General features: G+C 68.9%; 67 protein-coding genes and 2 pseudogenes (1 of these 69 only partly in view). 41 read left to right on the plus strand and 28 right to left on the minus strand.

The annotated features are described in order from the left end of the window. Positions 1-423: 423 nt before the first annotated feature. The 6 genes and pseudogenes from AB0C35_RS25620 to AB0C35_RS25645 form a co-directional block, all read right to left on the minus strand. Positions 424-714 (minus strand): hypothetical protein, encoded by a 291-nt coding sequence (locus AB0C35_RS25620; RefSeq protein ID WP_358460461.1) that lies wholly within the window; start codon positions 712-714, stop codon positions 424-426. Between the two features lie 130 nt (positions 715-844). After that, positions 845-1,077, minus strand: a pseudogene (locus AB0C35_RS25625) (transposase); the annotation flags it as partial. Between the two features lie 210 nt (positions 1,078-1,287). Then, positions 1,288-1,563 (minus strand): hypothetical protein, encoded by a 276-nt coding sequence (locus AB0C35_RS25630; protein WP_358460464.1) that lies wholly within the window; start codon positions 1,561-1,563, stop codon positions 1,288-1,290. Positions 1,564-1,572: 9 nt separating this feature from the next. Beyond that, positions 1,573-2,769 carry a VWA-like domain-containing protein gene (locus AB0C35_RS25635; protein ID WP_358460902.1) on the minus strand — a complete coding sequence of 399 codons (1,197 nt, stop codon included), beginning with the start codon at positions 2,767-2,769 and terminating at the stop codon, positions 1,573-1,575. Between the two features lie 128 nt (positions 2,770-2,897). Next, positions 2,898-4,193, minus strand: coding sequence for a MoxR family ATPase (locus AB0C35_RS25640; RefSeq protein WP_358460467.1), 1,296 nt, complete (start codon positions 4,191-4,193; stop codon positions 2,898-2,900). A 91-nt stretch (positions 4,194-4,284) separates the two neighbouring features. Further along, positions 4,285-5,694 (minus strand): hypothetical protein, encoded by a 1,410-nt coding sequence (locus AB0C35_RS25645; RefSeq protein WP_358460469.1) that lies wholly within the window; start codon positions 5,692-5,694, stop codon positions 4,285-4,287. Between the two features lie 230 nt (positions 5,695-5,924). On the opposite strand from AB0C35_RS25645, the gene AB0C35_RS25650 reads away from it, so the two are divergent. From AB0C35_RS25650 to AB0C35_RS25690, 9 genes and pseudogenes are all read left to right on the plus strand, one after another. After that, complete coding sequence (locus tag AB0C35_RS25650) at positions 5,925-6,347, plus strand: DEAD/DEAH box helicase family protein (RefSeq protein WP_358460471.1); 423 nt, start codon at positions 5,925-5,927, stop codon at positions 6,345-6,347. Positions 6,348-6,477: 130 nt separating this feature from the next. After that, complete coding sequence (locus AB0C35_RS25655) at positions 6,478-8,247, plus strand: NAD(P)/FAD-dependent oxidoreductase (RefSeq protein WP_358460474.1); 1,770 nt, start codon at positions 6,478-6,480, stop codon at positions 8,245-8,247. Positions 8,248-8,307: 60 nt separating this feature from the next. After that, positions 8,308-9,447 carry a substrate-binding domain-containing protein gene (locus tag AB0C35_RS25660; RefSeq protein WP_358460477.1) on the plus strand — a complete coding sequence of 380 codons (1,140 nt, stop codon included), beginning with the start codon at positions 8,308-8,310 and terminating at the stop codon, positions 9,445-9,447. A 56-nt stretch (positions 9,448-9,503) separates the two neighbouring features. Further along, the gene (locus AB0C35_RS25665; RefSeq protein ID WP_358460480.1) at positions 9,504-10,313 is read left to right on the plus strand and encodes an ATP-binding cassette domain-containing protein; all 810 of its coding nucleotides are present in this window, start codon (positions 9,504-9,506) and stop codon (positions 10,311-10,313) included. A 13-nt stretch (positions 10,314-10,326) separates the two neighbouring features. Next, positions 10,327-11,526: an ABC transporter permease gene (locus AB0C35_RS25670; protein WP_358460483.1), complete on the plus strand. Its 1,200-nt coding sequence runs from the start codon at positions 10,327-10,329 to the stop codon at positions 11,524-11,526. Between the two features lie 49 nt (positions 11,527-11,575). Next, positions 11,576-13,591, plus strand: a complete 2,016-nt coding sequence (locus AB0C35_RS25675) for an acetoacetate--CoA ligase (protein ID WP_358460486.1) — start codon at positions 11,576-11,578, stop codon at positions 13,589-13,591. 16 nt (positions 13,592-13,607) lie between these two features. Then, complete coding sequence (locus AB0C35_RS25680; RefSeq protein WP_358460489.1) at positions 13,608-14,237, plus strand: TetR/AcrR family transcriptional regulator; 630 nt, start codon at positions 13,608-13,610, stop codon at positions 14,235-14,237. Between the two features lie 31 nt (positions 14,238-14,268). Further along, positions 14,269-15,294 carry a phosphotransferase family protein gene (locus AB0C35_RS25685; RefSeq protein WP_358460492.1) on the plus strand — a complete coding sequence of 342 codons (1,026 nt, stop codon included), beginning with the start codon at positions 14,269-14,271 and terminating at the stop codon, positions 15,292-15,294. Next, positions 15,291-15,485, plus strand: a pseudogene (locus tag AB0C35_RS25690) (helix-turn-helix domain-containing protein); the annotation flags it as partial. The gene AB0C35_RS25685 and the pseudogene AB0C35_RS25690, both read left to right, overlap by 4 nt. A 78-nt stretch (positions 15,486-15,563) precedes the next feature. Here AB0C35_RS25690 and AB0C35_RS25695 read toward each other — a convergent pair. Further along, positions 15,564-15,782 (minus strand): hypothetical protein, encoded by a 219-nt coding sequence (locus AB0C35_RS25695; protein WP_358460943.1) that lies wholly within the window; start codon positions 15,780-15,782, stop codon positions 15,564-15,566. Between the two features lie 661 nt (positions 15,783-16,443). Between AB0C35_RS25695 and AB0C35_RS25700 the strand changes: the two genes are divergently transcribed. From AB0C35_RS25700 to AB0C35_RS25710, 3 genes are all read left to right on the plus strand, one after another. Next, positions 16,444-16,692 (plus strand): hypothetical protein, encoded by a 249-nt coding sequence (locus AB0C35_RS25700; RefSeq protein ID WP_358460495.1) that lies wholly within the window; start codon positions 16,444-16,446, stop codon positions 16,690-16,692. A 47-nt stretch (positions 16,693-16,739) separates the two neighbouring features. After that, positions 16,740-17,318: a DUF5994 family protein gene (locus AB0C35_RS25705; RefSeq protein WP_358460498.1), complete on the plus strand. Its 579-nt coding sequence runs from the start codon at positions 16,740-16,742 to the stop codon at positions 17,316-17,318. 77 nt (positions 17,319-17,395) lie between these two features. Next, positions 17,396-17,788: an STAS domain-containing protein gene (locus AB0C35_RS25710; RefSeq protein WP_358460501.1), complete on the plus strand. Its 393-nt coding sequence runs from the start codon at positions 17,396-17,398 to the stop codon at positions 17,786-17,788. 160 nt (positions 17,789-17,948) lie between these two features. Here the strand turns inward: AB0C35_RS25710 and AB0C35_RS25715 are convergent, their stop codons facing one another. Continuing rightward, entirely contained in the window at positions 17,949-19,157 is a 1,209-nt protein-coding gene (locus tag AB0C35_RS25715) for a PP2C family protein-serine/threonine phosphatase (RefSeq protein WP_358460504.1), read from the minus strand. Between the two features lie 600 nt (positions 19,158-19,757). On the opposite strand from AB0C35_RS25715, the gene AB0C35_RS25720 reads away from it, so the two are divergent. Together AB0C35_RS25720 and AB0C35_RS25725 are read left to right on the plus strand one after the other, a co-directional pair. Continuing rightward, positions 19,758-20,054: a hypothetical protein gene (locus AB0C35_RS25720; protein ID WP_358460507.1), complete on the plus strand. Its 297-nt coding sequence runs from the start codon at positions 19,758-19,760 to the stop codon at positions 20,052-20,054. A 142-nt stretch (positions 20,055-20,196) separates the two neighbouring features. Beyond that, the gene (locus AB0C35_RS25725; RefSeq protein WP_358460510.1) at positions 20,197-20,667 is read left to right on the plus strand and encodes a LysR family transcriptional regulator; all 471 of its coding nucleotides are present in this window, start codon (positions 20,197-20,199) and stop codon (positions 20,665-20,667) included. Here the strand turns inward: AB0C35_RS25725 and AB0C35_RS25730 are convergent. Together AB0C35_RS25730 and AB0C35_RS25735 are read right to left on the minus strand one after the other, a co-directional pair. Then, positions 20,604-21,059 carry a DUF3592 domain-containing protein gene (locus AB0C35_RS25730; protein WP_358460513.1) on the minus strand — a complete coding sequence of 152 codons (456 nt, stop codon included), beginning with the start codon at positions 21,057-21,059 and terminating at the stop codon, positions 20,604-20,606. The genes AB0C35_RS25725 and AB0C35_RS25730 overlap by 64 nt on opposite strands. Positions 21,060-21,224: 165 nt before the next feature. After that, positions 21,225-21,521 carry an integrase core domain-containing protein gene (locus AB0C35_RS25735; RefSeq protein ID WP_358460516.1) on the minus strand — a complete coding sequence of 99 codons (297 nt, stop codon included), beginning with the start codon at positions 21,519-21,521 and terminating at the stop codon, positions 21,225-21,227. A 150-nt stretch (positions 21,522-21,671) separates the two neighbouring features. On the opposite strand from AB0C35_RS25735, the gene AB0C35_RS25740 reads away from it, so the two are divergent. After that, entirely contained in the window at positions 21,672-22,256 is a 585-nt protein-coding gene (locus AB0C35_RS25740; RefSeq protein WP_358460518.1) for a dihydrofolate reductase family protein, read from the plus strand. Positions 22,257-22,581: 325 nt separating this feature from the next. Here the strand turns inward: AB0C35_RS25740 and AB0C35_RS25745 are convergent, their stop codons facing one another. Then, positions 22,582-23,589, minus strand: coding sequence for an RNA polymerase subunit sigma-70 (locus AB0C35_RS25745; RefSeq protein ID WP_358460521.1), 1,008 nt, complete (start codon positions 23,587-23,589; stop codon positions 22,582-22,584). 276 nt (positions 23,590-23,865) lie between these two features. Here AB0C35_RS25745 and AB0C35_RS25750 point away from each other — a divergent pair, with 276 nt between their 5' ends. The 6 genes from AB0C35_RS25750 to AB0C35_RS25775 all read left to right on the plus strand — a co-directional run bounded on the left by AB0C35_RS25750 (position 23,866) and on the right by AB0C35_RS25775 (position 26,832). Then, positions 23,866-24,114 carry a hypothetical protein gene (locus AB0C35_RS25750; protein WP_358460524.1) on the plus strand — a complete coding sequence of 83 codons (249 nt, stop codon included), beginning with the start codon at positions 23,866-23,868 and terminating at the stop codon, positions 24,112-24,114. After that, entirely contained in the window at positions 24,111-24,389 is a 279-nt protein-coding gene (locus AB0C35_RS25755) for an integrase core domain-containing protein (RefSeq protein ID WP_358460527.1), read from the plus strand. The genes AB0C35_RS25750 and AB0C35_RS25755 overlap by 4 nt, the downstream gene beginning before the upstream one ends. 111 nt (positions 24,390-24,500) lie before the next feature. Next, positions 24,501-24,962 carry a hypothetical protein gene (locus AB0C35_RS25760; protein ID WP_358460530.1) on the plus strand — a complete coding sequence of 154 codons (462 nt, stop codon included), beginning with the start codon at positions 24,501-24,503 and terminating at the stop codon, positions 24,960-24,962. An 85-nt stretch (positions 24,963-25,047) separates the two neighbouring features. Then, positions 25,048-25,554, plus strand: coding sequence for a SigE family RNA polymerase sigma factor (locus AB0C35_RS25765; protein ID WP_358460533.1), 507 nt, complete (start codon positions 25,048-25,050; stop codon positions 25,552-25,554). Further along, positions 25,551-26,405: a hypothetical protein gene (locus AB0C35_RS25770; protein ID WP_358460536.1), complete on the plus strand. Its 855-nt coding sequence runs from the start codon at positions 25,551-25,553 to the stop codon at positions 26,403-26,405. Before AB0C35_RS25765 ends, AB0C35_RS25770 begins: the two co-directional genes overlap by 4 nt. Before the next feature lie 16 nt (positions 26,406-26,421). Beyond that, positions 26,422-26,832 carry a hypothetical protein gene (locus tag AB0C35_RS25775; RefSeq protein ID WP_358460539.1) on the plus strand — a complete coding sequence of 137 codons (411 nt, stop codon included), beginning with the start codon at positions 26,422-26,424 and terminating at the stop codon, positions 26,830-26,832. A 295-nt stretch (positions 26,833-27,127) separates the two neighbouring features. Here the strand turns inward: AB0C35_RS25775 and AB0C35_RS25780 are convergent, their stop codons facing one another. Then, entirely contained in the window at positions 27,128-27,697 is a 570-nt protein-coding gene (locus tag AB0C35_RS25780) for a TetR/AcrR family transcriptional regulator (protein WP_358460542.1), read from the minus strand. A gap of 98 nt (positions 27,698-27,795) precedes the next feature. Between AB0C35_RS25780 and AB0C35_RS25785 the strand changes: the two genes are divergently transcribed. Beyond that, the gene (locus AB0C35_RS25785; RefSeq protein ID WP_358460544.1) at positions 27,796-29,277 is read left to right on the plus strand and encodes an MDR family MFS transporter; all 1,482 of its coding nucleotides are present in this window, start codon (positions 27,796-27,798) and stop codon (positions 29,275-29,277) included. 764 nt (positions 29,278-30,041) lie between these two features. Next, positions 30,042-31,346 (plus strand): MFS transporter, encoded by a 1,305-nt coding sequence (locus tag AB0C35_RS25790; protein ID WP_358460547.1) that lies wholly within the window; start codon positions 30,042-30,044, stop codon positions 31,344-31,346. Positions 31,347-31,388: 42 nt separating this feature from the next. Here AB0C35_RS25790 and AB0C35_RS25795 read toward each other — a convergent pair whose 3' ends face one another. Continuing rightward, positions 31,389-31,766 (minus strand): RNHCP domain-containing protein, encoded by a 378-nt coding sequence (locus AB0C35_RS25795; protein WP_358460905.1) that lies wholly within the window; start codon positions 31,764-31,766, stop codon positions 31,389-31,391. Next, on the minus strand, positions 31,753-32,370 hold the full coding sequence (locus tag AB0C35_RS25800; RefSeq protein ID WP_358460550.1) for a helix-turn-helix transcriptional regulator: 618 nt from the start codon (positions 32,368-32,370) through the stop codon (positions 31,753-31,755). The genes AB0C35_RS25795 and AB0C35_RS25800 overlap by 14 nt, the downstream gene beginning before the upstream one ends. 192 nt (positions 32,371-32,562) lie before the next feature. Here AB0C35_RS25800 and AB0C35_RS25805 point away from each other — a divergent pair, with 192 nt between their 5' ends. Genes AB0C35_RS25805 through AB0C35_RS25825 form a run of 5 tightly spaced genes read left to right on the plus strand, consistent with a single transcriptional unit; the run spans position 32,563 to position 36,358 of the window. Continuing rightward, positions 32,563-33,279 carry a cupin domain-containing protein gene (locus tag AB0C35_RS25805; protein WP_358460553.1) on the plus strand — a complete coding sequence of 239 codons (717 nt, stop codon included), beginning with the start codon at positions 32,563-32,565 and terminating at the stop codon, positions 33,277-33,279. A 4-nt stretch (positions 33,280-33,283) separates the two neighbouring features. Further along, complete coding sequence (locus AB0C35_RS25810; RefSeq protein ID WP_358460556.1) at positions 33,284-34,015, plus strand: dienelactone hydrolase family protein; 732 nt, start codon at positions 33,284-33,286, stop codon at positions 34,013-34,015. Further along, on the plus strand, positions 34,012-34,362 hold the full coding sequence (locus AB0C35_RS25815) for a Rieske 2Fe-2S domain-containing protein (protein WP_358460559.1): 351 nt from the start codon (positions 34,012-34,014) through the stop codon (positions 34,360-34,362). The genes AB0C35_RS25810 and AB0C35_RS25815 overlap by 4 nt, the downstream gene beginning before the upstream one ends. Then, positions 34,359-35,435 (plus strand): mandelate racemase/muconate lactonizing enzyme family protein, encoded by a 1,077-nt coding sequence (locus AB0C35_RS25820; RefSeq protein ID WP_358460561.1) that lies wholly within the window; start codon positions 34,359-34,361, stop codon positions 35,433-35,435. The genes AB0C35_RS25815 and AB0C35_RS25820 overlap by 4 nt, the downstream gene beginning before the upstream one ends. A 32-nt stretch (positions 35,436-35,467) precedes the next feature. Continuing rightward, on the plus strand, positions 35,468-36,358 hold the full coding sequence (locus AB0C35_RS25825) for a fumarylacetoacetate hydrolase family protein (RefSeq protein WP_358460564.1): 891 nt from the start codon (positions 35,468-35,470) through the stop codon (positions 36,356-36,358). A 243-nt stretch (positions 36,359-36,601) separates the two neighbouring features. On the opposite strand, the gene AB0C35_RS25830 is transcribed toward AB0C35_RS25825, so the two are convergent. The 4 genes from AB0C35_RS25830 to AB0C35_RS25845 all read right to left on the minus strand — a co-directional run bounded on the left by AB0C35_RS25830 (position 36,602) and on the right by AB0C35_RS25845 (position 38,866). Beyond that, the gene (locus AB0C35_RS25830) at positions 36,602-37,315 is read right to left on the minus strand and encodes a hypothetical protein (protein WP_358460567.1); all 714 of its coding nucleotides are present in this window, start codon (positions 37,313-37,315) and stop codon (positions 36,602-36,604) included. After that, positions 37,258-37,593: a WGR domain-containing protein gene (locus AB0C35_RS25835; protein WP_358460570.1), complete on the minus strand. Its 336-nt coding sequence runs from the start codon at positions 37,591-37,593 to the stop codon at positions 37,258-37,260. The genes AB0C35_RS25830 and AB0C35_RS25835 overlap by 58 nt, the downstream gene beginning before the upstream one ends. Positions 37,594-38,017: 424 nt before the next feature. Next, positions 38,018-38,137 carry a TetR family transcriptional regulator gene (locus tag AB0C35_RS25840; protein ID WP_358460908.1) on the minus strand — a complete coding sequence of 40 codons (120 nt, stop codon included), beginning with the start codon at positions 38,135-38,137 and terminating at the stop codon, positions 38,018-38,020. A gap of 129 nt (positions 38,138-38,266) precedes the next feature. After that, positions 38,267-38,866: a hypothetical protein gene (locus AB0C35_RS25845; protein WP_358460573.1), complete on the minus strand. Its 600-nt coding sequence runs from the start codon at positions 38,864-38,866 to the stop codon at positions 38,267-38,269. A gap of 239 nt (positions 38,867-39,105) precedes the next feature. Here AB0C35_RS25845 and AB0C35_RS25850 point away from each other — a divergent pair, with 239 nt between their 5' ends. From AB0C35_RS25850 to AB0C35_RS25860, 3 genes are read left to right on the plus strand one after another with little or no spacing between them, the layout of a single operon-like run. Further along, positions 39,106-39,519, plus strand: a complete 414-nt coding sequence (locus AB0C35_RS25850) for a hypothetical protein (RefSeq protein ID WP_358460576.1) — start codon at positions 39,106-39,108, stop codon at positions 39,517-39,519. Further along, entirely contained in the window at positions 39,516-39,773 is a 258-nt protein-coding gene (locus AB0C35_RS25855) for a carboxymuconolactone decarboxylase family protein (protein ID WP_358460579.1), read from the plus strand. The genes AB0C35_RS25850 and AB0C35_RS25855 overlap by 4 nt, the downstream gene beginning before the upstream one ends. 7 nt (positions 39,774-39,780) lie before the next feature. Next, positions 39,781-40,101, plus strand: coding sequence for a hypothetical protein (locus AB0C35_RS25860; protein WP_358460582.1), 321 nt, complete (start codon positions 39,781-39,783; stop codon positions 40,099-40,101). A 497-nt stretch (positions 40,102-40,598) separates the two neighbouring features. Here AB0C35_RS25860 and AB0C35_RS25865 read toward each other — a convergent pair whose 3' ends face one another. Further along, the gene (locus AB0C35_RS25865) at positions 40,599-40,856 is read right to left on the minus strand and encodes a hypothetical protein (RefSeq protein ID WP_358460945.1); all 258 of its coding nucleotides are present in this window, start codon (positions 40,854-40,856) and stop codon (positions 40,599-40,601) included. Here AB0C35_RS25865 and AB0C35_RS25870 point away from each other — a divergent pair. Then, positions 40,809-40,976: a hypothetical protein gene (locus tag AB0C35_RS25870; RefSeq protein WP_358460585.1), complete on the plus strand. Its 168-nt coding sequence runs from the start codon at positions 40,809-40,811 to the stop codon at positions 40,974-40,976. The genes AB0C35_RS25865 and AB0C35_RS25870 overlap by 48 nt on opposite strands. A gap of 114 nt (positions 40,977-41,090) precedes the next feature. Here the strand turns inward: AB0C35_RS25870 and AB0C35_RS25875 are convergent, their stop codons facing one another. Together AB0C35_RS25875 and AB0C35_RS25880 are read right to left on the minus strand one after the other, a co-directional pair. After that, on the minus strand, positions 41,091-41,501 hold the full coding sequence (locus tag AB0C35_RS25875; protein WP_358460588.1) for a hypothetical protein: 411 nt from the start codon (positions 41,499-41,501) through the stop codon (positions 41,091-41,093). 115 nt (positions 41,502-41,616) lie between these two features. After that, a complete protein-coding gene (locus AB0C35_RS25880) occupies positions 41,617-41,814 on the minus strand; it encodes a hypothetical protein (RefSeq protein ID WP_358460591.1) in 198 nt (65 codons plus the stop codon). Positions 41,815-42,084: 270 nt separating this feature from the next. Here AB0C35_RS25880 and AB0C35_RS25885 point away from each other — a divergent pair, with 270 nt between their 5' ends. Next, positions 42,085-42,207: a hypothetical protein gene (locus AB0C35_RS25885; RefSeq protein ID WP_358460594.1), complete on the plus strand. Its 123-nt coding sequence runs from the start codon at positions 42,085-42,087 to the stop codon at positions 42,205-42,207. A 13-nt stretch (positions 42,208-42,220) separates the two neighbouring features. Here AB0C35_RS25885 and AB0C35_RS25890 read toward each other — a convergent pair whose 3' ends face one another. Next, on the minus strand, positions 42,221-42,847 hold the full coding sequence (locus AB0C35_RS25890) for a TetR family transcriptional regulator (RefSeq protein WP_358460597.1): 627 nt from the start codon (positions 42,845-42,847) through the stop codon (positions 42,221-42,223). A gap of 281 nt (positions 42,848-43,128) precedes the next feature. Here AB0C35_RS25890 and AB0C35_RS25895 point away from each other — a divergent pair, with 281 nt between their 5' ends. Next, a complete protein-coding gene (locus AB0C35_RS25895; RefSeq protein ID WP_358460911.1) occupies positions 43,129-43,785 on the plus strand; it encodes a formylglycine-generating enzyme family protein in 657 nt (218 codons plus the stop codon). Between the two features lie 221 nt (positions 43,786-44,006). Here AB0C35_RS25895 and AB0C35_RS25900 read toward each other — a convergent pair whose 3' ends face one another. From AB0C35_RS25900 to AB0C35_RS25910, 3 genes are all read right to left on the minus strand, one after another. Then, positions 44,007-44,252, minus strand: coding sequence for an integrase core domain-containing protein (locus tag AB0C35_RS25900; protein ID WP_358460914.1), 246 nt, complete (start codon positions 44,250-44,252; stop codon positions 44,007-44,009). Continuing rightward, positions 44,153-44,563 carry a hypothetical protein gene (locus AB0C35_RS25905; protein ID WP_358460948.1) on the minus strand — a complete coding sequence of 137 codons (411 nt, stop codon included), beginning with the start codon at positions 44,561-44,563 and terminating at the stop codon, positions 44,153-44,155. Before AB0C35_RS25905 ends, AB0C35_RS25900 begins: the two co-directional genes overlap by 100 nt. Before the next feature lie 504 nt (positions 44,564-45,067). Next, entirely contained in the window at positions 45,068-45,316 is a 249-nt protein-coding gene (locus AB0C35_RS25910; RefSeq protein WP_358460950.1) for a hypothetical protein, read from the minus strand. Between the two features lie 55 nt (positions 45,317-45,371). Between AB0C35_RS25910 and AB0C35_RS25915 the strand changes: the two genes are divergently transcribed. The 5 genes from AB0C35_RS25915 to AB0C35_RS25935 all read left to right on the plus strand — a co-directional run bounded on the left by AB0C35_RS25915 (position 45,372) and on the right by AB0C35_RS25935 (position 49,484). Beyond that, positions 45,372-45,614 carry a helix-turn-helix domain-containing protein gene (locus AB0C35_RS25915; RefSeq protein WP_358460600.1) on the plus strand — a complete coding sequence of 81 codons (243 nt, stop codon included), beginning with the start codon at positions 45,372-45,374 and terminating at the stop codon, positions 45,612-45,614. Then, a complete protein-coding gene (locus AB0C35_RS25920; protein ID WP_358460603.1) occupies positions 45,611-46,147 on the plus strand; it encodes a hypothetical protein in 537 nt (178 codons plus the stop codon). Before AB0C35_RS25915 ends, AB0C35_RS25920 begins: the two co-directional genes overlap by 4 nt. A gap of 123 nt (positions 46,148-46,270) precedes the next feature. Further along, positions 46,271-46,819: a site-specific integrase gene (locus AB0C35_RS25925; protein WP_358460917.1), complete on the plus strand. Its 549-nt coding sequence runs from the start codon at positions 46,271-46,273 to the stop codon at positions 46,817-46,819. Between the two features lie 281 nt (positions 46,820-47,100). Then, positions 47,101-48,447, plus strand: coding sequence for a tyrosine-type recombinase/integrase (locus AB0C35_RS25930; protein WP_358460606.1), 1,347 nt, complete (start codon positions 47,101-47,103; stop codon positions 48,445-48,447). A gap of 770 nt (positions 48,448-49,217) precedes the next feature. After that, a complete protein-coding gene (locus AB0C35_RS25935; protein ID WP_358460608.1) occupies positions 49,218-49,484 on the plus strand; it encodes a hypothetical protein in 267 nt (88 codons plus the stop codon). Between the two features lie 466 nt (positions 49,485-49,950). Here the strand turns inward: AB0C35_RS25935 and AB0C35_RS25940 are convergent, their stop codons facing one another. The 3 genes from AB0C35_RS25940 to AB0C35_RS25950 all read right to left on the minus strand — a co-directional run bounded on the left by AB0C35_RS25940 (position 49,951) and on the right by AB0C35_RS25950 (position 52,483). Further along, positions 49,951-51,036 carry an IS630 family transposase gene (locus AB0C35_RS25940; protein ID WP_358460610.1) on the minus strand — a complete coding sequence of 362 codons (1,086 nt, stop codon included), beginning with the start codon at positions 51,034-51,036 and terminating at the stop codon, positions 49,951-49,953. A 282-nt stretch (positions 51,037-51,318) separates the two neighbouring features. After that, the gene (locus AB0C35_RS25945; RefSeq protein WP_358460613.1) at positions 51,319-51,744 is read right to left on the minus strand and encodes a pyridoxamine 5'-phosphate oxidase family protein; all 426 of its coding nucleotides are present in this window, start codon (positions 51,742-51,744) and stop codon (positions 51,319-51,321) included. Positions 51,745-52,213: 469 nt separating this feature from the next. Next, positions 52,214-52,483, minus strand: coding sequence for a metal-sensitive transcriptional regulator (locus tag AB0C35_RS25950; RefSeq protein WP_358460616.1), 270 nt, complete (start codon positions 52,481-52,483; stop codon positions 52,214-52,216). 345 nt (positions 52,484-52,828) lie between these two features. Here AB0C35_RS25950 and AB0C35_RS25955 point away from each other — a divergent pair, with 345 nt between their 5' ends. Both AB0C35_RS25955 and AB0C35_RS25960 read left to right on the plus strand, forming a co-directional pair. Further along, positions 52,829-53,155, plus strand: coding sequence for a rhodanese-like domain-containing protein (locus AB0C35_RS25955; protein ID WP_358460619.1), 327 nt, complete (start codon positions 52,829-52,831; stop codon positions 53,153-53,155). A gap of 23 nt (positions 53,156-53,178) precedes the next feature. After that, positions 53,179-53,814, plus strand: partial view of an MBL fold metallo-hydrolase gene (locus AB0C35_RS25960; RefSeq protein WP_358460622.1) — the beginning only. The gene runs 729 nt beyond the window's last position; 636 of the gene's 1,365 nt are visible here — the first part of the coding sequence; the start codon lies at positions 53,179-53,181; the stop codon falls past the right edge of the window.

Below are 53,814 nucleotides of genomic sequence, written 5' to 3' on the forward strand. Positions count from 1 at the left end.
GTACTGTCCTTCTTCGCCGACCCGCACCTGGCCTACATCACCACATGACGGGCAAACGACCCTCAAGTCTGGAAACCCAAGATCTCCTTAGATCATCCGATGTGAGGAATTCGGGTCGATGACCGTAGCCCCTGGTCAGTAGCAAGTGACCGCCGACATCAACGTCTTGGCCCGCAACATCTAGCCCCGCATCGTCGGCACGAAACCGCAAGGGTGTAGCTCGCTTTTTAAGTGACCGGAGCGATCAGGTGATGAGGGCCGATAAGTCATGATTTTGACCTGGGTCAGGCGGGTCAATCGCCCGTGACACCGAAGAAGGCGATCTCCTCAGGCGCGTCACCGGAGCTCAAAATCACATAGTGGCCGTAGCCGCGCTCGATCTCGTCCCAGAGTTTGTCGTGGGCGCGGTCGTAGTCCGCGCGGCTAGGCCGTCCCGAAGATTTTCAGCATCGTCCCCGGGCTCAACGGCGCTGCTTGCAGGATCTGTGGTTCCTCATTCGGTGCGGAGACGCCGAACATGTCCAGCACCGAGTGAGTCAGGAGCTCCTGGACGGTGGGGTCTTCCCAGAGTTCACGGATGGATGTCGGCCGGGGACGTTCGGGACCTACTGAAAAGAAGTTCTGACCGTCGAAGGGCCAGAAGTAGTCCCCCTCGTTGAAGGCGCGCTCATGCGCCGTGGCGAGCGCCGCAGCGGTGTCCGGCTGGTAAGGCACGACGTAGTCCCAGCAAGATCCACCCATGACGCCCCTCCTGGTCCCTGATAGACCGCCCGACATTATCGGGGTCTGCCGACAATCAGGCATAGGAGGGTTCGCTATCGACGCAGAACACCAGGGGCCTGTTCGAGATCGTTTGCTTGGAGACCTGGGCGCCGTAGACATCGGCCAGGTGCGCACTGATCTCCCCGTGTGTGAGGCCCTTCGCCGACAGTGACAGCACCGTCTCGTCCACGCCGGTCAACCGGCGCTGCCGCTTGCGCACGATCTGCGACTCAAAGGTGCCGCCGGTGTCCCTGGGCGCACCTTGACCTCGACCGGGCCGACGTCGGTGAGCACCGTCTTGGCCCGCGTGCCGTTAACGTGGACTGCCCCGGCCCTTGCAGTGGAGGCAGGGTAAATGACCCCGAACCTCAAGATTCCCGACAGAGTCAGAGGTGACGTGTCCGTTGTACTCGCCAGGGTTCATCAGCACCTCACTGGCCGAAACGCGAGCGATCAGCGGATGCACTGGGATCGATGCGTCGGCTGCACGAAGCGCCTCCCATGCGAAGGTGACCCCGCGCCGCATCAACGGCCGGACCCGATCCACACCGCGCGCAGTGAGGCCCTCATCGGGAATGCCTCGCCCGTTGACGGCAACTCCCAGTCCAGCACCACCGGGTGCCGCGACCGGGAGCCGACATAGGAGTTCCGGAAGGCGGCCGGCAGCACCGCCCCTTCCTTCAGAACCCACCCGTCCTCGATCAACGACCTTAACGGCTCGTACAGGTCTGAGGCGGACGCGTCCGCGATGAACCCGCCTCCGAGCACCCGGCTTGCATTGGGGCTGAACATCGGCATCATCGCGCTTTCTCAGCTGATCGTGACAACGCGGGCCCATTGCGGCGGGTTGTCCGGGGCATAGTCGGGGTCTTCCTCGTCCACTGCGCTCGCTGGACGAGGAAAGAGACCCACCACGGTGCGACAGGGGGGCTGCTCGGCAGGCCAAGGGGTCTGGCCGTCCGTCAGGACGACGATCACGTCCGGGCGGGGCCGAGAGCGGAGCGCCCGGGTGAAACCCGAGCGCAGATCCGTTCCTCCGCCACCGATCAGCTCGAGGTTCTCAGCTCGGCAGAGTGGAACGGCGACCCCGGCCGCCGCGTCGCAGGAGATCACCGACACCAGGTCGCGCCGCCCGCCCACCGCCCGCGAGATCGCCACCACCTCCAGCAGCGCGCTGCCCAGTTCGGCATCGCTGACTGATCCGGATGTGTCGATCACCACGCAGACCTGGGGCGGCTTACGGCGCAGGCTCGGCAGGAGCACGCCGGGGACAGCGGCCGCGCGCCGGGACGGACGCCGATAGCTGTGATCTTCTCCTGCCCCAGGGGCTCCCGCTGCCGAGCGGACCGCCGCCCCCAGCAACTGCCGCCACGGCTGGGGTGGATGGAACGCCTCGTCCGCCCAGCGGCGCCAGCCTTCCGGGGCGTCGCCCGGCCGGCCCTTGATTCCCTCAGCGACCCGGAAGCGCACCGCGTCCCGCTGCTGTCTGCTCAGACCGTGTGCCCCGTCGGGCCCCAACTCCCACGGACGGTCCTGTCCGTCGGCCCCGCTGCCGCAGTCCAGCCAGGCCAGGTCCGGCGTGAGCCCGGCTAGAGAAGTCGTCCGCAGGTACTCCTCCATGAGCATCCCGTCGGGCAGCCTCAGCATCAACGGCAGGACCGCCCCGGCGGGCAGGGGGAGACCGTCACCGTAGATGTCGTCGTTGATCTCGAAGTCGGCGGCGATGTTCCGCCGCAGCCGCTCGCCCGGCCCGTTCTCCCCGTGCTCTTTCGCGTACCGATCCCCCCGCCCGTGATGGTCTCGCAGCAGATGGGAGACTTCGTGCACCCAGACGCCTGCCAGCTCCTCCACCGGGGTGCGCGCGACGAAGCCGGGGGAGACATAGCAGCGCCAGTGCGCATCCACCGCCATCGTCGGCACTGAACGGTCCTCCACGACGTGCAGCGCGAAGAGCGCACTCGCCAGATAGGGACGGACCTTCACCGCGTGCAGTCGAGCAGACAGCAACTTTTCCAGGTCCAGTGGGAGGCCAGGCGGTCCATACGGCTCGCCGGAGCCGGTCGGGCGTCTCGGAACGGCGGCCCGCACTCGGCGCGGCGGCGAGGGCCGGGCCATCGGAGACTTCGAGGTCCTCGTCATCGGCCCACCCCCGCCGTACGCGTGGCATCGGCCGACCCCGTGGCCCGCAGTACCGACTGATCAGCCCGCCGGGCGAGATCGATCACTCCGGCCAGCCGTTCCACCGACTCCGGCACTTCCCAATCGTCACGCCGCAGCGAGGCCAAGACCATCGCCGGGGAGACCAGCAGGTCCGCGGCACCGGTCTCCAGCGCCCGGACCAGTACCGCCCAACCCGCCTCCCAGCGCTCGCGCTGTGGCCGTGCACCCACGGCGGCCACTACCGCGTCCAAGGTCGCCTGACGTAGATCTCCCCGCATCGGCAGCTCGGCGGATGCGGGATCGGCCAGCAGCGACTCGGGGTCCGGCAGGTCCATCCGGTCCAGATGGGCGAGAAGTTCGAGCCCTGGCCCGTCCCCCACCGCGCCCCGTACCAGCAACCCCAGCACCTCCCGAGAGACGGACGCCGCCGTACCGAAGGCCAGCAGTGTCAGCGCGGCTTCCCAGCTCCGGGGTGACGGCCAGGCACCGCCGCGTCGTGTCTCAGTGCTCGGCAGCCGGTGGATCAGTGTCGGCCGTGCCTGCAGGAATCCGCAGACCGCCCGCCGGGCGTATGCCACCGCTTCTGGTAGCTCCTCCGGCACGAGCCGCGGCAGTTGTGCCCGGGGCCAGACCCCGCCCAGCCCGCGCACCACAGTGTCCTGGTCGTGGAACCAGTTCAGGTGCACGAATCGATTGGCCAGCGGCGGGCTCAGCTCCCATCCGTCCGCTGCTGATGCGCGCGGATTGGCGGCGGCCACGATCCGTATCGCCGGCGGCAGTTGCAACGCACCGACTCTGCGCTCCAGTACGACCCTGAGCAGCGCGGCCTGGACTGCCGGAGTGGCGGTGGAGAGTTCGTCCAGGAAGAGCAATCCCCGTCCGGCACGTACGAGGTCCACTGCCCACTGCGGCGGTGCCATGGGCACTCCTTGCGTTGCCGCATCATCGCCGACGATGGGCAACCCGGAGAAATCCGTCGGCTCGTGGACGCTGGCGATCACGGTCGTCAGCGGCAGGTCGAGCGAGGCGGCGAGCTGCGTCAGAGCGGCGGTCTTGCCGATGCCCGGTTCGCCCCACAGCAACACGGGCAGGTCGGCTGCGACAGCCAGGGTGAGCGCTTCGAGCTGATCGGAGGGGCGTGTCTCGGTTGTGGTGCTTCGCAGCAGGGCCAGGAGGTCGTCAGCGAGAACGAGTTGCGGGTCGGTTCCGGAGGCGTCGGTGGACATCCCGGTCGTCAGGACCGAGGTGGGCGGAAGGGCACTGGAGATCATGGGCATCACCTGGGGGTAGTCGAAATGGACGGCATGGCCGGAGGACGGTGGGGCCAGGCCGTGCGGAACTTGCGGCGCGGGCGCGGGACGGTCAGCTTGCCCGTGCTGGACTGGTACGGAGTCGCGCCCGACTACGCCGTGCGGGGCGCGTTGCGGGAGGGTGGACGGGGCGCAGCCCGGAGCGGAAGAGTCCATGGTCGAGATGGCGGGCCGCAGACGACTCCAGCGTCTCTCGCAGCGGCCCGTCGCGCAGGACTGCACCAGGACCGAGCAGGCCTTCGAGCACGGCCAGCGCCCCGGAGACATCGCCGTGGCCGAGCCGCTCCCGGACGGCGGGCAGTGCCTGCGGGGCGCGGTGCACCGCGTCGATCGCGCGAAGGCACGGCAGCGCGGGGCCACCGAGTGCCACCAGCAACTCTTCCCGGCGCAGTTGTGCCGGGTCGTGGTCGACCGCCGTCAGCACCCCGTCCCGCAGCGCGATTCGGTGGACGTCGCCCCGGCACTCCACTCTGTGGGGGTCGCCGGGCTGCTGCTCAGGGCTGGGCACGGGTTCTGCTCCAGACGCCGACAACGCTTTGGCTACAAGCGGATGCAGCCGATCGGCAGCGACGAGCCCGGCCCGCAGCAACGCCAGATCCGGAAGGATCCGGGCCGCCGCTTCCGGTAGCACCGGCAGCGCTGCGAACACCTGAGGCGGCAGCGCCTCTCGAAGCGACCGGAACGTCGGGACATGGTGGTCATCGGGGGCGACGAGTTCGAACGCCCTGCGGTCACGTGCGCCGAGCCGTACGGTGAAAACCCCGCTGGAGTCGCCCTCCGCCCTCAGCAACAGCTCTGCCTCGGCGGCCCATCGTGCCGACGCCCACGGGTAATCGCTGACGTCGGAGGGATTGGGCCGGACCGGCCCTTTCAGCCAGGCGAGTGGGTGGGGCCGGTCGGGGGGTACCGGGACCGGCGCGGCGTCCGCACCGCAGCGCGATGTCAGTTCGCCGCACCGACTGGAGTCCCACAGATGCCGGTGCAGGTCGAGCCGGAAACGCCGGGCGGGATGTGGGTGCGGATGGTGCCCCGGTGCGCCGTCACCGTGCTCGTCCCAGAGGGCCAGGGACATCCGTTGGCCGGCGTCCGCCCAAGCCGGCGGTGTCCGCACCACCAACTGCAACGGCGTGGTGCCAGAACTGCCATAACGGCTGAGGGAGATGGTCAGCCCGGGCCGGAGCCGCCCGTGGGGAGCAATTCGGGGCATGTGCCAGCGAAGCAGATCCGGTGCCAGCCGACGCAGATCCGCTCTAAGGCGGGTGACGAACTCTGTGCCGTAGCGGTCGCGCACGGCGCGCAGATCGAAACCGATGTCGATCCGAGCGGAGGCGCAGGCCCCCGCCCAGTCACCGACCACACGCCGTGCGGTCGCAGTCTCGATCATGGACGGTGGCACGGCGTACTCACGCACGCGCTGCCACATCAGCAGATGGGCCGGAATGTTCGCGAAGTGGTGTGCCATCAGCACTCACCTTGCGCGAACGATTCCCCCGATCTGTACGAGGAGTTGTTCTTCATCCCGGACATCATAAGCACCTGCATGTGGATCTGCCAGTCTGGCCGCTGCTCGATCGACTCACCCTGCCACCCGCGCCGACGTCGAAGACGCCGTCGGACGTCTCGATCAGTAGGGGCGCGAGGACCTTCAGGCACCTCGCCGACGGCCCACCTCACGGCCTGTAGAAGCGGTACATGCCGAGCGGCGCCCATCACTCGCCGCAGCGCGCGAGAGCCGCGGATGACGTCGTTGAAGTCGTCTACAGCGCCGACCTGCCCCCCGAGACCTTCGATCTGATCGTCATCGATGAGTGCCACCGGTCGATCTACGGCTTGTGGCGCCAGGTGCTGGAGTACTTCGACGCCTTCTTGGTCGGGCTCACCGCGACCCGGGTCAAGCAGACCTTCGGGTCCTTCGGCCAGAACCTGGTCGGCGAGTACACCTACCGCGAGTCGGTCGACGACGCCGTCAGCGTCTATCGGATCCGCACCCAGCACGCCGAGCAGGGCTCGTCCTCGACCGTGATCGCGTGGGCGTCGATGAAGGCTTGGGTGCGCGACAAGGTTGTCGGATCCGCTGGTCTGGAGTCCCTCCATGCCATCGGATCGGTCGTGTAGCCCAACGATCATCACCGAAAAGAATGTTTTACGAAGGTATTGCTTATCACGTTGTTGACCTGCACACTCAGGCCCTACCGAGCGATCGCTCGGACTCTATCGGAGCTTTTGCGGACGGAAGGGTGCGTCCATGGCGACGGAGACAGGCCAGGTCAGCGTGGCGGAGGTCGCGGCGGAGGCTGCGTTCGCCGCGTGGTTGGAACGGTTCACAACGGCACTACAGGCCGCTGACGTCGCGGGAACCACCATGCTGCTCGCCGGCGACAGTTGGTGGCGTGACCTGCTGGCGCTCACCCGGGATCTGGGTACCTACCGCGGCCGGGACAACGTCGCGACGATGCTCGGCGAGCACCTTGCGCCGGGATCGTTCGCGAACATCCAGATGACCACCGAGTTCGGTCCGCGGTACCAGGGTGACGGCGAGATCATCGAAGGCTTCCTCACCTTCGAGACACCGGTCGGCTTCGGGCGGGGAGCCGTCCGGCTGCGCCGGGAGGACGGCGGCTGGGTCGCTTGGACCGTGATGACCGAACTCGACGACCTGCGCGGTCACGAGCGGGCGATCGGCCCGCACCGCTCCAGGGGCCCGCGGCACGACCCCGCAGACGGCGGGCGCAACTGGCTCCAGGAGCGGCAGGAGCATCTGCGATACATCGGCTCCGACCCGGACGTGGTCGTCATCGGTGCCGGTCAGGGCGGCTTGACCGTCGCCGCGAACCTCGGGCTCATGGGCGTCGACACGCTGATCATCGAGAAGAGCGCGCGGGTGGGCGACGGGTGGCGTAAGCGCTACAAATCGCTGGTCCTGCACGACCCGGTGTGGGCCGACCACCTTCCCTACATGCCCTATCCCGACTCGTGGCCGGTCTACTGCGCCAAGGACAAGATCGCCGACTGGTTCGAGTCGTACGCCTCGGCGATGGAGCTCAACGTCTGGACATCGTCCGAGATGACCTCGAGCGGCTACGACGAGGCGACCGGGCGGTGGACGCTACGCGTCCGCACGCCGGACGGGGAGCGGGAACTGCATCCGCGCGACGTCGTCCTCGCGACGGGCGCCGCCGGAGAGCCGAACATTCCCGATGTCCCGGGGCGCGACCGGTTCGCGGGCACGGTCTACCACTCGAGCCGGCACGGTGCGGTCACCGGCTGGGCCGGGAAGAAGGCCGTGGTCGTCGGCGCATGCAACAGCGGCCACGACATTGCGCAGGACCTCTACGAGGCCGGCGCGGACGTCACGCTGGTGCAGCGCTCCTCGACCCACATCATCAGCCAGGAACACGGCATTCCCGCCATCTTCGGCAGCAACTTCGTCGAGGGCGGCCCGCCGACCGCGTACGCCGACCTGCTGGCCAGCGGCACCCCGTGGCCGCTCGTCCTGGAAATGGCCAAGGAAGGCGTCAAGGAGACGGCGAAGAAGGACGCGGAGCTGCTCGCCGCGCTCGACGCGGTCGGCTTCCAGCGCAACGACGGGCCCGACGGCACCGGGCTGATGGGCTACGCGCTGGCGTACGGCGGCGGCTACTACATCGACGTGGGCTGCTCGCGGCTCATCGCAGACGGGAAGATCAAGCTCGCGCAGGGCTCCGGGCTCGCGGAGTTCACGCCCGAGGGCATCCGCCTCGAGGACGGCCGGACCCTTGAGGCCGACCTCGTCGTCCTCGCCACGGGCTACAAGAACATGCGCGAGACGGCCCGCCGGCTCTTCGGCGACCAGGTCGCCGACCGTCTTCCGGTCGTTCTCGGCATCGGCGAGGACGGCGAGATCGGCGGACTCTACCGACGCACGGGCCACCCGGCGTTCTGGTACATGGGCGGACCGCTCGCCTGGGTTCGCATCTACTCGAAGCACCTCGCGCTGCAGATCACCGCCAAGCATGCGGGACTTCACACGTCCTGATCCACCCCCACAAGACCATCTGCGCCGCCTGGCGCGGATGTCCAGCAAAAGAGGTACCCAGTGAAGCGTTCCCGTGGCGCCATCCTCCGGACAGTCATCGCCGGAGGAGCATGCGCCGGCCTCCTTGTCACCGCAGCCTGTGGTGGTGGCGGAGCCGACACCGGTGAGGGCGGCGACTCCAAGCTCGTCTACTTCATGGCCCCCAACACCACCCCGACCCGCTACATCCAGCAGGACGGTCCGGAGTTCGAGAAGGCGATCAAGGCGCTGGACCCCGGCGTCGAGGTCAAGTTCGTCAACGCGGGAGGCGACTCCAACCAGCAGCTCGCGCAGGCCAACGCGGCGATCGCCGCCGGCGCCAAGGCGCTGGTCGTCGTCGCCGCCGACCCGAACACCAGCGCCGGCCTGCTCCAGGCCGCCGAGCAGGCGAAGGTTCCGGTCATCGGGTACGAGAACCCGCCGGTCAAGGGCACGCTGTACGCCCAGACGATCTTCGACCCGGTGAAGGTCGGCGCTCAGCAGGCCACGTACTTCGCCGAGCAGGTCACGAGCGGCAAGCTCGGTGCCAAGCCGGTCCAGGTCGCCCGCCAGTACGGCAACAAGGGCGACGTGTACACAGATCAGATGCTCACTGGGCAGAACCAGGTCCTCGACCCTCTCATCAAGAGCGGCGACATCAAGGTGGTCTGCGAGGACTACGTCAAGGACTGGGCGCCGGACAACGCCACCAAGGCCGCCGAGCAGTGCTTGACCAAGACGCAGAACAAGGTCAGCGCATTCCTCGGGTTCTACGACGGCATCACGGCGGGCATCATCGCCGCCCTCAAGAGCAAGAACCTTGAGATCCCCGTGTACGGCGGCCAGAACCCGGAGCTGACGGGCCTGCAGTACATGCTCACCGGCGACCAGCAGGACAACGTGCTCAAGCCGTTCAAGGTCGAAGCTGAGGCGGCGGCGAAGATCGCGATCGCGGCGATCAGTGGCCAGCAGCCCCCGGCCGACCTCGTCAAGGACACCATCGACAACGGTGCGATGAAGGTGCCCACGGCCAAGCTCGACGCGACGCTCATCCACCTCGAAGAGGGCAAGGACCCCGGTGACGCGGTGCAGAAGGCCGTTGACCTCGGCATGTTCACCTGGAAGCAGATCTGCACGGGCCCGGCCGCGGAGACCGAGACCTGTAAGACCAGGAACAAATAACCCGATCCCATCGGCAGCGGGCGGCCGGCAGCCACCGGCCGCCCCGCGGAGGAAAGATGGCCGTGGACAGCGAACCGCAGTTCTCCGATCCGTCGCACGACGGATCGTCGCAGGGAATTCCCCTGCTCGAACTCACGAAGGTCTCGAAGTACTTCGGTGGTGTACGGGCCCTGCACGAGGTCGACATCTCGGTGCGCGAGGGCGAGGTCGTGGCGCTCGTCGGCGACAACGGCGCAGGGAAGTCCACACTGGTCAAGATCGTGTCCGGAGTGGAGTCGCCTAGCGCGGGCGAGGTCCGGGTAGGCGGCGAGACCGTGCGCCTGGACTCGCCGCGTGACGCGGCGGAGGCCGGGATCCACACCGTGTTCCAGGACCTGTCGTTGTGCGACAACCTCGACGCCGTCCAGAACCTCTTCCTGGGACGGGAGCGGCACGGCCGGTTGTGGTCCGGGCGGCGGGTGCGCCGCCACCTCATGGAGGAGGAGGCCCTGCGCGTGCTCACGTCGCTCTCGGTCAAGCTCCGCTCGCTCACGACCCCGGTCGCCGCGCTCTCGGGCGGCCAGCGGCAGGGCATCGCGATCTGCCGTGCGCTGATCAGCGACCCCGCGGTGGTGCTGCTCGACGAGCCGACCGCGGCCCTCGGCGTCTCGCAGCGCGGTGAGGTCCTCGACCTGATCCACCGACTTCGCGAGCAGGGGCGGGGCGTGGTCGTGATCTCGCACGACATGAAGGACGTGCGGCAGGTCGCCGACCGGGTCGTGGTCCTGCGGCTCGGCTCCAGGGTCGCAGAGTTCCGGCGCGGCGCCTACACACCGTCCGACCTGGTCAGCGCGATGACCGGTGCCGCCGAGCCGACGAACGATTGAGGGTGGAAGACCTGTGACCGTATCGACGTCCCCCTCCGGCGCCCCGCCGGCGGCCCGCCGTACCCTGGTCAGCCGGGCGATCGAGTCGGCGACGCACCGCAGCATCCCGGTACTCGTCGTGCTGGCGATCATCTGGGCGATCTTCTACAGCCAGAGTTCGGCGTATCTCAGCTTCCAGAACCTCACCAACCTCACCTTGCAGATCGTGACGACCGCGATCCTCGCGCTCGGCGTGGTCTTCGTCCTGCTCGTCGGTGAGATCGACCTGTCGTCGGCCGTGCTGTCGGGGGTGTGCGCCGCGGTGGCCGCCGGGCTGGTCGTCAACAGCGGCCTGCCGCTGACGGTCGGCATCGCGGCCGCAGTCCTCGCGGGCATGGCCGTCACGTTCATCGAGGCCCAGGTGATCATGTTCGGCGTGCCGTCGCTGATCGTGACGCTCGGCGGGATGGTCATCCTCCAGGGACTCATCCTCGTCGTGCTGCCGCCCGAGTTCACGATCAGCGTCGCGGCCACCCCGTTCGCCAAGATCGCGAGTACGACGATACCGGCGGGTATGAGCTACGCGCTGGCCGCGGCCGGGACCGTGGCGTTCGCGGCGTACCGACTGTTCCAGCGCCGGGAGCAGGTGTCCACGGGTTCGTCGGCCTCGGTGGCCGCCGTCGTGGTGCCCTCCCTGGTGATCGCCGCAGCCCTCTTCGGGGGAGTCTTCACGCTGACGCGGCAGCGAGGGCTGCCGATGCCGCTGCTGATCCTCGCGGTGATGCTGCTGATCGCGTGGTACGCCACGACACAGACCCGCTATGGCATCCACCTGTACGCGGTGGGCGGCGACCGCGAAGCGGCCCAGCGCGCGGGCATCCCGGTCCGTCGCATGGTGCTCTACTCGTTCCTCGTGCTCGGGGCGTGCGCGGCCGTCGCCGGAATGGTCGACGCGTCCCGCCAGCTCGGCGTATCGGTGACCTCTGGCTCCGGCCCCCTGATGCTGAACGCGATCGCGGCGGCCGTCGTGGGCGGTACCAGCCTTTTCGGCGGGCGCGGATCGATATGGTCGGCACTGCTCGGCGCTCTGGTCATCGGGTCGATCAGCAACGGCGTCCAACTGCTGGGTCTCTCAACGGAGGTGCAGTACTTCGCGACGGGGTCCGTCCTCATCGTCGCCGTCGCCGCCGACGTGGCCCTCGCCCGCGGATCGCTCCTACCCGGGCGGCGCTGAGAGGCGTTCCGCCGACACGAGACGCACTGGTCGCGAAGGAAGGTCGACGATGACTGCAGAACCGAGTTGGCTGCCGGACCCCGCACGGGTCCGAGAAAGCCGGATCGCGCGGTTCGCGACGTGGCTCGACACGGAGGGCCGCGCGAGCCTCGGCGACGTGACCGACTACCGCGCGCTCCACGCGTGGTCGGTCGCCCATCCCGGGGAGTTCTGGGCGGCCGTCGCCGACTTCTTCGACGTCGACTGGTCCACCCGGCCGCGCGGCGCGCTCGCCGAACGCCGGATGCCCGGCGCGGTCTGGTTCCCCGGCGGCACGCTCAATTTCGGACACCACATGCTGCGCGCCGGCGACGACGACCAGGAAGCCGTGATCCTGGTCGCGGAGACCGGCGAGCGGTCGTCGATCACCTACGCCGCGCTGCGTACGCAGGCCGCCGCCGTGGCCGGCCGCCTGCGCGCCCTCGGCGTCGAACCGGGCGACCGCGTCGCCGCGTACCTGCCGAACTGCGTCGAAGGGGTCGTCGCGTTCGTGGCGACAGCGATGGTCGGCGCCGTATGGGCGCAGACGGCCCTCGACTACGCGGCGCCTTCGGCCGCGGACCGGATGGCGCAGTTGTCGCCCCGCGTGCTGATCGCCGGCTCCGGCTATCGGTTCGGTGGGAAGCTGCACGACCGCCGCGGTGACGCGCGGGAACTGCGCGACCTGCTTCCCGGGCTGCGGCACACGATCACCGTCGAGACCGCCGGGCTCGCCGACCCTGCCGCCGGTCCGGACACCAGCACCTGGGCGGAAGCGCTTGCGGCCGAGCCCGATCCGGTCGGTGTGGCCGTGGGATTCGACCACCCGCTCTGGGTCCTGTTCACATCCGGTACGACCGGCAGGCCCAAGGGAATCGTGCACGGGCACGGGGGAGTGCTGCTGGAGCAGCTCGTGTCGCCGGGCCTGCACATGGACATCAACCGCCGCGACGTCTTCTTCTGGTACACCACGCCCAACTGGATGATGTGGAACGCCCAGGTCTGCGGGCTGCTCCACGGCGCGACCATCGTTCTGTACGACGGACGGCCGACATCGCCCGGCCCCGATGCCTTGTGGCGGCTCGTCGCCGACCTCGGCGTCACCGTGTTCGGCACCAGCCCGGGCTATCTCGAAGTCTCCCAGCGGGCGGGCCTCGAGCCGGGGAAGGATTTCGACCTCTCGGCGCTGCGGCTCGTCGGCGTGACGGGATCGGTGCTGCCCGGCAGCGCCAACGAGTGGTTCCGCGACCATGTCAGCGCGAAGGTCCAACTCGGGTCGATGAGCGGTGGCACGGACATCGTCGGAATCTTCGTCGCCAGCGCACCCACGACCCCGGTGTACGACGGTGAGATCAGCGCACCCGCACTTGGCGCGGCGGTCCAGGTCTGGAACGCTGACGGCGAGGAGGTCCCCGCCGGCACACCGGGAGAACTGGTGATCACCGAGCCGATGCCGTCAATGCCGCTGCGCTTGTGGGACGACCCCGATGGCAGGAGACTGCGGGACACCTACTTCGACATGTTCCCCGGCGTGTGGCGTCATGGAGACCTGACCGTGCTAACGGAGCGTGGCACCGTCATGATCCTCGGGCGCTCGGACGCGACGATGAACAGGCACGGGGTGCGGCTGGGCTCGGCGGAGATCTACGACGCCATCAGCGACATGCCGCAGGTCGAGGACACCCTCGTCGTGGGCGTCGAGGAACCCGACGGCGGATACTGGATGCCGCTCTTCGTCGTCGCGCACGGCGAGCAGGACCCGCCCGGCCTCGCCGGCCTGATCCGCCGGCGCATCACCGAACGGGCATCGCCGCGGCACGTACCCGACGAGGTGATCCTGCTGGCGCGACTGCCGCACACCAAGACCGGCAAGCGCCTGGAGGTCCCGGTCAAACGCATCCTGCAAGGCGCCGACGCGGACAGCGCGGTCAACCGCGGTGCCGTCGACGACCCGGAGGCTCTCGACCTGCTCATCAGTTCCGCACGGTCGAGGCGGCGTGGCCCTGATCAGGTGAATCGCACATCCCCCCGGACCCACGATCAGTGAGGTGACGGCCGAGCCGATGTCTTCCGAGCCCAACTGGCGGGAGTACGGGCCCCTCGAGCTCCCGCGTATCCTCGACGCCGCCCTGCAGGCGTTCTACGAGAACGGCTACCACGGCACCACGACGCGTGACCTGTCGCGCCGGTCCGGCCTGTCCGTGCCCGGTGTCTACCACTATTACCCGTCCAAGCAGGACATCCTCGTTGACCTCATGATGGTGATCATCGACGAACTGCTGACCCGCAGCCGCCAGGCGCTGGAGACCGCATCGCCCGACACCCGCTCGCAGTTCGACGCACTGGTCGAGTCGCTGCTCCGATTCCACATGTACCGGCGCACAGGCGCCACCGTGTCGACGGCCGAGCTGCGCAGCCTCGAGCCCGGCAACCGGGAGCGTTACGTCGCCAAACGGGACGAGCAGCAACGCATGCTCGACCGGGTGATCCTCGAAGGTGTGCGGAACGGCGACTTCTCGACGCACTTTCCGAAGGATGCGAGCCGGGCGATCGCCTCGCTGTGCGTAGGCGTCGCGTCGTGGTACCAGCCGGACGGCGCACTGCCGGTCGAGGTGCTCCTCGAGCGCTACCTGACGATCGCGCGGTCGATCGTCGGGATCTGCGGAGGCACCTTGGACGGGCAGCCTCGATGACCAGCACCACGCCCCCGGCCGGATGGCAGGCATGAGTCCCGACCCATCCGTCCTCGACGTTCGGGGTGTGCGCAGGTTCCTCGAGAGCCAGGGCGTCCACGTGACCGGACCGCTGACCGGTGAACTGGTCAGCGGCGGAAAGTCCAACCTCACCTACATGGTCACCGACGGCGCACACCGCTGGGTCGTCCGGCGGCCGCCGATCTCCGGCCTCACCCCGTCGGCGCACGACGTCGCGCGGGAATGGCGGGTCACCCGGGCTCTCCAGAACAGCGCCGTCCCGGTGCCTCAGGCGGTCGCCTTGTGCGAGGCCCCGGCGGTTCTCGGCGCACCGCTCGCGGTCACAGGCTTCGTACCGGGCCAGGTCCTACGCACCCGCGCACAGCTCGACGCCTACACGTCCCGGGAGCTCGAGGACTGCGTCGCCGAGCTCGTACGGATCCTGGCAGACCTGCACTCCGTCGACGTCGCCGAGATCGGACTCGACGGCCTAGGCAAGCCGGACGGTTTCCTCGCGCGCCAGGTCCGCCTGTGGTGGCGACAGTGGACCGAGGTCAAGAGTCGGGACCTCACCGACGCGACGCGCCTGCACGCACGGCTGCTCGCCGCACTTCCGGGCACGCCGGCGCACATCGGTGTGGTACACGGGGACTACCGGATCGACAACACACTGCTGGACGGCGAGGACATCACCAAGGTGCTCGCGGTGGTCGACTGGGAGCTCGCCACCGTCGGCGACGTCCAGACGGACATCGCGCTCATGTGCGTCTACCGTCAACCCCAGCTCGACCTGATCCTCGGGTTCGACGCGGCGTGGGCGAGTGACCGTCTGCCGGGCGGTGACGCGATCGCCGAGGCGTATGCCCGCCGACGCGGTGTCGACCTGGACCACTGGCCGTTCTACCTGGCGCTGGCCAACTTCAAACTGGCCGTCATCGCGCAGGGGATCAGCTACCGGGCGCGGCGGGGCGCGGCAGCCGATGCCACCTCGGTGCTGGCGGAGCAGGCCGTCCCCGCGCTCCTCGCCACTGGACTCCGGGAACTGCGAGACCCATGACGGCCGTCGGCAGGAGCACGCGGCCCGCGATCGAGGGGCCGGCCCACGGTCACCAGCCGCGTGCTGGGACATCCTTGGAGGCATTATCCGCCTTGCGCGACGCCCTCACCATCACCCGGACCAGCCGCCGGGCGGGCCTGCCGCTGTCCACCGCGCACCGCTTCGCCGGCGAGATGACCTGTTACGGCGCGCTCGAACGCGACGCCGACGCCTGCAGACCACCTGGAGGACGATGCCGGTTCCCGTTCCGCTGCCGGGGCCGGTTCCGGCTACGCCCGTGCCGGCCCGCCCTGACGCGTCCGCGCCTGCGTGCCATGCCCGGCTTGGTCGCCGGCGGTGATGACCGCATCGATCGCGTCGCGGTCGGGCATCGGCCGTTCTCTGCTCTCCCAGAGGAGTTCGTCCACGCCGGTGGCGTGGCGGGCAGTCAGGTAGGCCCGCGCCTGCTGGACGCGCTGGGGTGTCGGAGCGGGCAGGTCGACGGACACGACCGCCGGTGATTGGCGGACGGCGTCCGCGGTTGAGGGGATGTGGTGCGGGGCGTGGACGGCTCGGCCCGGGGATGTGGGAGCGTCGCGGCTTGGCGGGGCACGGATAGTGGAGGCGTGGTTGTGGTGGCCATGGGGCTCATTTCCGGTTCACCCGCGTCGGTCGGCGATCGTGACGCCCTCGTCCACAACGGATGGGCTGCCGGTCCAGGGCCGTTCGGCTCGGGGAGGAGCGGACGGCCCTGGTCCAGGCCGGTGCAGCCTCCGCAGTGACCGGCCATTTCCCAGTTGACTCCGGCGGCCCGGTTATGGACACAGGCAATCCGTGCACACGTCATCACTTGTGCTGATGACCGTTGCCCGGCTGGAAATGGAACATGTTTCGGGCTTCAGTGTATCCCCTGGGAAACATTTCCGAATTTACGGATATCGTCAAATTATCGGGTATAATCAAATTATCCGGCAATCGACGACATCCCCGCTCTGGGGATTGATCCGCCACACCGGCTCGCCCCCGAGAGGGGGAGTCATGCCGACCTTGCACAGGCCTCGTATCAGCGGACGACACGGACGCCCCGGCCAGACCGGTTCGGTGCCCCAGCCCAGACCGCCTGGCCCCGGATCCCCGGATCAGCACAAGCCTCGGCCCGCCCCGCGGGCGGTGACGGCGACCCGCACCAGCGTGGTGTGGGCCGGCCTGTGGGCCGTCGCGGTCATCTTGATCGTCTTCATGGTGTTCGTGGTGAGCAACACCGGCGATGTGCGTATCTCCTTCGCCGGCATGAGCGGTGTTCTGCCACTGGCGATCGTGCTCATGGCCGCGATGTCCGCCGGGGTCGCGGTCACCCTGATCCTGGGCACCGCCCGCCTCACGCAGCTGCGCCCGCTGACCCGCAAGCGCCCGCGATGAGAGACCGTCCCGCCGTACCGATCGAGACTCCAACGAAGGCGCCGGCCATGTGGACCACCACCGAACGCCGCACAACGATCAGCCTGTCACCACCCTCGACTCCACGGCTGCGGTTGCGCCCCGAGGCCCCTTCCGGCTCGGCGCGGGCCGCGTTGGACGGCGCCTGGTGGCCCCGCTCGGCCGACCCGGTCGCGGAACTGCCCGGTCTGATCCTGGCCCTGCAAGCCCACGGCCCCATCGACGATCACCGCCCCATCACCCACGTCCTGCTCCGGGCGGACGAGTGGGACGGCCGTCCCCGCCGGCTGCGCATCGACGGCCCGGGCGACACCCGGGTGGTGCGGCTGAGCTGGTTCGACTCCCTGCCCTGCGGGCTGCTCACAGCGATCCATGCCGACGGTCGGCGCGTCGACCTGTTCACCGTCCCGGTCTCCACGCCCCGCACCGAAGCCGAGGCGTCGATGGAACTGGCGTCCCACCCTCACAACCACCTACGCGCCACTGACCTGCTGGCCGCCCTCACCTCGCCGCCCGGGATGGACCGGGCCGACGACGCCTCGGCGGGCTCGGAGAGCGCCTGGGAGTCCGAGGGCGGGCGAGTTCGCGAAGACCTCGCGGCACGTTGATCCGGCGCACCCGCCCGGCAGGCTCGTCATCCGGCCGTCCGGGCGGCGCTCCCGCCCACCTGTGATCGGAGATCACCATGACCATGTTCACCGCGTCCACCGCCGTCGCGGCCCTCGTCCCGGCCCCGGACGAAGTGAGGATGCCCGCCCACCGGCGTCCCGGCCACACCATCGTCGCGTTGACGGGCGCATTGGACGGCGCCGCAGCGCCGGCGCTGCGCGAGCACCTGATCGGGGTGTTGCGGCGCAGCGGCCGACTGCTGATCCTCGATCTGAGAGAGGTGGCGTCCGCCGACGCGGCCGGACTGGCCGTGCTGATCGGCGCCCAACGCCGCGCCGCCGAACTCGGCGTCACCCTCCACCTCGCCGCCCCCGGCCCACAGGTCGCCAAGCTGCTCTGCGTCACCGGGTTCGACCGTGCCCTCACCGTCCACCCCACCCAGGACCTCTACGCCGAAATCGCCGCATGACCGCAATCACACCGTGCACGACGACGGAGGAGACGCGACCAAACCGCCCCTGGCCCGGGACGCCCGCCCTTATGGCGGGTGTCCCGCTCGGGGATCGCTGATGAGGGCGGCCCTGCGGGGGAACCTTTACGGGCCCCATCGGCGGCTCGGCATCCCGCGGTCACAGATCTGGTCGGGCGAGGTGGTCGGCTGTGCCGCCGCGCCATTCGATGAGGAATAAGGTGGCGTCGTCGCTGGTGATTCCGCCTCTTTCTTGCATGAGTGTGTGGGAAAGGTCCCGTACCATCTGCTGCACGGTCGCGCTGGCGGGGCTGACGCGTTCGATGGTGGCGATCAGGCGTTCCTCGCCGAACTGTTCTCCGCCGGTGGTGTGCTCTTCGATGAGGCCGTCGGTGTAGGCCAGGACCCGGTCGCCGGGGCGGAGCTGTTTGCTGTTGATCTGGGGTGTTGAGCCGCCGACGCCGACGGGCAGGGTGCCGTGGCCTTCCAGCGTGCCGATGACGTGGTGATCGCGGATCAGCATGGGCGCCGGGTGGCCGGCGTTGACCCATTCCAGGTGGCCGGTCCCGATGTTGAGGCGCATCATCTGTGCGGTGAGGAAGTGGTCGGGGCCGAACTGGGTGTCGATGGCGGTGTCCATGAACGCGTACAGCTCGGCGAGGCCGGCGTCGGCGCGTCTGGCGTGCCGGTAGGCGCCCACGGCGACGGTGGCCAGTACGGCGGCGTTCAGGCCGTGGCCCATCGCGTCGATCACGGCCAGGTGAAGGATGTCGTCGTTGAGGGCGTAGTCGAGGCTGTCGCCTGCGACTTTGTAGGCGGGCTCCAGGATGCCGGCGACGGCGACCTGCGGCGTCGTCATGGTGAGCGGGGGCAGCAGTGACCACTGGATCTCGGCGGGCACGCTCATCGGTTCGCGTCGCCGTGCCTGGAGAAACTGGTCGGTGTAGTGGTTCTTGGTCACCAGCATGTCGGCGACCAGGCCCGCGAGCCGGCGCAGCAGCCGACGGTCGTCATCGTTGACCTTGTCCAGGGTCAGCGACATCACGCCGATCTCGTCACTGCCGTCCAGCAGTGGCAGGAACATGCGCACACTGCCGGCTTGCGGGTGTTCGACGATGGTCTCGGACAGAAACGCACGTCCGGCCAGGGAACCTGCCAAGGGCAGTGGTTCACCGTCGGTGAGGCCGCGGCCCGGCAGTGGCACCAGAGTCAGCTGGGCGTAGTCCTGCAGCAGGATCGAGACGTCGCGGCCGCCGATCGCACGTATCTCCTCGGCTATCAGTGGAGCGATGAGCTGGGGCGGCATCTCGTGCGCCCGGTCCAGCAGCTGCCCCAGCAGCCGCTCGCCGAAGCCTTCACTCCGATCCACCGTGTCCTGAGGCCCTGTCAGTTTCCCCACAGCCGTTAAGTGCCCCCATGACACATCGTTTACTCTTTGTAGTCGAGAATGTTCGTACCGCGAGTAGCTTTCACCTTGGCGGGCCGTCGACCATCGGAAGCTTTGCCGGAGTCAGACCTGGCGTTCGTGGACGTAGCACCGTACTTCAGTTCTGAACGTGCGGGACCGCCGACGGCGTGCAGGTGATGCAGCGTCTGGCGATGCGGGATGTCGGACTTGTGGTCCTTGGCAAAAGATCGGCATGCCCGTGTGGGTGTTGCATCTGGGCACGATCGTGGTCATGGTCTTCCGCTCCAAGGGGAGGCTCTTTGACGCGTAAGGGACCGGCTTGAACGCGACCGGCCGATTTCGGGCGCGTGAATGCGCCTACTCCCAGTTGACCTCGGCTTTCAGCGGGCCGTAATGAGCGATACGAGCAAGCTCGATCAGCGGGGGCGATAACCGCCGGTAGAGGTCGTGGCCCGCATGGCGCAGGGCCGCAAGCCGTCGTGATCCTGACGGAGGTGATGCCGAACCGTCTATGTTGAGTGGCGGGGGCCATGGGCCGGCACAACCGAGGAGATGAGGTCCATGAGCGGGACCGTGCCAGAAGTCTGGGTCGAGGCCGGTGGAGGCCATGATCTGATCCGCGCTGATTCGATCGTGATGCTCCGCCTGGATGAGACCGGACGGTTGACCGCGCAGCTCCGTGATGACGCCAAGGTCAGTGTGACCCTCCTGGAAGGCTCGTCCGGCGTCCGCCCGCCGGGTGACTTCCATCGCCAGCTGATCCGGGCGGTCGCCGAGCTCGCCGACTCCAGCGCCGCGCACCTCGTCCGCGCACGGCACGAGGGGGGTGTCTGGCGCTGGATCAGTGAAGCCCTCTAGAGCACGCCGCGATGTAGGCCCGTCAAGCAGGCCTCGCTGTTCCAGCTCAGAAGGTGGGAGATGTGGAACTGCGCCGGCTCCGTCATTCGTCGCCGTTTCCGAGGAGCTCAACTTCGGCCGGGCGGCGGCCCGCGAGCACATCGTGCGGTCGGCGCTGAGACAGCAGATCCAGCGGCTGGAGCGGGAGCTGGGCGTGCGTCTGCTGGAGCGCACCACACACTATGTCGCTCTGACCCCGGCGGGAGCGGCGTTCCTGGTCGAGGCCCGGCAGATCCTCGCTCACGTGGAGTGCGCCGCCCAGGTCGCCCGGACCGCCGAAGGCGCCTCGCCGGCGTTGCGGGTGGGCATCATCGACGCAAGCTATGACTCGATGCCATCTCTCCGTGCTCCCGGGAACGATCTGGCGCCCGCTCACCGAACCGGTCTCCTTCTATCCCTGGTCGATCCTGTGGCGCGAGGCCGACGATTCCGATCACGTGCGCGCCGTCGTCGCCTGCGCCCGGAACATGTCCGAAGAACTCGGCTGGGCGCAACAGTTGGACCGGGTCCCTATGGGAGGATGAAACGGATCACCTTGTTGGTGTGGCCGGTCAGGCGGCAGACACCGAGATAGGCGAACCCGAGGGCGAACGTGCCGAGCATGACCGGCATCCAGAATCGATCGATGACGTTCCGGTCGGCTTTCGCAGCGTTGTCGTGGTCGCCTGGGACGTACCGGACCTTGACCCTGTCCCCCGGTTCCGGCAGCTTCCCCCAATCGTTGTGGTCGATCCTGACCCGAACGCTTCGGCCGTCGGCGGTGGTGAACCTCACCACCAGGTAGCCGCTTTTGTAGCCCTCCTCTACCTTGACGACCTGCGCGGACGTCTCCTCGCCTGCACGTATGCGGTCGATCTCGGCGATGAAGAACCCCAGTGTGATGAAGCCGAAGACGACGGCAGTGAGCATGCAGCCGACAGCCTGGGTCCGTGACTTGTTCATGCATCTTGGACGCGCAGTGGCCACGCACGACCTCTTGTACCGATGGCCATCCTCGGTCACCGATCCGCCGCTACCGGCCGCCATCGGTTTCCGCGTGGTGGCGGTGGGCCCAGACCGGGCCGTCCAGGTGGGGCCGCTCCCGGCCGTCAGGGCCGGCCCTGCGCATGCAGATAATTCCATCCGTGCACGTCACGCGGCATTCTGGTCTTCGTTGAGGACTCCACCGAGGTGTTGGTGTCGTCGTAAGTTCAGGTGTGCGAGCAGGTCGAGGTCGGTGATCGCCGGGGGCAGCGGAGTGCACGGTCGGGCGTTCGCGATGCCGCGGTGCGGGCGATGGCGGCTATAGGAGCTTTCGAACTCGCGCAGGGTCTGAAGCAGGTGCCGTTGGTTCCAGATCAAGGTCCGGTCCAGGAGCTCACGGCGGCAGGTCTGCACCCACCGTTCCATGATCGAGCTCATTCTTGGCATCCGGACGCCGGTGAGCACAATCTTGATGCCTGCGTCGGCCAGGATGGTATCGAACAGTCAACCGCCTACCGGTGACGTGCCACCGCGAGTTGGTCGATCGCGCACCGATTAGGTTTCCGCGCTGCGCCCGTCTGTACGTGTGAGATCGACTCACCGGAGGCTGGCACGATGCGCAAACTGACCTACGGCATGAACGTGACCTTGGACGGCTTCATCGCCGCGCCGGGCGACGACATCGGTTGGAGTGGCGGGGAGGGACCGGACTCGTCGCCGAGCGACGAGTCGTTCCAGTGGTGGTCTGACCGGGTGGGGGCGACCGGCCTGGCGCTGTACGGGCGCAAGCTGTGGGAGGCGATGAGCCCCCACTGGCCGACCGCCGACCAGCAGCCCGGCGTCACACCGGCGGAGATCGAGTTCGCCCGCCGCTGGCGGGACATGCCGAAGGTGGTGTTCTCATCGACGATCGACAAGGTCGACTGGAACACCCGCCTGGTCACCGGCGACGCGGTCACCGAGATCACCCGGCTCAAGGCCGAGGACGGCGGCCCGATGGACATCGGCGGCGCGACGCTCGCCGGGGCGGCCATGCGGGCCGGGCTGATCGACGAATACGCGATCGTCACCCACCCGGTCCTGGTGGGCGGCGGCACGCCGTTCTTCACCGCGCTGGACAACTGGGTGAACCTGAACCTGGTCGAGACGCGGACATTTTCCGGCGGCTTGGTGCTGACCCGATACGAGACGAGGCGATGAGCACGGGCCGGATGCTCGGCTCGTAAGGCCGGGTCGAAATCCTTCCTGGCGTGCTCACCGTGACCCTCGGCTATGAGGAAACCCTCCCCAGGCCCTTCCTTGCGTTCCGAGTGAGCTGTCGACCGACTCGCTGAAGATTACGACGACGGCGTCGTTGATCGTGACGATGTTCTTCGGGCATGAAGATGCCCCGCCGGCAACGCCGGCGGGGCGGTGGCGTTCGCGTTGCCGCGTTGGTGTTCAGCTGGTCGGGGTGCTCATTTCGCGGTGACTTCGGTGACGCCGGCCCGTGCGCTGGACTCGTCGACGATGGGGACTTGTCCGATCACAGCGTCGCGGGCAGGCTCAGCCATGGTTTGTCGGTGGCGTCGAATCCGGTGAGCTCGGCGACCTTCCCGTCGACGATGCGCAGGACCGCGATGTTGAACAAACGGTATTCCGGGTCGTCGGGGGTGCGGAGGTACAGCACGGCGGCGGGCATGCGGTTGACCGTCGTGGCGATGCAGCGCCAGTCGTCGTGGCCGCGCTGGAAGAGCCCGCCGGAGATCCAGCCGTCCACCGCGTCCTTGGCCGTGACGATCACGGCGCCCGGCTCGGGCAGCATCGCGAAGCGCAGGTCGTCGCGCAGCAAGGCCATCAGCCCGTCGAGGTCGTTGCGCTCATGGGCGTCGATATACGACTTCACCACGCCGCGCTCGTCATTCGACAGCTCGTACGTGGCGGGGCTCCGCCAGTCGAGGCGGCGCTCGGGCAGCTGCTCGCGCATCGTCACGCGCGCCCGCTGCAGTGCGCTGGTCACCGATGCGACGGTCAGCTCGAGGGCGCCCGCGGCCTTCGACGCCGGCCAGCCGAGGACGTCGCGCAGGATGAACACCGCCCGCTGCCGCGGCGGCAGGTGCTGGACGGCGACGATGAACGCCAGCTCGATCGTCTCCCGCGCCACCACCGATTCCTGCGGGTCCTCCGGGAGCATCCGGTCCGGGTAGGGCTGCAGGTAGCGTACTTCCGAGCCCGCGTCCGGCAGCTCGGCAGGCACGGGTGTGCGGTCGTTGCGCTTCTCCAGGAAGTCGAGGCAGGCGTTCGTCGCGATCCGGTACAGCCAGGTCCGCAGCGCGGCGTGGCCCTTGAACGACTCCCGCTTGTTCCACGCCCGCAGGAACGTCTCCTGCGTCATGTCCTGGGCGTCCTCGTAGTTCGCGAGCATCCGGTAGCAGTGCACCTGCAGCTCACGCCGGTAGCGCTCCGTGATGAGCGCGAACTGTGCCGTGTCATTCGAGCGGGCCGCCGCGATGAACGCGGCCTTGTCGGCGCCCAGCAGTCTGGCGTCGGTCATGGTCGTCAATCCTTCCGGGGTGGCGAGGGGCCACCAGAACTGACGACGTGGCGGAGGGTTTCTGATCGGTGAAGCCGCTGACACCGGGCCGTTCGTCAGGCCGGGCGGGTCGGGGTCGATCCAGGGGACGTGTTCGGGCCGGACACACCCTCGATGTCGAGGTGGGGGTCCCCATAGTACTGGGGAGAGATCGGGCGGATATGGCTGGTCCGGCTGATCGCCCAGTGCAGCGGCCGGCGTGTGACTTCCTGGAGACCGTGCCCTGCCGGCGCCCGCATGTACGTGCTGGCGGTCATCGAGCACCACACCCGCCGTGTCCGGGTTCTGGGCGCCACCGCTCACCCGACCGCCCTGTGGGTGACCCAGGCGGCCCGGAACCTGGTCATGGACCTGGAGGACGCCGGCTGCCGGGCACGGTTCCTGATCCGCGACCGCGACGGCAAGTTCCCCGACCTGTTCGACGCCGTCTTGGCCGATGCCGGAATCCAGACGGTGCTGAGACCGGGCTACGGATGCCGAGGATGAACGCGGTGATGGCACGGTGGGTGCAGACCTGCCGCCGCGAACTGCTCGACCGCACGTTGGTCTGGAGTCAGCGGCACCTGCTCCACGCCCTCCACGCCCTCCGCGAGTTCGAGACCTTCTACAACCAGCATCGGCCTCATCAGGGCATCGCCAACGCACGCCCGTTGAAGCCGCTGCCTCCACCGATCACCGAACCCGACGAGATCGCCCACCTGAACCTCCGAAGAAGCCAACGCCTGGGCGGAATCCTCAACGCGTACGGACATGCCGCTTGACCTGCCCGGAAGGGGTTTTCGGCAGGGACACGGCTGAGCGCAGGAAACGCCAAACTCTCCGCCAGCACGTCGGTCAGCAACTCCGTCGGCCCCGGTCTGGGCGGCGCATTGGTGCAGGCGCTGACCGCGCCGGTCGCCATCGTGGCCGACGCGGTCTCCTTCCTCGCCTCGGCCTGGTTCCTGCGCGGCATCTCACACGCCGAGACACCACCGCCCGCGGCTGAACGCCGACGTATCGGCGTGGAACTCCGGGAGGGAGCCGGATTCATGCTCCGCCATCCGATCCTTCGCGCATTGGCCGGTGAGGCCACCACGAGCAATCTGGGTGCGAGCATGAACGGCGCGATAGTGGTGCTGTTCGCGACGCGGGAGCTGCACCTGTCCGCCGGCCAGATCGGCATCGCGCTGTCATTCTCCGGTATCGGCGGAGTCGAACAACTACCTTGGCCCGGCCGACCATCCGCAGGTTCTTGCCGCCGCCATCCTCGACAGTTCGGGGTCCGGGGGGAGCCCCGCGCTCTTCCAGCCCAACCGGCAATGACCTTGCCCGCCGGATGGGCAGGCAGCCGATGACCGGCCGCGAGAAAAGATCTGCGTCGGAGGCATAGCCGCTGGGCCTTCGTGGGTCTGAGGGGGTGACACCACAGAGGAGGCCCCGTTGAACCGAGAGGCCCGCGAGAGCTTCGCCGCGTTCGTTGCGGCACGGTCCGGCAGCCTCATCCGGACGGCGTATGTGCTGGCCGGTGACCAGCACGCCGCCGAGGACCTGCTGCAGAACGCGCTGGCGAAGACGGCCGCGCGGTGGGGCGGCGTGCGCGACAACCCGGAGGGCTACGTCCGCCGCGCCATGTACAACGAGCAGGTCAACCGGTGGCGCCGGCGGCGCCGCGAGTCGGTCGTCGCGGAGCCTCCGGACCTGCCGTCGGTGGGCCCGGACGTCGACCTGCGGCTGACGCTGGAACGCGCGCTGCTGGCCCTGCCGCCGCGCAAGCGGGCCGTGCTCGTCCTGCGCTACTACGAGGACCTGCCCGAACGCGAGGTCGCCGCGATCATGGGCTGCTCGGTCGGCACCGTCCGCAGCCAGACGCACCGCGCCGTCGCCCGGCTCCGGGAACTCGCCCCCGACCTGGCCGCCCACCTCACCCCCATTGGGAGCCGACCATGACCGACCAAATGCTCAAGGACGCCCTCACCGCGCTCGCCGACCGCGCCGAGCCCGCCGACGACCTCGCCGACCGCGCCCTCCGCACCGCCGCCCGCCGACGGACCAGGACGGCCGCCGGTGCGGCGGCGCTCGCCCTGGCGGCCGTCGTCCCCGTCGCGGTCGTCGCGGGTGGCGACCGCCCGGAGACCGGCGTCCTCGGCCCCACGGGAGGGCCGTCCCGGATCGCGGACGCGCTGCCGGACGACACCCGCCAGGAGCAGGCGATCACCCGTGCCTGCCTGCGCGGCGGGCGGGCGTCGGACTTCCGGGTGCTGACGCGGCAGCGGGTGCCGGGCGGACAGCTCGTGGAGATCGGCGGCACCCGCGGCTACGTCCTCTGCGTGACCGGCGGAGGCGGCAACACCGAACCGCCGCAGGTGCACCCCTGGCCCGGCGGGACCGACGGCGGCCTCTTCGGCTTCGACGCGCCGCTCCGCGTGGACGGCATCCGGCAGGTGCAGGCCCTGAAGTGGGACGAACTGCACGCCGTGGTCGTCGGCCGCGCCCAGCCCGGCGTGACCCGCGTCGCCGTGACCTGGGACGGCGGCCGCACCGCGCAGGTCGCCGTCCACGACGGCTTCTTCATCGCCCAGACCCCGGCCCGGATGGTGCCGGACCACGAGGCGACCGGCCCGATGTCGGCGGGCGCGATGTCCTCGCCCACGATCCGCGTCGCGACCGTGACCGGCTACGACGGCGCAGGCAAGGCCGTCCACACGTGGCGGCCGCAGGTCCCGACCGAGGAGGCCGGCTTCGTCCCCGAGGACTGCACCGACGGCCTGACCAGCCCGCGCCCCACGCTCTGCGACTGACCGCCGGGAGGCGGCGGTGCCGATCCGGCGCAGGGCGGCCGAACTCGCCCTCCACTGGCATGCCGGGCTGCTGGGCGGGCGGGCGCTGACGGCCGCCGTCTACGGCGAGTACCGCCGGAGCCGCGCCCTGACCGGCCGCGCCGTCCACCGCGGCCCCGCCGCGGTCGAACGCCTCGTCACCGTCTGGTGCAGGACGATTCTGGTCGAGCGCCCACCGGGCGTCGGCGTCTGCCCCGACATCGAGCAGGTGCCGACTCCGGCGCGCTGGGCCGCGCGGGTGCTCGCCGCCGTGGCGGCCCGCGATCGGATCGGGCTCTCCGCCCTCGTCGGCGCCGTCCCCGCCGACGAACTCGAACCGCACCTGGCGGCCCTGCTGCACCTGGCCGTCGCCGCGGTCGTCGAACGCGACGAGGAGACCTGGCCCTGACGTCACCGCAGCCGCCACACGACGGCCGTACCGTCCCCGTTGACGACGCCCCAGACGTATATACGCGCGGGATCGAGCCGCGCCGTCATCGTGCCATCGCCAGGCCGAACCGCCCGCCGAGGCGTCCGAAGAAGTGCCCCGGCGGCGGGCCCGGCGGACGCTCGGGTCGGTGCTGAGGTCTTCGCCGGCGAGTACGCGGGTGTAGGCGGTCAGTGGGCGACGCGGTTGCGGGGCGCGTACGGGGCCGATCTTCTCTCGCGGATAGCGTGCCGGGTGAGGCTTGGTGCTGCTGCGGTCAGCGCACCAGGGGGAGGAAGATCGTGTCGATGATCTCTTCGAGGACGTGGTCGGGCACGGGGGCGAAGGTCGTGAGGAATTCGTGGCGTAGCAGGTCGAAGGGGAGGGACTTGATGCGTTCGGTGAGGCGCTCCGAATTGATCTCGCCGCGGTCGACGGCGCGGTCGAAGAGTACGTCGAGAGCTTCCTTGCGCCCTGTCGTGGAGGGGGCGAGCAGGTCGCCGGGGCTGGTTCCGGTCTCCTGGTAGTAGCCGGCCAGGTTCACGCTCATGACGGTGACGAGTTGGAGGCGGGTGGCGCTGATCTCCCGCATGAGGGTGAGGACGTCCTCCCGCAGGCTTCCGGTGTCGGGAACGTCGATGACGTTCTCCCGCAGTGTGTGGGCGATGGTCGCCCGGACCAGTTCGTCACGGTCGGGCCAGCGGCGGTAGAGAACCGGGGGGCTGGTGCCCGCGCGCTTGACGACGGCGTCCATGGTGAACCGGGCGTAGCCGTTGTCGGTGAGTTCTGCCCACGCCGCGTCGAGCAGTGCCTTCTCCAGTGCCGCTCCGCGGCGTCGCTCGGCCATGGGAACCCCCTGAATGTTTTGGATAGACTATTCTATCTAATCTTGGCGGCATAGGCTGGCCTCTGTTAGATAGAGCTTTATATCTTAGGGAGGCGTTCATGAACGCCAACGGCAGCAAGCCACCGCCACCGCCACCGGCCGCCGCAGACCGCATCGACCCGGCCCTGCGACGCCTGACCTTCGCCTTGATCGTCGGCGCGCTCGCCGTCATCTTCGACACCACGATCATGAGCGTCGCCATCGACGGCCTCGCCGGGAAGCTGCACACCTCGCTCGCCACCACCCAGTGGGTGACCACCGCCTACCTGCTGGCCCTGTCCGCCACGATGCCGGCCGTCGGATGGGCCCAGTCGGTCCTGGGCGGCAAACGCCTGTGGATCACCAGCCTGGGCATGTTCTTCATCGGGTCGCTGCTGTGCGCCGCAGCGTGGAACGTCCAGAGCCTGATCGCCTTCCGTCTGGTCCAGGGCATCGGCGGCGGCACCATGATGGTGCTGATGTTCACGCTGGTCATGCAGGCGGCCAAGGGCCGCAACATCGGCGGGGCCATGTCCCTGATCACCGTGCCCACCGCCCTGGGCCCCATCATCGGCCCGGTCATCGGCGGAGCCATCCTGCACTTGGGCGACTGGCGCTGGATCTTCCTATTCAACGTGCCCTTCTGCCTCATCGGCGGCTACCTCGCCCGTCGCAACCTGCCCGAGGACAGGCCCGGCCCCGACACCCGCACCCGCCTGGACGCCGTGGGCATGCTGCTGCTGTCCCCCGGGATCGCCGCCGTCATCTACGGCCTGACACAACTCGCCGGATCCGACGGCCTGGTCGGCCTCAAGGTGGCGCTGCCCCTGATCGGCGGTCTGGCCTCGCTCGTCGGCTACGTCTGGTGGGCGCTGCGCCGCGGACCGGACGCCCTGCTCGACATCCGGCTGTTCCGCCACCGCGCCCTGGCCTCGTCCACGGCGCTGGTGTTCCTAACCGGCGCGGCCCTGTACGGGACCATGCTCCTGCTGCCGCTGTACTGGCAGCAGGTCCGCGGCGAATCCGCCCTGGGCGCCGCATTGCTGCTCATCCCGACGGGCGTGGGCGCCCTCCTGTCCCGCGCCCTGGCCGGCCGGTACATGGACCGCTTCGGCTCGCGTCCCGTCGCCATCGCCGCCTTCGCCCTCACCTTCGCGGCCACTGTTCCGTTCGGCTTCGTCACCGCCTCCACCAGCAACCTCGCGCTCATGGCCGTGTTGTTCGTGCGCGGCGTCGGACTGGGCGGGGCCATGATCGCGATCATGGGCGCCGCCTTCGTCGGGCTGGAGCGCCAGGAGATCCCGGCCGCCGCCGGCATCAGCCGAGTCGCCCAACAGGTCGGCGCTTCCATGGGCGTCGCGGTCCTCGTCATGATCCTCCAGCGTGCCTCGGCCGGCGCCCACACCCTCGCCGCCCTGGCTTCAGGGTTCGGCGACGCCTTCTGGTGGTCCGCCGCGTTCACTGCCGCAGCCGTTCCGCTCTGCCTCCTGCTGCCCGGCCTCCCCAGCCCCCAGCCGCAGGTCCACAACCCCACACCCGCCGAAGAGTCCACCGAAGTCTGAACGATCGGGGGGCCCGGTCGGGGCGCCCCCGAACAGTACCTTGGCTCTCCAGGCCCCGACTCTTCGCCGGCATTGCCACCAGCGGGGGGAAGCCCACGAGCCACCTCCACCCAACCCGGGGCGCTCCAGTGACCTGCGGTGACTGCGTTGAGTGGTTCCTGGAGTTCAGCGGGCGGGGGCGCGTTCGACCACGCTGGCCACCAGCGTGTGAGCCTGATCGCGGGAATCAGCCGGGCCGGACGGCGCGGAGCGAGTGGGGCCGGCTCGTGTTCAGGTTTCATTGGACCGTCCGGCAGGGCCCACCGGTCGTTGAACCACCCCGCGCCCGCGGGGATGGTTCCGAGCCGGTCCAGGACCTTTGCGCATCCCGCGCACTTCGGGCCCGCGCCCGCCGCGGGCGCTGTCACTGACGCCGCACCGGCTCGCCGACGCGGCCGGAGTCTCTGCGCTCGTGCCGCCGTCAGAGGTCATCTTCGACTGGCTGGACGACAACGTCACCGGTGAAGACGTCCTTCTCCGCACCGCGGCCGTCCGCCGACGGCCGCGGTCGTCGGCGTGCCAGAGCCGCATGAGGGGGTCGGCGGCAGGGTCCTTGACATCGGACGGCAAAGCTGGCGTACTTCAATACACGCTTACCTAAAGAGTAAGTGATATTGCCCGCATCTCGGAGGTGAGGGCGCACCACCGCGTCCACAGTCCGGCTCCCGTTCTCGTGCCCGTACCGTCCACAGCCACCCCAGCGATCGCCGAGCGAGGAGCCCGCGATGCAACGTGCGACAGCGTCCACTCACCACGACAAGGACCACCACGGAACGAGCGGCAGGGCGGCGATTCTCGTCACCCTGCTGTGCTGGCTCGCCGTCATCGCCGACGGCTTCGACCTGATCGTCTACGGCAGCGTGCTCCCCACGCTCGACGACGAATCCGGATGGGACATCGGGGCGAAGGGCCTGAGCGTCATCGGCGCGGTCACCTTCCTCGGCATGCTGATCGGCGCGATCATCGGCGGCCAGCTGAGCGACCGGCTCGGCCGGCGGATCCCGCTGATCGGCTGCCTCGTCTGGTTCTCGATCTGCATGATCGCCAGCGCCCTGGCCCCCTCGCCCGAGGTGCTCGGGGCCGCGCGCTTCCTGGCCGGGCTGGGGCTCGGCGGACTGCTCCCCACCTCGTCCGCCCTGCTGATGGAGTACGCGCCGCCCCGGCATCGCGTGCTCATCTACGCAATGGCCATCTCCGGCATCCCGCTCGGAGGCGTGCTCGCCGCCATGCTGTCGCTGGCCCTGCTGCCCGAGCCCGGCTGGCGCGTGCTGTTCGCGGTCGGCGCCGCGCCGCTGGTCCTGATCGTTCCGCTCGCCCTGCGTTACCTTCCGGAGTCGCTGGAGTTCCTGGCCGGCCGCGGCCGGACGGAGGAGGCCGCTGCCGTCGCCCGCCGGTTCGGCGTCCCGCTGCCGCCGGAGGCTCCGGTCAAAGGCACCGCCACCTCGGGGGCCTCCCTGTTCCGTGGCCGCAACCTCACCGCCTCGGTGTGCTTCTGGGTCGCCACGTTCCTGGCCCTGCTCACCTGGTACGGCCTGGGGACGTGGCTTCCGGGGATCATGCGGGACGCCGGTTACGAACTCGGTTCCGCGATCGGGGCTCTGCTGGTCCTCAGTATCGGCGGCGTCCTCGGATCGTGCCTGATCGCTACCATGGGAGACCGGCTGGGATACCGCGCCGTCGCCATCGCGTCGTTCCTCATCGCCGCAGCCTCCCTGTTCCTGCTCAGCATCCCGGCGGGCACCCTCGTGCTGTACTTGCTGCTGGCCGTCGCGGGCTCGGCCGCGGTCGCCACGCAGGTGCTCATCAATAGCTTCGTCGGCGTCTACTTCCCTCCGGAGCGGCGCGCCGGCGCCCTCGGCTGGACGCTCGGAATCGGCCGCACCGGCGCCATCGCCGGCCCGCTGTCGATCGGCCTGGTCATCGACACCGGCCTGTCCTACCAGTGGAACTTCTACCTGTTCGGGGCCTGCGCACTGCTGGGGGCGATCGCCATCATGATGGTCCCGTCCCGTGCCGGCGGGCCGGTCTGAACGTGAGGCGGCGCCCGCCGCAGGGGCGGAGGGCGCCGTCGGTCAGACGGACAGTCGGAGGCCGGCCCGCAGACGGTCGCCGGTCAGGGGACGCAGGGCCATCCGTAGCAGGATGAGCGCGTTGTCGTCCCCCGCGATGCGGTTGGCGCCGACCCTGCCGCACGACGGGCGGCGATGGATGATCATCCATTCGCCGTCCGGCCGCACGGTGAGGCCGAGCGGCGCCATCCACCCGGGGCAGCCCGCACGCCGGGCGCCGGGCGTCCGGTCGTCGAGGTGCAGGCTGGTCGGGCAGTGCGGGCAGTGCGGGCAGTGATGGCGATGCGCGGTCCCCGGTGCGCTCAGCGGCACGTCGAGACGGCGACCAGTACGCCGGAACGCGTCGCGACGCCTGCGGCCCGTCGTCCTAGGCGTCGTCAGGCGGGCCGGCGTCGCCGGACTCGGCACGGTCGAGTTCGTCGATCATCTGGAGGCCGCGGCGGGCCCACGCGATCTCGGCGTCGGCGTGCGCGACCTGGCCTTCCAGGGCCAGCTCCTTGAACGCGATGATGCGGCGGCGCAGCCCGGGACGGCTCTTGTCAAGCCGGGCGCGCATCAGCGGGAACTGCGCCGCCCGGATGGTCTCCAGCAGCTTCACCCACTGGTTCCGCCGCCAGGTGTAGTAGTCGAGGTGCTCGCTCAGGTGCTTGCGGACGTTCGCGAGGCTGGTGAACTCGCCGTAGGTGATCTGGAGCCGGTGGACGTCCCGCATCGGCGGGTAGGGGATCGACTCGCTGGTCCAGGCCCGCAGCCGCGCCCGGCCGCGCGGCGTGATCTTGTAGAGGCGCTTCTCGGCCCGCTCGCCGCGCGGGATCGTCTCCGCGCGGATCAGCCCGTCCGCCTCCATCCGCCGCAGCTCAGGGTAGATCTGGCTGTCCGACGCGGCCCACATCAGGCCGACCGTGTCGTCGAAGTACTGGACGAGCTGGTAGCCGGTCATCGGCTCGGCGGACAGGAGGGCGAGAGCAGCGTGGCGTAGTGACACCGATCCCCTTGCGTGGTCACCGCGTGTTTACCCGGCGAGCATACCTCGCCGGCGTCCCATCTCCGGGTCGGCCGGCCCCGCGCTCGGGCCGTTCTCCGCGGGGTCTTGACAGCCACGGGATCCTCATGGCCTTATTTAGCTAAACACTTACCTAAGCAGTGAGTGAATCAGCTCGATCCACGAGGTGAGACGATGGCGGCACAAGGTAACGTGACGGGCAGGACCTCAACCGGTGGGACCTCAACCGGTGGGACCTCGTCTGGCGGGACGTCGTCCGGCGGGGCGATCGGCATCGAGGAGTACCGCGAGCTCCTCCCGAAGATGCGCTCGGTCCGGGAGAGCAACGAGGCGGCGCAGGTGCTGGACGCCGACGACTACTTCAAGGTCGTCCGCAAGCAGGACACCCGGCCCGCGTTCTGGAAGTTCTCCGATGTGAAGGCGACGCTCGACCGGCTCGCCGACGAGCCGCTGCGGGAGGCGGAGCGGCGCTTCTGCACGACGGTCAACGGCGACACCGGCGAGCTCGTCGGCGCGTCCCCGTTCATCTTCATCGGCTGGCAGCTCATCCACCCCGGCGAGGAGGTGCCCCCGCACCGGCACAACTCCGTGGCGATCTACCACATCCTGCAGGGCAGCGGATATACGGCCGTCCAGGAGGCCGGCTCCACGTGGACGAAGTTCCACTGGGAGAAGGGCGACACCCTGGCCTGCCCGTCGTGGGCGTACCACGCGCACTACGCCGAGGGAGACCAGGACACGCTGATGTACGTCGTCCAGGACATGCCGATGATGGCGGTGAGCCGGACGCTGTTCTGGGAGGAGCCGCTCGGCCAGGAGAACATCCGGCACATGGTCACGGGCACCAGCCGGTCCTGGAGCGTCACCCGCGACATGAACGACGAGGGCTGAGCCGATGCGACGCGAAGCCCGGTTCAACGAGGTCCGGTTCAACGCGGACGGGGCAGGCGGCGTCGTGGTTGGCGCGGACGATGCCGGGCGGCGGCCCGTGGTGCTGCTCACCACGGCCATCTCCGGCGTCAACGACTACGTCCTGCGGCAGGCCGACCGGCTGGCCGAGGCAGGGTACGCCTGCGCGGTGCTCGACTACTACGCCCGCGACGGCGGCCGGGCGCCGGACCTGAGCACCCCCGAGAAGATCATGGCCGCGGTCGGCGCGCTGTCGGACGAGACGGTGCTGGGCGATATGGCGGCGGCCGTCGCGTGGCTGAAGGAGCAGCCCGGCATCGACCGCATCGGCACCCTGGGCTTCTGCATCGGCGGTACGTACGCGCTGCTCGCCGCGTCCCGCATCCCGGACCTGCGCTGCGCGGTGACGTTCTACGGCATGCTCCGGTACGCGAAGCTCAGCGACACGAAGCCGCTGTCTCCGCTCGACGCCGCCGAGAAGGTCGGCTGCCCGTTCCTCGGCCACTTCGGCGAGGCCGACCACCTCGTGCCCGTCGCGGACGCCCGGGAGCTCGCCGACCGCCTGCGCGGGAAGCCGGCCGAGATCTACACCTACCCGGGCGCCGGACACGCCTTCCACGAGGACTTCCGGCCGGACGTCTACCGTCCCGTCGCGGCGACCACCGCGTGGACCCGCACTCAGGAGTACCTCGCGTACTACCTGCGGGAAGGCACGTGACCGCGACCGACGGGGCGCGGGCGGCGCAGTGGGTGCGGCTCGCGCCCGCCGGCGCGTTGCCCCGCGGCGAGGCGGTCGCCGTCGACATCGACGGCGAGCGGATAGCCGTCTTCCACACAGAAGACGGCTATCACGCCCTCGCCGGCTACTGCCTGCACATGGCCGGCGAGCTCAACGAGGGGGAGGTCGTCGGCGGCGAGGTCGTCTGCCCGCTGCACGCCTGGCGATACGACCTCGCGACCGGGGCCCGGACGGACCGCCGGGGCCAGTCGGTCGCGGTGTACCCCACCGACGTCTGGGACGGCTGGCTGTACCTCGCCGTCCCCGCACAGGAACAGGACCGATGAAGATCGACAACGTTGCCGCCAGGCTGGTCATCGTCCCCCTCGGCGCGGCCAGGGGCGGATCGGGAGCGACTCGCCTGCAGGTGCTCCACGTGACCGTCCGCGACGTCGACGGCCGGACGGGCACCGGTTTCACCTACGCGCTGACCGGAGGAATGGAGGGGGCCCGCGCGATCGTCGACACGCTCTTCGGCCCCCGCCTGGCCGGCCTCGACCCGCTGGACTGGGACCGCGTCTGGCACGAGCTGTGGGCGGCCACTCATCGCGTCGGCCGCGGGGTCGCCCTGCCGGCGCTGTCCGCGCTGGACATCGCCGTCTGGGACCTGCGCGCCCAGGCGGCCGGGCTCCCCCTCTTCCGGCTGCTCGGCGCGCAGCGCGCCAGCGTCCCGGTGTACGGGAGCGGCCGCGCCACCCACCAGATGAGCGACGACGAACTCGTCGCGGGCGCGCTCGCCTACGTCGAGGAGGGGTACCGCGCGGTCAAGCTGCGGGCCGGCGCCCTCGGCATCGAGCGGGACGTCCGGCGCGTCGCGGCGGTGCGGGACGCGGTCGGCCCGGACGTCCAGCTCATGGTCGACTGCAACGAGCGGCTCGACCTCGCCGAGGCGCAGCGGCTCGCCCACCGGCTGAACGAGCTCGACGTGGCCTGGCTGGAGGAGCCGCTGCCGTCCGACGACGTCGCCGGCCACGCGCTGCTCGCCGCACGGTCCCCGATCCCGATCGCGGCGGGGGAGCACCTGCAGGGACGGTTCGAGTTCAAGCAGTACCTCGACCGGGGAGCCGCCGCGATCCTCATGCCGGACGCGCCGCTCACCGGCGGGGTGAGCGAGTGGCTTCGGATCGCGACCCTCGCCGAGGCCGCGAGCGTCCCGGTCACGCCGCACTTCCTGCCGGAGCTCCACGTCCAGCTGGCGGCGGCGGCCAAGCCGGCGACGTTCGTCGAGCACTTCCCGCTGCTGGACGACCTGCTGACCGAGACGCTCGCCGTATCCGGCGGCGTCGCCGTCCCGCCGGACCGCCCAGGCCACGGCCTGGCCTGGGACCCGGACGCCCTTGACCGGTACACGTCCGCCTGACCCGCCGGACCTGCCCGAACGGAGCGAGACCCATGCGACTTGCGATCTTCGACGACTGGCGGCTCGGCGCCGTCGGCCCCGACCACGCCTCGATCACCGACGTCACGGACGCGCTCCCGGACCCCCATTCCGGCGAGCCGTTCGGGGCGGGCTGGTGGGTCCGGCTGTGCCGCGACTTCGCCGAGATCGGGCCGCGCCTGGCCGCAGCGGCGCGCGGCGGAACGGCGCGGCCGCTCCACGAGGTGCGGCTTCACGCCCCGGTTCTCAACCCCGGCAAGATCGTCGCGTGCGCGTCCAATTACGCCGCGCACGTCGCCGAGATGCGCGAGGCGGTCATGCCGCGCGAGACCAGCGGAACGGGTTCTTGGCTGCTCGACTTCGACGTCTTCCTCAAGGCGCCGAGCTCGATCAGCGGCCCGGACGACCCGGTGCTGCTGCCCGAGGCGCCACTGGCCGCCGGACGCGAGATCCACCACGAGAGCGAGTTGTCGCTGGTGATCGGCCACGGCGGCACGGACATCCCCGAGGAGTCGGCGCTGTCCCACGTGCTCGGCTACCTCATCGGCCTCGACCTGACCGAGCGCGGCACGGGCGACCGGTCGCGCCGCAAGAGCTACGACACCTTCACCCCACTCGGCCCGTGGCTGACCACGCCGGACGAGGTCACCGCCCCGTTCGACATCGAACTGCGCATCGGCGCGATGGTGCGCCAGAAGGTCAGCACCGCCGACATGATCACCCCAGTCGCGCGCATCATCGCGCACGCGTCCCGAATGATGCGGCTGGACCCGGGCGACGTGATCATGACGGGTGCGCCCCCCGGAGTGGGCCCGATCGAGGCGGGCGACATCATCGACGTCGCGATCAGCGGCCTCGGGGCCATGAGCCTGCCCGTCCGGAGGGCGGCGTCCGCCAGCTCCTGACCCTGTTCCGCGGCACAAGTATCAGCTGGTGCTGAAGCACGGAGGGACCTCCTGACCTCAGCGACATCGACCAAGCCAGGCCCCTCCTTCGGCAGTTCTTCGCCGACTTGTTCGACAGGTTCGAGGTGATCCGTTCCACCGGCTGAGATTGCATTCGTCCCGCCTCTCCGTGTATCGCCGTGTGGGCGAGGAGCGGTTCCCGCCCACACCAGCGCGCCATTCGAGCGGGCGGTGTCATCTCTGTCATGCCGTCATGGCCGGCCCCAGCAGGAAGCGGTCGGCCTCGTCGAGCGTTCGCGGTTGCTCGGGTGTCACCCTCAGGACGTTGCGCCGGTAGTTGCGGATCTCCAGCACGCTGCCGGGGTCCGCCTCCGGCATGAGCCGCAGCCCCCGATCCACCATTGCCCGCGGGTAGACCTTGAACGTCTTCTCCCGCACCGTCGTGCGGCCGCCCATTTCCTCGAAGCCGTCCGCCCGCCGCAGGTCGAACTTCAAGTCGATGACGGGGAACGGCTCGCGGTCCCAGGTGGTGGAGGGCATCGAGTTCCGCCCCTGGATCCGTGCCTCGACGAACGTCTCGGTGTCCTCGTCGCCGATCTCGCAGTCGCGGATCGGGAAGACCATGCCGAGCCTGCCCCCATAGTTCGCGGCCGTCAGTGAGGGCCCACAGAACAGCACGTGGTCGAACGGGCCGATCGGCGCGGGTAGCGGCACCTTGTGATGGGAGCGGCCGTCGAAGGCCAGCCCGACACGCGGTCGGACGAAGTCCAGGAAGGCCGACACCATCGCCTCGTCGTGGCCGGGCTTCTTCACCACCAGGGACAGGCCCCTGCCCGCGTCCTCACCGAGGATGTAGTAGTCGTAGAACGGCCCGGGCCCGGCCTTGAAGTCGTGGAATCTCACGACCACGCGTGCGTGCCCGGCGACCGGCTCGTACTTGTCGCTGTGCCCGACCACGTCGAGCAGCCGGACGTCCGCCTCGGTATTGGGCTCCGCCTCCGCCCGCAGCGCCTCGTCCCAGGCGCGACCTCGACGTACCCGCTTCGCTCCTTCTCGCTGATCTTCTTGGTGAAGTGGCGGAGCGCGTGCGCCTCGTCGTCGAGTGTCATGCTCGACCCGCGCATGACGCCGTCGGCCACGCCCCAGCCCATGTGGCAGCGGATGCCGTCCAGGGTGATTTGCCAGCGTCGGACGACGGCCTTGTCGTTCTTCTCAAAATAGCGTGTTCTCGCCATGCCCCCTCATTCTCCCTGTCATCCGGAAAGCCGCATGATCCAACGCACGTCCGACACCAGGGGTGGATGCCGAGTCGACCAAGCTCGGACGGCACAAGAAGCTGTTCAACTGGCACCAGCGGCACCGAGTCCGGGATCGGCGCCGCGTCGCCGACCGCTCGGGCGCCGCCGACGGCGCCCTGTCCATCGCCGTCCCCGCGCCCCGGTTCGCCAAGGAGATCGCCCCGTGGGCCGCCGAGCTCTGGCGCACCGCCGACAGGGCCCGTCTCAACATCGACCCTCACCTCGGCTTGTTCATCCGGGGAGCTCCTGGGCCGCGGAGGTCGCACTCCGCGCTCCTGCTGGTCGACGCCGGCCGTGACCCGGCTGGAACATCGACCCTGAAAGGGGGCCGGACGCGGCGAATCTGTCGGCCGACTGGTCTTCAGCGCGCCGCGGCCCGCCGTGCCGTCTGGTGCAGGGTCCCGGCCCGGTCGCAGATCGCGTTCAGCGACGTGGCCGAGTACCCCTCGGTGGCGAACAGCTCGCGTGCCGCCGCGACCAGGGCCCCGTGGTCGCCCTCGTGCGCTCCTGCTGGGTGCGGCGTGCGACGTCATTGGCGACCACCTGCCCGTCCTTTCCCCGGCGTGACTGTACCGAGATCAGTGTTCTGACAGGTCACTCCGTTGGCGACTCAGGCCGTGGTCTTGATCGCGTAGAGGGTGGCGAGCGCCACGAGCACCGTTACGCCGAGCACGGCCGTCAGGACGGGATGGCGCTCGTGCCACCCCACGAGTCCCGGATGCTGCTTGTCGAACTTCTTGGCGCTGAGCGAATGCCCGGAGGGGCGGCGGACGGGCTTGCCCAGCAATTGGACCACCTGGTCCAATTGACCGTCCCTGACGCTGTGGCCGGGGAGCCTGAGCAGTCTGCGCCCCTCGGCGTCGACGAGGAAGACCAATTTGGTGGAGCCATTGCCGGTGTCGATTCTGGCGTCCACGATCCGCGCGATCCGGTCGCGTTCGATCCAGCGTGCCCTGCCGAACCAGCGCGTCTGCTCGACCGCCGTCCCGGTCACGACGAGCCGGTACCGGAACATATGGGTGAGGGCCGTGATGACCAGCGCCAGCACGCAGGGCGCCGCGATCAGGAACCCCGTGAGCCCTTCGGCGCCCGTCACGGGGACGAGGATGAACGGAATGAAGATGGCCACGCCGATGACCGCCTGCACTCTGCTGGCCGTGGAGGTTCGGATCACCAGTGTCGGTGAGGCGTCGGACGAACGGGAAGGCATGGCGCGACAATAGCAACACGGCCGAATCGCGCCGAATTCGCGGGGGACTGTGTTCCACGGGCCGTCGTCCGTGTCCGCGGGCGTCTCCTTTCACCGATGGTGAACTCCGCACTTGTATCGCGCCGTCGCGCCGCGATAACGTTATTCACCAGTGGTTAGTTCGACGCTCGGACGAGTGAGGTGTGCGCCGGTGACCTGCGTTTCCGGCTCCCGCGTCCTCCGTCCTGAAAGGATGGACGATGGTCGACCTTCCCAGCAGTCCGCTCGCCGAGGTCGACGCGATCTTCGAGCAGATGGCACTGGAGACCGGCTCGCGCACGTTCGGGCTGGCCGGCACCTCGTCCCGGGAGAAGTTCCTGCAGCTCATCGCGCATGACGTGTGCCGGCTGAACCTCGGCCTGGCGTTCAAGATGCACGTCATGGCGGCGGTGAAGATGCACAGCGTCCCGTACGCCGACGTGCTGGCCGTGATCCGGTTCATCGCCCCGTACTCCGGCTACCCGGCCGCTGCCGACGCCCTCGGCCGGCTCCCCGCCATCGCCGTCGAGCTGGGCCTGGACACCACCGCCGGGCGGCCCCGGAGCGCGACCCGGTCGACCGCGGCCGCCCCGGCCAGCCCGACGCGGTCCCCGCCTCGGCGGACCCCTGGATGACGGACTTCCTTGCCTCGCGCATCGGCAGGTCCTGGTCGGAGGAGCGGCTGACGCCACGCGAACGCGCGCTGATCGCGATGACGAGCGACGTCGTCCTCCAGACGCTCGGCGCCACGTTCCGGCGCCATGTGGAGATCGCGCGGGAGGCCGGCGCGAAGGACGATGACATCCGCGACGCCGTCCGCTTCACCGCCGAGCTGGGCGTCTCCAACACCGTCAACGCCCTGGCCGCACTCGACGAGATCCTCGGATAGGAGCACCATGTACGCCGCCATCCACCGCTACGACCTGGGCGAAGGCTCCATGGACGCGATCATCCGGTCGGTCAGCGCGAACTTCGCCGACAGTGCCCCGGCCAAGGCCGGCGCCATGCTCTACACAGCCATCGACACCGGCGACGGGACCGCCACCACCATCGTCCTGTTCCCCGACCAGGCCTCCGCCGAGCGCGGTCAGCTAGCCAGCGACGAGGTCCGGACGGTGCTGAACAAGGAGTTCGGCGTCACCGAGAGCGAGCGCATCGAAGGCCCCATCCTGCTGCACCGGGCGTTCCCGGCCGTGGTGGAGAACGTCGACCTCTGATCCTTCACACTCGGCTACGGGCTGCGCCCCGCAGGCAGCCCGTAGCCGGCCCCGCGCCCGGTCGGTCAAGTCGTATCCCGCCCTGGAGTGCGTCGGCGATCTCCAATCGGGAGCGCTGCTCTCGCCCGAGAGCCTGCACCATGCGGGACGCATCGGCCTGGCGGTCGCCCGCTCAGGCCGGGCGCTCGTCTCGCACGCGGTCGCCGACTCGGGCATTGCCCATGTGAGCCCACCTTCAGGTGGTCGGACGGCGGTCAGGGTGAAGGTGAGGCGGCGTTGCCGTTGGCGGCGTTGCGGTCGGCGAGGGCTTGGGGGTGCGTTGGGCGGCACGAAGGTGCCCCAACCGACAGGAGACGTCCTTCAGATCGCTCGGATCGACCGCCTTAAGGAACCGGGCGGTGTCGGCGCGCACGGCCGCGTCTGTGAGCGCCGGTTCGATCCAACGGCGGGACTGGTCGGGGTCGAATCGGCGGGCGAGCAGGCCGAAGCCGAGGGGTCTAGTCGGCGGTGGGCACCGGGGTGCGGTGGGAGCCCAGCGGCCAGTCGGGGGCGTAGGACCGGATGCCCTGGGCGGCGAACAGGTCTGCCACGCCCGACCACAGGGTGGCCTCGACCGGGAAGCCGTGCACGAACACGACCGCCGTCGCCGCGGCGGCGCTCTCATCGCCCGACGCCGATTTCTCCGAGCAGACGACCGCGTCCAGGGGATGGCCGATGGGAGGGTCCGGGAACTGCCGGTCAAGCCGCTCGCCCACGTCCTGCTCGCGATAGCGGACGAGACCGCTCTCCTGATCAGCGCGACCGATGACACGGCCACCATGCGCCGCGACGCGATGGCCGTCGTCACACCGCTCCTCGACGCCCTGAAGCCATAGGCCCCCGGATGGAGCCGGGCAGAGCCAGATGGTGCCACGCGTTCAGGTGTCCCAGCGGAGGTCGATATGGCCCACCGCAGGCCCCGGTCGTCTGCCAACGGGACCGCCGCTGGGTCAGGTGGCCGCCAAGACCGGACGCGCACCAGGGGCACGACCACGGACGGTCGCGTCGGCGCATTCGGCTTCGAGCTCGTCCACCGACCCCGTTCGCTCGGCCTGATGGCGGGCGAGGAGGTCGGCGCTGAAGTCCGTCCACGCGGTCTCTTTCTCCTCGGTCATCTGGGCGTCAGAGAATTCGGACTCGACATCCGGACGGGCATCGAGGAACCTCGTGCTCGTACGTCTGCTCCAGCCGGCCACGTCGAGCGCGTACTCCACGACCCAGGCCGTGCCCTCCTCAAGGGCCGTGGTCGTGCCCCGCAGCGTCCAGCCGCCGTCGCTGCGCCGCGCCCGGAGGACGTCGAAACCGCCTCGGCCCTCCCGGTGGCCCCAGGCCGCGCTCGCCGGCGGTGGTGCGAACGGCATGGCCGCCATCGTTGCACGCCGGTATGACATCGGCGTAGCCGCGGGCGGCGGCCGTGCGCCGGACGCCGTACCGCCGAGCACCGGACGCGAACGGGCCCTCCGGGCGGGTTCATCGTCATGGGACGAGATCCCACGCTGAAAGGGAAGTGAACGAGATGGCGGTGCGCGGGACGAGCACGACGCGGCAGGACGCGTGGTTGAGCTGGAGCTGGCGCAAGGCGACGCTGATCGGCCACATCGTGTCCGCGGATGGGGGGATCAGGATGTCGTCGTCTGCGTGGCCTGAGATGCCGGCGAGCCGATGATCATCCATTCCGCGGCGAGTACATGAGCGTCGTCCCGCGAAAGCGCACCTGGTGCGCGATGGGTACCGCCGGTCGGACGTGTTGCTGCGGGACCTGCGCGACATCGCTCCCTGGCGCGGTACCTGGCGCGTGGCGCGGCGGCACTGGCGCACCGGCCTCCCAGAGATCTACGGCTCGGCGTCCAAGCGCTCCCATATGCGGACGGCGCGGCGCTACGTGCCGAAGATCGGCGCCGGCGACGTCGTCCGGGCCGGGGCCAGGCGCTCGACGGCGGCCTGGTGGACGACTTCCGCGTGCACCGGCTCGGCCCGGTCACCGCCGTCCGCAACGCCCCCTTGCCCGCCGCGACATCGTCCATGGCCATCACCGAGCACGTCGTCGACCTCATCGAGAGTCCCTGACGACGGGCCGTGATCACCGGTCGACGGGCTTGGAAACGTCCCCGGTCAAGCACTGCTGGATGACCGGAGCGAGATGGGCGACGACGTCCTCGCGGGCGGCGGACGCGAGCGGCTCGGTGCGCACCAGGTAGCGGGCCGTCGCCACGCCGAGCATCTGTGCGCCGACGAGGTTGGCACGCAGTTCCGCGTTCTCCGTGCCGACCCGGCGGGCCAGCACGACCATGACCTCGTCGGCGATGAACGCGGCGAGCGCCGCCGCCGCGTTCGGCGAGGCGGACGCGGCCCGCGCGACGACCCGCAACCAGCGGCCGGCGTCCGGGTCGTCCCAGAGGTCCAGGTAGCCGCGCACGAGCCGTTCGCCGAGGCCGCCGGTGTCGCCCTCGCTCGCCTCGCGCACGAGGTCGGCCAGCAGCGGGACGGAGCGCAGCACGACCCCGAAGAGCGCGTCCTTGGTGCCGAAGAAGTGCAGCACCAGGGCGTGGTCGACGTCCGACTCCCGGGCGATCCGCCGGATGGACGTCCCGGCGTACCCGTCCTCGGCGAAGCACCGCCTCGCCGCGTCGAGGATCGCCTCCCGCGTCCGCGCGGTCCCGGGACGGCGTCCGGGGGGCCGCCCGGCCGGCGTGCCGCTCGCTGTCATCCCTCACCCGATGTGCCGGTTCCGAAAATCCGTTCTAGCGTGCCGAATGGTACCCATCTGGCCCACCTCTGGGGGTGAAGGCGTTCACCTACCGGCGGGCCGTGTTCGGCCTGGATGCGGCGTGGCGAGTTCGGTGGTTGCCTGTTGGTCGGGGTGGAAGCGCAGGTTGTTGTCAACAACGGGCGCGGAGTCACGTGACGTGGTCGCTCCGTCAGCAGGGACGTGACTGCTTCGAAGGCGTCGGTAAGGTGCTCTTCGTGCATGTGGGCGCTGAACATCAGTTGATCGCTGTTCCGCCCGGGCGGGTGAGCCTGTCGGACCGGCGGACACAGCGCCGCTGGTCGGTCGAGGTTGCACCGTTCCAGGTGTCTGCGTTCCCCGTCACGCAGTCGTGGTACGCGCAGGTCACGGGTGGGCGGCCGAGTGCTGCTCGAGGTGAGCGGCTGCCCGTTGAGGGGGTTTCGTGGTGGGACGCCGTCCGGTTCTGCAACATCTTGTCTCAACGCGAGGGGCTGGCACCTGCGTACCGTCTTCGTCTCGACACCGAAGTAGCCGAGTGGAACACCTCCGCTGAGGGATACCGGCTGCCGACCGAGGCTGAGTGGGAGCATGCATGTCGTGCCGGTACCACCGGGCCACGGTACGGAGAGCTCGACGAGATCGCCTGGTACCGGGACAACTCGGCCGGGCGTATCCACGCCGTGGGCGACAAGCGGCCCAACGCGTGGGGCCTGTACGACATGCTGGGCAACGTGTGGGACTGGTGCTGGGACATCTATGACGCCGAGGTGTACGGCACCTACCGGGTACTACGCGGCGGCGGATGGGCCGACGAGCACTGGAGTTGCCGGGCCTCGGTTCGGCGGCGCAGCCACCCGACTTTCCGGATCGACGATGTCGGATTCCGCATCTGCTCTGCGCCATCGGCCCGGTCGTGACAGCCTCATCCCGAAGCGATCGGCTATACGCGCCGGTGCCCGACAGCGGATTGATCAGGCCGTGAGCTCGTGCTCTTCGTGGTCGTGGTTGTGGTGAACGCGGTGGTGTTCGCGTGCGACGTGGAACCTGTGGGGCTTCAATATCCAGATTCTGGCTTTAAGCTGCGTTTTGCGTTGTCGTGGATGCGTTGATCGTTATGCGGCGTTGCGGTATTCGTTGATCACACCGCCGAGGAGTCGTGTCCTGCGAACCATGGTGTTGACCTTGATGGGATCGGTTCGGGTGGGGGAGTAGGCGGTCGTTGTCCCAGGGAACGATGTGGACGATGGCCGTTGAAATGATCGGCATGGATCCTCGGCACGGCTTTCAGCTGGTTCCGGGAGAAGACCAGCAGCCGGTCGGTGCACGCGCGGTAGACGCTGCCGGCCCACCGCTCGGCATGAGCATTTGCTCGTGCGTCACCCAGGCGCCCGTCGGGTTGCGGGTGGAGCCCAGCAAGTGGACCCTGCGGGTGGCGATCTCCACCACGCAGAACACGTAGATCCGCTGGAGGAAGATGGTATCGACGGTGAAGAAATCGCAGGCCAGGACGCCGGAGGCCTGGGCGCGCAGAAGCGTGGTCCAGGACGCGTCGGTCCGTCGCGGTGCCGACTCCACACCGGCGCGGCGCAGGATCCGCCACACCATGGCCGCCGACACCCGGTAACCGAGCCCGACCAGCTCACCGTGGATGCGGCGGTGGCCCCACCCCGGGTTCTCGACGGCCAGTTGCAGCACCAGCCGGCGGATCTCCCGCTGGACCGGTGGCCGGCCGGGCGCCTGTGCGGGTAGGTCCACTCCCGGGCGACCAGCTCACGGTGCCACCGCAGCAACGTCGCGGGCGTGACCATGAACGTGCTCCAACGTGCCCGGGGCAGCAGCCGCGACAACGCGGCCGGCAGGATCCGATCGGCCGACTGGAGAGCAGGACGGTTCACCTGCCGCCGCAACATCGCAAGCTGATGACGTAACACCAAGATCTCGGCGTCCTTGGCCGCGTCCCCGCGGAATCGAAGCAGCATCACGCCCAACCAGTTGCGCGTCAGGTCGTACAACAGCGACCACACCATGGCGCTTCAGCCTGCCCGACCGCGGCATGATCCCGCCGGGAAACCAGCAGGTCAGGCCCCGAACCGGGATAATGAAGCCCCACACCCTCGGCGAACACCCCGGCTTCGAGTCCCTGCGGCGCTGGGCACACATGCTCGGCTTCGGCGGCCACTTCTTCACCAAAGCCCGCCACTACTCGGTCACCTTCGCGCCCTGCGCGCCGCACGCATCCTGTATCGCCGCACCCAACCCCAAGGACCGGACTACTCCGACGAGCGGTTTGAACGTCAAGACGACCTTGACACCCAAACCACGATCGTCCTCGCCCGCCTGTCCTACGTCGGCTCCGGCTGGAAAACCACCGGAGACGCCCTCCTGGCCAACACCGCCGCCGACCAAGCCCGCCGACGACACCAGGCCGGACGCGAAGAACTCGCTCACGAGCTTCACGTCCCCGCGTCGTCCGTAAGAGCAGCCTGACCATGGAAGGAACGTGATGACTGAGACCCTCGAACGTCAAGATGCCGTTGGACTGCTGCTTGGTGGCTGGTACACCACCGAGGAGCTCGCCGAGATCATCGGCGTTGATCCCTCGACGCTTCGCCGCTGGCGAACCGCTCATCCCGTCCAGGGGCCTCCGTTCGTCCGGCTGAGCGGGGCGGTCACCCGCTACGGCGCCATGGATGTACAGCGCTGGCTGTTGAGTCGCCGGATCGATCCTCAGGAGACAGACCGGTGACTCGACGTGAACAGATCCCGGTCGGCGTCTCGCTGTCTGCCGACATCGAATACCGCGCCGGACGACCCCGGCCATATCGAGCACGGGTTCGCTGGGTCGACCCCTCCACCCGGCGCCGGTGCTCGGTGTCTGAGTCGGTGGAGACGGAAGATCAGGCGCAAGAGTGGCTTGCCGAAATCCAGAAAGCCGCACGGGCGGGAATCGACCCGGCCACGTTCACCATGGCACTCGCCGAGTACGGCGAGAGCGTGATGACCCTTGCCACGCGCGGACTGGAGAGCAAGACACTCGATCCCTACATGGCGGGCTGGCGACGTCGAGTTGTCCCGTCGCTGGGGCATCTGCCGGTGCGCATGATCACCAACGGTGCTGTCGACCGGACGGTCCACGCCTGGATCTCCGACGAATGCGGACGCTCAACCGTCAAGAACAGCCTCGCCATCCTCGTGCGGATCATGGAACAGGCCGTACGGGACGGCATCATCACCCACAACCCCGCGCGCGTGACCGGCTGGCAGCAGCAGTACAAGTAGGCCGAAGACGAGCTCGACGACCCTCGCGCGCTGGCACTGCCTGACTGGGCCGCGCTCGTCGAGCTGGCCGCCGCCCTCATCGAGCGCTCCTCCGACCGTTACGGAGGATGGGGCGAGGTCGTCATCTTTGCCGCCTGTACGGCTGCCCGCATCGGGGAAGTCTCCGGGGTGCGTGTCAGCGACATCGATCGGGACACCTGGACCTGGACGGTTCGCCGGCAGACCACGCCCGGCCCTGGCGGCCTGGTCGACAAGGGAACCAAGGGCAAGCGGGCACGGCCGGTGCCGCTGATCGAGGAAATCCGGCCTATGGTCGCCCGGCGCTTGGACGCGCTGAACGGCAAACCTGCTGCTCGGCTGTTCACCGGCCCTCGGGGTGGCCGCATCACCACGGCGGTATTGCGGGATGCGACCCACTGGGACGAGGTGGTGACCCGGCTCGGATACGAGTATCTCCGGCGTCACGACCTGCGCCATACCGGCCTGACGTGGCTGGCTGATGCGGGTGTCCCGGTGCATGTGCTCCGGAAGATCGCGGGGCATGGGTCGCTCAGTACGACCCAGCGTTACTTGCATCCCGATGCCGCTTCGATCGCTGCGGCCGGGGAGGCGCTGAGCGTCCATCTGAGTGCCCGCAGGTCCCCGGATGGTCCCCGGCTGCGGGTCGTCTAGATCTTGCTGGCGAGGATGATCGGATACACAAAAGCCCTGTTGACCTCGGCAAACTCCGATGTCGACAGGGCTTGGTGTTCTGTCGGGACGGCGGGATTTGAACCCACGACCCCTTGACCCCCAGTGCCCTGAAAGCGTTCATCCCGCCTCCTTTGCGATCAGCCGAATCCATGAGAACATGCAGGTCAGAGGCCTAGAGTGCGTGACATGCAGTCATCCTGGATCCCGCCCCGTGGGGCAGAGTCCACTAACGAGCCACTAACAAACGATCATTCGGGGGAGTGACGTTGGGGTACGCGTTCAAGCGCATCGACCGCCACGGCAAGCCGCGCTACACCGCCTGCTACGAAGACCTCAAGGGCAAGATCACATCGGCCGGGACCTTCTCCTCCAAGAAGGAGGCCGACAAGGCCTGGCAGCGCGCCGAGGCCGAGGTCGGCAAGGGCAGGGACCTCAACCTCAAGCGCGGCCGGCAGACCTTCGAGAAGTACGTCGAGGAGACCTGGCTGCCCAACCACGAGGTCGAGCCGACCACCATGCAGAGCTACCACTACTCGATCTACAAGCACGTCATGCCCGAGTTCGGCGCGATGCGAATGATGGACATCCTCCCCGAGCACGTCCGCGCCTGGATCAGGAGCATGAAGAAGAACGGCGTCTCAGCAGCCACCATCCGCTACAACAAGGTAGTCCTCAGTGCCATCTTCACCACCGCACTGAACGACCAGGTGACCTACATCCACCCCTGCAAAGGAGTCCGCACCCCCACCGTCCCCGAGAAACCGCTGGAAATCATCAGCCCCGAGCAGTTCGACGACCTCTACCACGCCCTCCCGGACGCCGACTCCAAACTCCTGGTCGAGACCGCCATCGAAACCGGGCTGCGCTGGGGCGAACTCACCGAACTCCGCGGCCGCGACCTCAAAACCCGCTCCCGCCTCCTGACGGTCAGCCGCGTCGTCGTGGAACTCAACCCGAAGTTCCACCCCGAGGGCAAACGCTTCCTGGTCAAGGACTACCCCAAAGACAAAGAGTGGCGCCGCTTCAAGCTCAGCGACCAGATCGTCACCAAACTCGAAGACCACATCATCGAAGAGAAACTCGGCACCGACGGTCTCCTGTTCGTCTACCAACCGGAGACCGCAGACGAGGAGCGACCCGCCCCTCTCGATCCCGAGGCGCTCGGCTGGACCAAAGAGAACGCCAAGGGACGTCGCTACCGGCACGGCACGCTAAGCGCCTACAACGCCGCCAAGTGCCGCTGTGACCACTGCAGGCGAGCCTTCGCCGAGTACCGGGCCCGCCGCCGCGCCGACGGCAAGGACAACCCCCGCGAACCCCGCCGCCGCGAGACCGACGGCCACGTCCCCGCCAGTTGGTTCCGCAACCAGATCTGGAAGCCCGCCCTCAAGAAGGCCGACCTGGACGTCAAGGTCCGCATCCACGACCTCCGCCACGCCCACGCATCCTGGCTCCTGGCCGGCGGCGCCGACCTCCAGGTCGTCAAGGAACGCCTCGGCCACGGATCCATCTCCACCACCGAGCGCTACCTGCACACCCTCGACGACGCCGACGACACCGCCCTCGCCGCCTTCGACAAGATCCGCAGCCGCCGCCGCACCGACTGACGAACTAGGCGCTGTGATCGCAGCGCGTCAGGCAAGAGGTTCCAACCGGAAGCGATCATCCGGTATGTCTGCGTCATCCTGCGGTGATGCTGGTCTGCGCAACCTCCGGATTAAAAGTCCGAAATTGTCGTGTCGGAATGGGTTGCACAGTGGCATTGCATGCCGAACCGTCCGCATCTCGCCCGATTTCCCTGCCGTCCAATGTTACTGCATGCCGATTCGTTTCAGAACCGCCGAGCCGACAACGAGCCGCCATGGGGCGTTTGGTGATCTTGTGGCTCGCTCGCTCGCTCGCTCGGCGGCGGCCTCGCCTGACCTGCACGGACGGAGTTTTCGGTGAGTGCAGGGTTCGTGCCCCGCAGGTCCACTTCGCTTATGTCCCTGCCCTGCAGGTTCGTGCCTCGCAGGCCCGCGTCATGGAGGTCGGTTCCGGGCAGGCGAACCTGGGCCACCGTTGCCAGGCCCACGTCCGTGACGACGGACGCGCCGAGTCGTACTCCCGGACCCTCACCCGGTTCAGGAAGCGGATGAGACCATTCATCGTCAAGGAGCAGGCGGGCCTTGGCGGCCCCCTCTTCGGTGAGGTGGTCCGCAGGTTCATCAACCCAGAGGCCGTCCCCTTGGTGATCCAGCCTGGGACGGACGGGCGGACAGAAATCTTGAGAAGAGGGTTTGGTTCAGGGTCCGGCGGGTGACTCTTATAGAAAATGAGCCTCCTTGGAGTTCAGCAGCCAGGGAGGCCCTGTTTTGTGGGAAGAGTTCCGCGTGCCGTGAATACCACGCTGGCCTTGGCGGCCACCGTGGGCGCCTATCTGACCGTCGGACCAGTTGCTGCGACGCTCATCGTCGCGGCGGCTGCCGTGCTGGTCTCGCTCATCGCCACCATCACCATGGTTGCGATCTTTGGTTCCGAGCGTCGTCAGCACGCCGCTCTGGCCGTCCTTCGACTGCTGTTGGACCTGCGACTCGACCGTGAGATCCGGTCTGAACGATCTGAGCGCAGCCTGCCGCCACCGGACCCACCGGAGCAGTCGTAGACGGGGTCGCCCGAACCGATCACCCTCTCCTACGTTCGGAGGGTGATCGTCCCACCCCTGGATCCCAGGGCAGGTATCGCCCGCGGCCACCACCGCGAGGCCTTCGCCGACCAGGCCGCCGCGCCGTCCCGCGCGCGGGCTGGCGGGACGGCACCGCCCCCGAACGCGCGGCCGGCCTGACAACCGAGGCAGACACCTGTGGGGCTTCAATATCCAGATTCTGGCTTTGAGCTGCGTTTTTTGCGTTGTCGTGGATGCGTTGATCGTTATGCGGCGTTGCGGTATTCGTTGACCACACCGTTCGGAGGAGTCGTGTCCGGCGAACGGTGGTGTTGACCTTGATGGGGATCGGTTCGGGTGGGGGAGTAGGCGGTCGTTGTCCCAGGGAACGATGTGGATGTTCCGTCCGCACCATTGGCGGCTGGGCGGATTTGCGAGCACGTCGATGTCTGTCGTCTGTGCTGAGCTAGTGTCGTGAGTCATTAATTCGTTGGCAGTATGCGGCGAGGGTTTCGAGGATCTCGTCGGCCGTCTTGGTCCACACGAACGGCTTGGGTGCCTTGTTCCACTCGTTGATCCAGCCGCGGACGTCACGCTCCAGCTCGACGACGCTGCGGTGGGCCGAGCGGCGCAGTTTGCGGTTGGTGAGTTCGGCGAACCAGCGCTCCACCAGGTTGAGCCAGGAAGCGCTGGTCGGTGTGAAGTGCAGGTGGAACCGGGGGTGGCGTAGCAGCCACTTTTTGACCTGCTCGGTTTTGTGGGTGGCGTAGTTGTCCAGCACCAGGTGCAGGTCCAGGTCCTTGGGGACGGCGGCGTCGATGAGCTTGAGGAACCGCAGGAACTCTTGATGGCGGTGCCGCCGGTAGTGCTGGGCGATCACCGACCCCGAGGAAAGGTCCAGGGCGGCGAACGGGCTGGTGGTGCCGTGCCGGAGGTAGTCGTGGGTCATCCGGGCTGGAGTGGTGGGCATGATCGGCAGGATCGGGGCGGTCCGGTCGATCGCCTGCATCTGCGACTTCTCGTCCACCGCCAGCACCAGGGCGTTCTCCGGCGGGTTCAGGTACAGCCCGACCACATCGCGGAGCTTGTCGACGAACTGCGGATCGGTCGACAGTTTCCAGGTCTGCACGGTGTGGGGCTTGAGGCCGAACGCCCGCCAGATCCGCGAGACCGCCGACTGCGACATCCCGGTCGCCGCCGCCATCGACCGCGTCGACCAGTGCGTATCGGCACCGGGCGTCTCCTCCAGCGTCGCAGTGACCACCCGCTCGACCTGCTCGTCGCTGATCACCCGCGGCCGGCCCGGACGCGGCTCGTCGGTCAGGCCCTCCAGCCGATCGGCCAGGAACCGCGACCGCCACTTCGACACCGTGTTGCGCGACGCGCCGGCCTGCTCGGCGACCCGGGCGATCGTGGCGCCCTCGGCGCACAGCAGCACGATCCGCGCCCGCAACGCCAGCGCTTGGGAGGTCTTGCGGCGGCGCACCCACCCGGTCAGCACCGACCGCTCCTCGTCGGACAACACCACCGGTTCCAGCTTCGGGCTCGGCATCCCCACAGCCTACCGACTAACAAAGAATTATTGACTCAGAACACTAGGAGCGCGGCACCGATCTTGGATGACAGTTGGGCATGCACCAGCCCCACCGGCTGGGAACAGGTCCCCTGAGAGCGCTGATCACCTTATGAACGGCTCGCGCCCTGCCGGACGGGAGCGCGTCGCCGTGGACCGCACGTCAGCGAATCCACAGGGCTGCGGCCGAGGATACCTGGTGCAGACGCGCTCTTCGGAGCTCCGGGAGCCCGGTAGCGGGAGGAACAACATGCGCGAGGTTCAGGGCCTGAGCTCGGCGGTCCTGCCGATGCGGCGGCCGCTGGTCACCTGGGGGTGGATGCGGATGAAGGTGTCGCGTCGGCCTGGGGCCCAACTGTCCAGTGGCAGGGTCTCCAGGGTGGCGATATCGCGGGGATCGGTGACGCGTCGGGCGCGGCCGACGACGACCACCGACCAGCCGGCCCGGGCTGTGGTGTCGAACTCGTCGACTTCGAACGCGACGACGGTGTCGGTGGCGGCCGTGGCGAGCCTGGATGTTCGCGACGTCCTGATCACTATGCTGCCCTGGCTGAAAATGAAATTGACCGGCTGAACGGCGGGAAGCGCCTGGTGGGTGAAGACGATCCTTCCGATCGTGGTGCCTGTGAGCAGGGCGCGGCACTCATCCTCGTCCAGGATCTCCAGGCCACTTTGGTCGAGCTGCATGCTTCCAGAGTGGGCGTTCGTGGTGGAAAGCGTTAGGGACCAAGGTCCTGAACCCGTGTGGGGCGCCAGAACTCGTGCACGGCATGTGACCTGGGCTTCTGTCCTCGGGCCTCGTCCTGTTTCGAGTCGTGCATCTGGCCTTGGTCCGCGTACCGGGTTCCCTGACGTTCCCGCGTGCAGCGATGCTTCGAAGGAGGCAGAGACCTTGGCGCGGCGGCACGAGGCGGCGGTGCTGCGTCGCCAGTTTGTGCGCGGCCCTGCTGCAACGGCTGTACGTATGGCTCGTGATGGAGGCCGATACCCGCCGGGTGCGCATCCTGGGCGGCTGCTCCCACCCGAGCGGTCCGTGAACGGCGCAGTAGGTCCGCCAAGCTGCTGATGGATCTGGGGAGTGGGCAGGCACTTCCACAACCGGGGCCGCCACGGGCCAATGCCCCACCGAAAGTGACGGTTTCGTCCCGTCCGGGGGTCAGGCGAGGCTCATGAACAGCTTTTCCAGCTGGGCGCGGTCGACTGCGGCCTGCTCGGAGTCGGTGCCTTCCTGGACGCATTTCTCCAGACCTGTCGCGATGATTTTGAATCCGGCTCGGTCCAGTGCCCGTGAGACCGCGGCGAGCTGTGCGATCACGTCCTTGCAGTCCCGCTCGTTCTCGATCATCTGGATGACACCGCCAAGCTGGCCCTGTGCGCGCCGCAGGCGCACGAGTGCGTCAGCCAGCGAGTCCACGTCGAGTTTCACGTCACCCCTCCTAATACCCGCCAGGGTATCCGGTGTGCGCCGCGATCGAACCGGACGCCGGGCCGTGCCGATGAGAAGCGTCGCAGATGCCATAGCGTGCCTGGGTTGCTCGCCCGGCACGCGGCCGCTGATCGGCTGCCAGCCGCTCTGGAGGGCTGCTGCGCCGGCTCCGCTGATGCTTCCGGTGTCCTGAGCGCCGGCGAACGAGCGCGTGCCTGGCCGTGCGGCTCACTCATCCCTCCCTTATGCGTCCGCGATATACCCCCTGGGGTATTTGCCTCGTGCTGTTTCCTTCGGCTACCGTGCTCGAAGATACCCCGGGGGGTATTACGAAGGGAGAGAGGGATGGGCAGCGAAGTCGACGTTCGGGCGTTCGCCGCAGCGCATGCGGAAGGCGCGCTGGTGGTGGACGTCAGGGACAGGCACGAGTACGCGGGCGGTCATGTTCCGGGCGCCCGGCTGATGCCGATGGGGGAGGTCCGTGCGCGGCTGGTGGAACTGGAAGGCCGCCGCCCGGTGTACGTGATCTGCGCGAGCGGCAACCGCAGCCTGCTCGCGGCCCGGTGGATGGCGGCGGCGGGCATCGACGCCCGCTCCGTGGCCGGCGGCACCGCCGCCTGGGTCCGGGCCGGCGGCCCGGTGACGCATGGGCTGCGCGAGAGCGCCGCCTGATGAGTGCGAAGGAAGGCATTTCAGTGATCGAGATCGTTCCGATCGACACCCCCACCCTGGGGGACCGCAGCTATTTCGTCACCGACGGCGAGGTCGCGTTCGTGATCGACCCGCAGCGTGACATCGACCGGGTGCTCGCCCTGGCCGAGGAGCGGCGTGTGCCGGTCATCGATGTCTTTGAGACCCATATCCACAACGACTATGTGACCGGCGGGCTGGCTCTGGCCCGGGCCACGGGCGCGGCGTACCACGTCAACGCCGCCGATCCGGTGGACTTCGAGCACGACGCCGTGGCGGACGGCGACATGATCCGGGTCGGTACGCGGATGCGGGTACGGGTGCTGGCGACCCCGGGACACACGTTCACGCACCTGGCCTACGTCCTGGAGGTGCCAGGCCGGGCGCCCGCGGTGTTCACCGGCGGGTCGCTGCTGTACGGGTCCACGGGACGGCCGGACCTACTGGGCCCGGCGCACACCCACGAACTGGTGACCGCCCAGTACGGGTCGGCGCACCGGCTGGCCCGTGAGCTGCCTGATGACGCCGAGGTCTTCCCCACCCACGGGTTCGGCAGCTTCTGCTCGGCCACCCAGTCGGAGGCCGAGGCGTCGACGATCGGGCAGGAGAAACGCGCCAATCCCGCGCTCACCCTGGACGAG

Source organism: Spirillospora sp. NPDC048819, from assembly GCF_040650055.1.
Taxonomy (GTDB): domain Bacteria; phylum Actinomycetota; class Actinomycetes; order Streptosporangiales; family Streptosporangiaceae; genus Spirillospora.

Coding starts and splice junctions, on each gene's coding strand:
- AB0C35_RS25870 (WP_358460585.1), top strand. CDS start 40,809: ATGGCCGATGGGAGGGTCCGGGAACTGCCGGTCAAGCCGCTCGCCCAC.
- AB0C35_RS25710 (WP_358460501.1), top strand. CDS start 17,396: ATGACCATGTTCACCGCGTCCACCGCCGTCGCGGCCCTCGTCCCGGCC.
- AB0C35_RS25685 (WP_358460492.1), top strand. CDS start 14,269: ATGAGTCCCGACCCATCCGTCCTCGACGTTCGGGGTGTGCGCAGGTTC.
- AB0C35_RS25755 (WP_358460527.1), top strand. CDS start 24,111: ATGAACGCGGTGATGGCACGGTGGGTGCAGACCTGCCGCCGCGAACTG.
- AB0C35_RS25640 (WP_358460467.1), bottom strand. CDS start 4,193: ATGATCTCCAGTGCCCTTCCGCCCACCTCGGTCCTGACGACCGGGATG.
- AB0C35_RS25655 (WP_358460474.1), top strand. CDS start 6,478: ATGGCGACGGAGACAGGCCAGGTCAGCGTGGCGGAGGTCGCGGCGGAG.
- AB0C35_RS25860 (WP_358460582.1), top strand. CDS start 39,781: ATGTACGCCGCCATCCACCGCTACGACCTGGGCGAAGGCTCCATGGAC.
- AB0C35_RS25745 (WP_358460521.1), bottom strand. CDS start 23,589: ATGACCGACGCCAGACTGCTGGGCGCCGACAAGGCCGCGTTCATCGCG.
- AB0C35_RS25720 (WP_358460507.1), top strand. CDS start 19,758: ATGAGCGGGACCGTGCCAGAAGTCTGGGTCGAGGCCGGTGGAGGCCAT.
- AB0C35_RS25665 (WP_358460480.1), top strand. CDS start 9,504: ATGGCCGTGGACAGCGAACCGCAGTTCTCCGATCCGTCGCACGACGGA.
- AB0C35_RS25805 (WP_358460553.1), top strand. CDS start 32,563: ATGGCGGCACAAGGTAACGTGACGGGCAGGACCTCAACCGGTGGGACC.
- AB0C35_RS25835 (WP_358460570.1), bottom strand. CDS start 37,593: ATGGCGAGAACACGCTATTTTGAGAAGAACGACAAGGCCGTCGTCCGA.
- AB0C35_RS25945 (WP_358460613.1), bottom strand. CDS start 51,744: ATGCAGCTCGACCAAAGTGGCCTGGAGATCCTGGACGAGGATGAGTGC.
- AB0C35_RS25855 (WP_358460579.1), top strand. CDS start 39,516: ATGACGGACTTCCTTGCCTCGCGCATCGGCAGGTCCTGGTCGGAGGAG.
- AB0C35_RS25940 (WP_358460610.1), bottom strand. CDS start 51,036: ATGCCGAGCCCGAAGCTGGAACCGGTGGTGTTGTCCGACGAGGAGCGG.
- AB0C35_RS25675 (WP_358460486.1), top strand. CDS start 11,576: ATGACTGCAGAACCGAGTTGGCTGCCGGACCCCGCACGGGTCCGAGAA.
- AB0C35_RS25705 (WP_358460498.1), top strand. CDS start 16,740: ATGTGGACCACCACCGAACGCCGCACAACGATCAGCCTGTCACCACCC.
- AB0C35_RS25890 (WP_358460597.1), bottom strand. CDS start 42,847: ATGACAGCGAGCGGCACGCCGGCCGGGCGGCCCCCCGGACGCCGTCCC.
- AB0C35_RS25630 (WP_358460464.1), bottom strand. CDS start 1,563: ATGATGCCGATGTTCAGCCCCAATGCAAGCCGGGTGCTCGGAGGCGGG.
- AB0C35_RS25645 (WP_358460469.1), bottom strand. CDS start 5,694: ATGGCACACCACTTCGCGAACATTCCGGCCCATCTGCTGATGTGGCAG.
- AB0C35_RS25810 (WP_358460556.1), top strand. CDS start 33,284: ATGCGACGCGAAGCCCGGTTCAACGAGGTCCGGTTCAACGCGGACGGG.
- AB0C35_RS25790 (WP_358460547.1), top strand. CDS start 30,042: ATGCAACGTGCGACAGCGTCCACTCACCACGACAAGGACCACCACGGA.
- AB0C35_RS25680 (WP_358460489.1), top strand. CDS start 13,608: ATGTCTTCCGAGCCCAACTGGCGGGAGTACGGGCCCCTCGAGCTCCCG.
- AB0C35_RS25880 (WP_358460591.1), bottom strand. CDS start 41,814: ATGGATGATCATCGGCTCGCCGGCATCTCAGGCCACGCAGACGACGAC.
- AB0C35_RS25750 (WP_358460524.1), top strand. CDS start 23,866: ATGTACGTGCTGGCGGTCATCGAGCACCACACCCGCCGTGTCCGGGTT.
- AB0C35_RS25780 (WP_358460542.1), bottom strand. CDS start 27,697: ATGGCCGAGCGACGCCGCGGAGCGGCACTGGAGAAGGCACTGCTCGAC.
- AB0C35_RS25650 (WP_358460471.1), top strand. CDS start 5,925: ATGCCGAGCGGCGCCCATCACTCGCCGCAGCGCGCGAGAGCCGCGGAT.
- AB0C35_RS25825 (WP_358460564.1), top strand. CDS start 35,468: ATGCGACTTGCGATCTTCGACGACTGGCGGCTCGGCGCCGTCGGCCCC.
- AB0C35_RS25850 (WP_358460576.1), top strand. CDS start 39,106: ATGGTCGACCTTCCCAGCAGTCCGCTCGCCGAGGTCGACGCGATCTTC.
- AB0C35_RS25845 (WP_358460573.1), bottom strand. CDS start 38,866: ATGCCTTCCCGTTCGTCCGACGCCTCACCGACACTGGTGATCCGAACC.
- AB0C35_RS25740 (WP_358460518.1), top strand. CDS start 21,672: ATGCGCAAACTGACCTACGGCATGAACGTGACCTTGGACGGCTTCATC.
- AB0C35_RS25955 (WP_358460619.1), top strand. CDS start 52,829: ATGGGCAGCGAAGTCGACGTTCGGGCGTTCGCCGCAGCGCATGCGGAA.
- AB0C35_RS25785 (WP_358460544.1), top strand. CDS start 27,796: ATGAACGCCAACGGCAGCAAGCCACCGCCACCGCCACCGGCCGCCGCA.
- AB0C35_RS25875 (WP_358460588.1), bottom strand. CDS start 41,501: ATGCCGTTCGCACCACCGCCGGCGAGCGCGGCCTGGGGCCACCGGGAG.
- AB0C35_RS25770 (WP_358460536.1), top strand. CDS start 25,551: ATGACCGACCAAATGCTCAAGGACGCCCTCACCGCGCTCGCCGACCGC.
- AB0C35_RS25820 (WP_358460561.1), top strand. CDS start 34,359: ATGAAGATCGACAACGTTGCCGCCAGGCTGGTCATCGTCCCCCTCGGC.
- AB0C35_RS25915 (WP_358460600.1), top strand. CDS start 45,372: ATGACTGAGACCCTCGAACGTCAAGATGCCGTTGGACTGCTGCTTGGT.